Annotated in this window: 40 protein-coding genes, 1 tRNA gene and 5 pseudogenes; 20 read left to right on the top strand and 26 right to left on the bottom strand. The window is 66.2% G+C overall.

Going from position 1 to position 47,306, the window contains the following annotated elements:
• A partial coding sequence (locus tag VTU_RS0111275) for an FAD-dependent oxidoreductase (RefSeq protein WP_010104201.1) occupies positions 1-1,885 on the top strand: 1,885 nt, incomplete at its 5' end.
• 29 nt (positions 1,886-1,914) lie between these two features.
• Positions 1,915-3,171 carry a M20/M25/M40 family metallo-hydrolase gene (locus VTU_RS0111270; protein ID WP_010104199.1) on the top strand — a complete coding sequence of 419 codons (1,257 nt, stop codon included), beginning with the start codon at positions 1,915-1,917 and terminating at the stop codon, positions 3,169-3,171.
• Positions 3,172-3,179: 8 nt separating this feature from the next.
• Here the strand turns inward: VTU_RS0111270 and VTU_RS0111265 are convergent, their stop codons facing one another.
• From VTU_RS0111265 to VTU_RS0111230, 8 genes and pseudogenes are all read right to left on the bottom strand, one after another.
• Positions 3,180-4,184, bottom strand: a complete 1,005-nt coding sequence (locus tag VTU_RS0111265; protein WP_236610711.1) for a tripartite tricarboxylate transporter substrate binding protein — start codon at positions 4,182-4,184, stop codon at positions 3,180-3,182.
• A gap of 52 nt (positions 4,185-4,236) precedes the next feature.
• Positions 4,237-5,274, bottom strand: coding sequence for a hydroxyacid dehydrogenase (locus VTU_RS0111260; RefSeq protein WP_236610710.1), 1,038 nt, complete (start codon positions 5,272-5,274; stop codon positions 4,237-4,239).
• A 35-nt stretch (positions 5,275-5,309) separates the two neighbouring features.
• On the bottom strand, positions 5,310-5,987 hold the full coding sequence (locus tag VTU_RS0111255) for an RraA family protein (protein ID WP_010104191.1): 678 nt from the start codon (positions 5,985-5,987) through the stop codon (positions 5,310-5,312).
• Between the two features lie 31 nt (positions 5,988-6,018).
• Positions 6,019-6,999 (bottom strand): annotated as a pseudogene (locus VTU_RS26905) (tripartite tricarboxylate transporter substrate binding protein).
• A 124-nt stretch (positions 7,000-7,123) separates the two neighbouring features.
• Complete coding sequence (locus VTU_RS26900) at positions 7,124-8,023, bottom strand: HpcH/HpaI aldolase/citrate lyase family protein (RefSeq protein WP_010104189.1); 900 nt, start codon at positions 8,021-8,023, stop codon at positions 7,124-7,126.
• The gene (locus tag VTU_RS0111240) at positions 8,020-9,417 is read right to left on the bottom strand and encodes an MmgE/PrpD family protein (RefSeq protein WP_050809488.1); all 1,398 of its coding nucleotides are present in this window, start codon (positions 9,415-9,417) and stop codon (positions 8,020-8,022) included. Before VTU_RS0111240 ends, VTU_RS26900 begins: the two co-directional genes overlap by 4 nt.
• Positions 9,418-9,597: 180 nt before the next feature.
• Complete coding sequence (locus tag VTU_RS32730) at positions 9,598-9,711, bottom strand: fumarate hydratase C-terminal domain-containing protein (RefSeq protein WP_010104187.1); 114 nt, start codon at positions 9,709-9,711, stop codon at positions 9,598-9,600.
• 37 nt (positions 9,712-9,748) lie between these two features.
• Positions 9,749-10,687, bottom strand: a complete 939-nt coding sequence (locus VTU_RS0111230) for a LysR family transcriptional regulator (RefSeq protein WP_010104186.1) — start codon at positions 10,685-10,687, stop codon at positions 9,749-9,751.
• A 116-nt stretch (positions 10,688-10,803) separates the two neighbouring features.
• Between VTU_RS0111230 and VTU_RS0111225 the strand changes: the two genes are divergently transcribed.
• From VTU_RS0111225 to VTU_RS0111210, 4 genes are read left to right on the top strand one after another with little or no spacing between them, the layout of a single operon-like run.
• Positions 10,804-11,775 (top strand): Bug family tripartite tricarboxylate transporter substrate binding protein, encoded by a 972-nt coding sequence (locus VTU_RS0111225; RefSeq protein WP_029554309.1) that lies wholly within the window; start codon positions 10,804-10,806, stop codon positions 11,773-11,775.
• A 7-nt stretch (positions 11,776-11,782) separates the two neighbouring features.
• Entirely contained in the window at positions 11,783-12,823 is a 1,041-nt protein-coding gene (locus VTU_RS0111220) for a 4-hydroxythreonine-4-phosphate dehydrogenase PdxA (RefSeq protein WP_010104182.1), read from the top strand.
• A gap of 42 nt (positions 12,824-12,865) precedes the next feature.
• Positions 12,866-14,038, top strand: a complete 1,173-nt coding sequence (locus VTU_RS0111215) for an L-rhamnonate dehydratase (RefSeq protein ID WP_010104181.1) — start codon at positions 12,866-12,868, stop codon at positions 14,036-14,038.
• 8 nt (positions 14,039-14,046) lie between these two features.
• On the top strand, positions 14,047-14,976 hold the full coding sequence (locus VTU_RS0111210) for a dihydrodipicolinate synthase family protein (RefSeq protein ID WP_010104180.1): 930 nt from the start codon (positions 14,047-14,049) through the stop codon (positions 14,974-14,976).
• A 21-nt stretch (positions 14,977-14,997) separates the two neighbouring features.
• Here VTU_RS0111210 and VTU_RS0111205 read toward each other — a convergent pair whose 3' ends face one another.
• From VTU_RS0111205 to VTU_RS0111185, 5 genes are all read right to left on the bottom strand, one after another.
• Positions 14,998-15,903, bottom strand: coding sequence for a LysR family transcriptional regulator (locus tag VTU_RS0111205; RefSeq protein WP_010104179.1), 906 nt, complete (start codon positions 15,901-15,903; stop codon positions 14,998-15,000).
• A 98-nt stretch (positions 15,904-16,001) separates the two neighbouring features.
• Positions 16,002-17,270, bottom strand: coding sequence for an IS1634 family transposase (locus VTU_RS0111200; protein WP_010104178.1), 1,269 nt, complete (start codon positions 17,268-17,270; stop codon positions 16,002-16,004).
• A 10-nt stretch (positions 17,271-17,280) separates the two neighbouring features.
• Complete coding sequence (locus VTU_RS0111195; RefSeq protein WP_029554307.1) at positions 17,281-17,502, bottom strand: hypothetical protein; 222 nt, start codon at positions 17,500-17,502, stop codon at positions 17,281-17,283.
• A gap of 20 nt (positions 17,503-17,522) precedes the next feature.
• Positions 17,523-17,828: a helix-turn-helix domain-containing protein gene (locus VTU_RS0111190; protein WP_010104177.1), complete on the bottom strand. Its 306-nt coding sequence runs from the start codon at positions 17,826-17,828 to the stop codon at positions 17,523-17,525.
• Positions 17,809-18,195 carry a type II toxin-antitoxin system RelE/ParE family toxin gene (locus VTU_RS0111185; protein ID WP_029554306.1) on the bottom strand — a complete coding sequence of 129 codons (387 nt, stop codon included), beginning with the start codon at positions 18,193-18,195 and terminating at the stop codon, positions 17,809-17,811. Before VTU_RS0111185 ends, VTU_RS0111190 begins: the two co-directional genes overlap by 20 nt.
• 314 nt (positions 18,196-18,509) lie before the next feature.
• Here VTU_RS0111185 and VTU_RS0111180 point away from each other — a divergent pair, with 314 nt between their 5' ends.
• The 3 genes and pseudogenes from VTU_RS0111180 to VTU_RS26890 form a co-directional block, all read left to right on the top strand.
• A complete protein-coding gene (locus VTU_RS0111180; protein WP_010104173.1) occupies positions 18,510-19,031 on the top strand; it encodes a Fic family protein in 522 nt (173 codons plus the stop codon).
• A gap of 72 nt (positions 19,032-19,103) precedes the next feature.
• Positions 19,104-20,072, top strand: a pseudogene (locus tag VTU_RS26895) (aspartate-semialdehyde dehydrogenase); the annotation flags it as partial.
• 16 nt (positions 20,073-20,088) lie between these two features.
• Positions 20,089-20,542, top strand: a pseudogene (locus VTU_RS26890) (transposase); the annotation flags it as partial.
• Between the two features lie 111 nt (positions 20,543-20,653).
• On the opposite strand, the gene VTU_RS35425 reads toward VTU_RS26890, so the two are convergent.
• Entirely contained in the window at positions 20,654-20,788 is a 135-nt protein-coding gene (locus VTU_RS35425; RefSeq protein WP_010104170.1) for a hypothetical protein, read from the bottom strand.
• 288 nt (positions 20,789-21,076) lie between these two features.
• On the opposite strand from VTU_RS35425, the gene VTU_RS30705 reads away from it, so the two are divergent.
• Together VTU_RS30705 and VTU_RS31440 are read left to right on the top strand one after the other, a co-directional pair.
• A complete protein-coding gene (locus tag VTU_RS30705) occupies positions 21,077-21,670 on the top strand; it encodes a filamentation induced by cAMP protein Fic (protein WP_010104164.1) in 594 nt (197 codons plus the stop codon).
• A gap of 5 nt (positions 21,671-21,675) precedes the next feature.
• Positions 21,676-23,175, top strand: a complete 1,500-nt coding sequence (locus VTU_RS31440) for a phosphatidylinositol-specific phospholipase C (RefSeq protein ID WP_081479792.1) — start codon at positions 21,676-21,678, stop codon at positions 23,173-23,175.
• A gap of 84 nt (positions 23,176-23,259) precedes the next feature.
• On the opposite strand, the pseudogene VTU_RS35860 reads toward VTU_RS31440, so the two are convergent.
• A pseudogene (locus VTU_RS35860) lies at positions 23,260-23,502 on the bottom strand (IS3-like element ISAzo10 family transposase); the annotation flags it as partial.
• A 154-nt stretch (positions 23,503-23,656) separates the two neighbouring features.
• Here VTU_RS35860 and mutS point away from each other — a divergent pair.
• The 6 genes from mutS to VTU_RS0111125 all read left to right on the top strand — a co-directional run bounded on the left by mutS (position 23,657) and on the right by VTU_RS0111125 (position 32,396).
• Positions 23,657-26,272 carry a DNA mismatch repair protein MutS gene (gene mutS / locus VTU_RS0111150; protein WP_010104161.1) on the top strand — a complete coding sequence of 872 codons (2,616 nt, stop codon included), beginning with the start codon at positions 23,657-23,659 and terminating at the stop codon, positions 26,270-26,272.
• Between the two features lie 52 nt (positions 26,273-26,324).
• The gene (locus VTU_RS0111145) at positions 26,325-27,152 is read left to right on the top strand and encodes a proteasome-type protease (RefSeq protein WP_010104160.1); all 828 of its coding nucleotides are present in this window, start codon (positions 26,325-26,327) and stop codon (positions 27,150-27,152) included.
• A 40-nt stretch (positions 27,153-27,192) separates the two neighbouring features.
• Positions 27,193-28,728 (top strand): L-piperidine-6-carboxylate dehydrogenase, encoded by a 1,536-nt coding sequence (gene amaB / locus VTU_RS0111140; RefSeq protein WP_010104159.1) that lies wholly within the window; start codon positions 27,193-27,195, stop codon positions 28,726-28,728.
• A gap of 62 nt (positions 28,729-28,790) precedes the next feature.
• Positions 28,791-29,699 (top strand): amino acid ABC transporter substrate-binding protein, encoded by a 909-nt coding sequence (locus VTU_RS0111135; RefSeq protein WP_010104158.1) that lies wholly within the window; start codon positions 28,791-28,793, stop codon positions 29,697-29,699.
• Positions 29,696-31,438 (top strand): thiamine pyrophosphate-binding protein, encoded by a 1,743-nt coding sequence (locus tag VTU_RS0111130; RefSeq protein WP_010104157.1) that lies wholly within the window; start codon positions 29,696-29,698, stop codon positions 31,436-31,438. The genes VTU_RS0111135 and VTU_RS0111130 overlap by 4 nt, the downstream gene beginning before the upstream one ends.
• Before the next feature lie 184 nt (positions 31,439-31,622).
• Entirely contained in the window at positions 31,623-32,396 is a 774-nt protein-coding gene (locus VTU_RS0111125) for a ferredoxin--NADP reductase (RefSeq protein WP_010104156.1), read from the top strand.
• Positions 32,397-32,403: 7 nt separating this feature from the next.
• Here VTU_RS0111125 and VTU_RS0111120 read toward each other — a convergent pair whose 3' ends face one another.
• Entirely contained in the window at positions 32,404-33,405 is a 1,002-nt protein-coding gene (locus tag VTU_RS0111120; RefSeq protein ID WP_236610709.1) for a DMT family transporter, read from the bottom strand.
• A 38-nt stretch (positions 33,406-33,443) separates the two neighbouring features.
• On the opposite strand from VTU_RS0111120, the gene VTU_RS0111115 reads away from it, so the two are divergent.
• Positions 33,444-34,319 carry a LysR family transcriptional regulator gene (locus VTU_RS0111115; protein ID WP_010104153.1) on the top strand — a complete coding sequence of 292 codons (876 nt, stop codon included), beginning with the start codon at positions 33,444-33,446 and terminating at the stop codon, positions 34,317-34,319.
• 28 nt (positions 34,320-34,347) lie between these two features.
• Entirely contained in the window at positions 34,348-35,322 is a 975-nt protein-coding gene (thiL, locus tag VTU_RS0111110) for a thiamine-phosphate kinase (RefSeq protein ID WP_010104152.1), read from the top strand.
• A 57-nt stretch (positions 35,323-35,379) separates the two neighbouring features.
• Here thiL and VTU_RS0111105 read toward each other — a convergent pair whose 3' ends face one another.
• Positions 35,380-36,222, bottom strand: coding sequence for a YecA/YgfB family protein (locus VTU_RS0111105; RefSeq protein WP_010104151.1), 843 nt, complete (start codon positions 36,220-36,222; stop codon positions 35,380-35,382).
• A 137-nt stretch (positions 36,223-36,359) separates the two neighbouring features.
• Positions 36,360-36,436 (bottom strand) — tRNA-Arg (locus VTU_RS0111100).
• 293 nt (positions 36,437-36,729) lie between these two features.
• Between VTU_RS0111100 and VTU_RS0111095 the strand changes: the two genes are divergently transcribed.
• Positions 36,730-38,676 (top strand): sigma-54-dependent Fis family transcriptional regulator, encoded by a 1,947-nt coding sequence (locus VTU_RS0111095; protein ID WP_010104149.1) that lies wholly within the window; start codon positions 36,730-36,732, stop codon positions 38,674-38,676.
• A 66-nt stretch (positions 38,677-38,742) separates the two neighbouring features.
• Here the strand turns inward: VTU_RS0111095 and VTU_RS26880 are convergent, their stop codons facing one another.
• From VTU_RS26880 to VTU_RS0111060, 8 genes and pseudogenes are all read right to left on the bottom strand, one after another.
• The gene (locus VTU_RS26880) at positions 38,743-40,230 is read right to left on the bottom strand and encodes a hypothetical protein (RefSeq protein ID WP_498370519.1); all 1,488 of its coding nucleotides are present in this window, start codon (positions 40,228-40,230) and stop codon (positions 38,743-38,745) included.
• Positions 40,140-41,015, bottom strand: a complete 876-nt coding sequence (locus VTU_RS35415) for a DUF1631 family protein (RefSeq protein WP_498370518.1) — start codon at positions 41,013-41,015, stop codon at positions 40,140-40,142. Before VTU_RS35415 ends, VTU_RS26880 begins: the two co-directional genes overlap by 91 nt.
• Before the next feature lie 173 nt (positions 41,016-41,188).
• On the bottom strand, positions 41,189-42,136 hold the full coding sequence (gene secF / locus VTU_RS0111085; protein WP_010104147.1) for a protein translocase subunit SecF: 948 nt from the start codon (positions 42,134-42,136) through the stop codon (positions 41,189-41,191).
• Positions 42,137-42,150: 14 nt separating this feature from the next.
• Positions 42,151-44,033: pseudogene (gene secD, locus VTU_RS26875) on the bottom strand (protein translocase subunit SecD).
• Between the two features lie 85 nt (positions 44,034-44,118).
• Positions 44,119-44,454 carry a preprotein translocase subunit YajC gene (yajC, locus tag VTU_RS0111075; protein ID WP_029554301.1) on the bottom strand — a complete coding sequence of 112 codons (336 nt, stop codon included), beginning with the start codon at positions 44,452-44,454 and terminating at the stop codon, positions 44,119-44,121.
• A gap of 128 nt (positions 44,455-44,582) precedes the next feature.
• Entirely contained in the window at positions 44,583-45,503 is a 921-nt protein-coding gene (locus tag VTU_RS0111070) for a LysR family transcriptional regulator (protein ID WP_010104144.1), read from the bottom strand.
• A 98-nt stretch (positions 45,504-45,601) separates the two neighbouring features.
• Positions 45,602-46,555: an SGNH/GDSL hydrolase family protein gene (locus tag VTU_RS0111065; RefSeq protein ID WP_010104143.1), complete on the bottom strand. Its 954-nt coding sequence runs from the start codon at positions 46,553-46,555 to the stop codon at positions 45,602-45,604.
• 81 nt (positions 46,556-46,636) lie between these two features.
• A partial coding sequence (locus VTU_RS0111060; protein WP_029554300.1) for an L-threonylcarbamoyladenylate synthase occupies positions 46,637-47,306 on the bottom strand: 670 nt, incomplete at its 5' end.

The raw sequence follows: 47,306 nt of genomic DNA, 5'->3' as shown, positions 1-47,306 counted from the left end.
CGATGCGCAGGGCCACGCGGTGGCCGCGACGGCACGGCGCATCGAGGTCGACACGCTGTGCCTGGGCTACGGCTTCATTCCCTCCACCGAGCTCGCGCGCATGCTGGGCTGCGCGCACCGGCTGGCCCCGCGGCACCTGGGCCACCTGGCCACCGTCACGCAGGAAGATGGCGCCACCAGCCTGCCCGGCGTGTTCGTGGTGGGCGACGGCGCCGACCTGGGTGGCTCCCGCGTCGCCTTGGCGCGCGGCACGCTGGCCGGCACGGCCGCGGCGCGTAAGCTCGGGCTGGGCGCCGCAGAGCCCGCCAAGCCCGCGGAGGTTCTCGGCCCATTGCGCCGGGCTGAGTGCTTCCAGCAAGCGCTGTGGTCGCTCTATGCGCCACCGCCCGTCACGCTGGCGGCGGTGCCGGACGACACGCTGCTGTGCCGCTGCGAGGAGATCACCTTCGGCTCGGTGCGCGAGCAGATCCGCGCCGGCAACGACACGCTGGCCGCGCTCAAGCGCAACACGCGCCTCGGAATGGGACGCTGCCAGGCGCGCTATTGCGCCGCCACCGCGGGCCGGCTGGTGGCCGAACTCACGGGCAGTCCGCCGGATGTCGAACAGTACTTTGCCCCGCGCCCGCCGGCCAAGCCGGTGGCGGCCGGAGCGCTCGGCTTCGAGAAACCCGAGTGGAGCGGCCACAGGCCGGCCATCACGCCGAATCTCGCGCGGCCGGTGGCGCACGCGCCTTTCGCGCCAGTGCACACCGACGTGCTGGTGATCGGCGCCGGCGTGCTCGGCTCCTGCCTCGGCTACTACCTGTCCAAGGCCGGGCAGGACGTGACCGTGGTGGACCGCGATGACATCAACCTGCAGGCCTCGGGCGCCAACGCGGGCAGCCTGCACGTGCAGTTGCTGTCGTTCGATTTCGGCGCCAAGGCGCAGGACGACGGCGGCCCGGCCGCAGCCACGCTGCCGCTCGGGCCGATGTCGGTGCGCCTGTGGCAGGAGATCGAGGGCGATTGCGCCGAGGACCTCGAGATCAAGATCACCGGCGGCCTCATGGTCGCCGACAGCGAAGCCGGCATGCGCTTCCTCGAGGCCAAGGCCGCGCTGGAGCGCAGTCACGGCATCGACGCGCAGGTGATCGACGGCACCGAGCTGCGGCGCCTGTCGCCCGCGCTGTCCGGCAAACTGCTGGGTGCCGAGCTCTGTCCCATGGAGGGAAAGATCAATCCACTGCGCGCCACCTACGCAGTGGCACGGCGTGCACGCGAGCAGGGAGCCCGTATGCTGCGCGGCTGCGACGTGCAGACCATCGGTGCATTGCCGGGCGACGGCGCGGGCTTCGTGGTTCGCACGTCGCGCGGCACCATCCACGCCGGGCGCATCGTGAACGCGAGCGGCGCTTGGTCGAACACCATCGGCCGCATGCTGGGCGTGACGATTCCCGTCAAGGGCGCGCCGTTGCAGATGATCGTGACCGAACCCGCTCCGCCGCTGGTCAACCACTTGGTCGCGCACGCCGACCGGCACCTGAGCCTGAAGCAGGCGGCCAGCGGCGGCCTCATCGTCGGCGGTGGCTGGACGGCCGCCTTCCACGAGGACATGCGCCTCAACCGCGCCGAGCGCGAGAGTATCGAAGGCAACCTCTGGGTGGCGTGCCACGTGCTACCCGCCTTGCGCGGCCTCCACATGGTGCGCTGCTGGGCCGGCATGAACGTGAACATCGACGGCGCACCGATCCTCGGCGAGGTGCCCGGCCACCCCGGCTTCTACAACGCGGTGACGTCCAACGGCTACACGCTCGCGCCGATCACCGGGCGGCTCGTCACCGACTTGATAGTGCACGGCCGCACCGACTTCGACATCACTCCCTTTCTCATCGACCGCTTCCTCTAACGGCCTCTTTACCCGCTTCCTTGACCGCCATGATCGCCATGACCGACGCCACCCTGCCGCGCAACACGCTGCGCCATTTCATCGACACGCACTTCGACGAGCAGGTGCGCACCCTCACCGAGTTGGTACGCTGCCCCTCCGACAACCCGCCCGGCGACTGCGCTGCGCATGCCGAGCTCACCGCCCGGCTACTCGAAGCCATGGGCTTCAAGGTCGAGCGCCATGCGGTGTCGGCCGAGTTCGTGGCCGCGCACGGCATGCGCAGCGTGACCAACCTGATCGTGCGCGAACGCTTCGGCGACGGCCCGGTGGTGGCGCTCAACGCGCACGGCGACGTGGTCCCGCCGGGCGCGGGCTGGAGCGTCGATCCCTACGGCGGCGAAGTGCGCGACGGCTGGCTCTACGGCCGCGGCGCCGCAGTATCGAAGTCCGACTTCACGACCTACGCCTTTGCAATGCGTGCGCTCAAGCACCTGGCGGCATCGGGCACGCCGCTGGCCGGCACGGTCGAACTGCACCTGACCTACGACGAGGAAACCGGCGGCGTCACCGGCCCGGGATGGATCCTGTCGAAGGGCCTGAGTCGGCCCGACTTCGTACTCTCCGCCGCGTTCTCGCACCACGTCGTGGTGGCGCACAACGGCTGCCTGCACCTCGAGGTGGCGGTGCGCGGCACCTCGGCGCATGCCGCCCGGCCCGACACCGGTCACGACGCGATCGAGGCCGCAGCCACACTGCTGCCCGCGCTCTACCGCTACCGCGACCGCCTCGCCGACCGTCCCTCGTCAACGCCGGGCATCACCCACCCCACGATGGTGGTGGGCCTGATCGGTGGCGGCATCAACACCAACGTGGTGGCCGACCAATTGATCCTGCGTATCGACCGACGCATCGTGCCCGAGGAATCACCAGAGGCCGTCGAGGCTGATCTGCGCGCAGTGATCGAGGCAGCCTGCCGCACGCTGCCTGGCATCTCGGTGGAAATCCGCCAGATCCTGCTGGCCCGGCCCTTCGCGCCGGCGCCCGGTGCCGACGACCTGGCAGCGCTGGTATGCCGCGAGGCCACCGAGGTGATGGGCAAGCCCGTGACGCCGATCGGCGTGCCGCTCTACACCGACGCGCGCCTGTACAGCGAAGCAGGCATCCCCACGGTGATGTACGGCGCCGGCCCCGAGTCGCTGCTCGAAGCCAACGGACACCGCGCCGACGAGCGCGTGCCACTGGATGAACTGCGCAAGGCCACGCAGGTAATCGCCAACACCCTCCACCAACTCCTGACCCGATGAAGATCGCGTCAGGGCCGGCCCTCTTGCCACGGCATCTCCTGCCAAAGCTGGTGAAATCCTGCCTCGCTGCGTTGGAGTTCTGCCGCGTAGGCGGCAGGCGGCAAGTAGCGAAGCGGCGCGAACAACGCTTGCGCTTGTTGCTGAAACTGCGGATCGTCCTTTGCCCGGACGATGGCATCGACCAACTTTCTACGAACCTCCTCAGGCAAACCCTTGGGAGCGGCCAAGCCGCGCAGCGACGCGAGTTCGATGTCGTACCCCTGTTCCTTGAAGGTGGGAATCCCGGGTGCCAGCGATGACCGCGTAGCCCCCATCTGGCCGAGAAGCCGGATTGGCGTGCCTCCCTTCTGGTACTGCAACGCCTCGCCGACGTTGATTGCGCCGATGACGATTTGCTGACCCGCGATGGCACTGCGCACCTCGCCTGCACCCTTATATGGAATATGGCTCAGCTTCACGCCTGCCCCCTTCTCGAACAGGAGCATCGCCAGGTGGTCATCCGACCCAATGCCGGTCGTGCCCACCGTCACTGCGCCAGGATTCGCCCTTGCGAAGGCCGCCAGTGCAGCCAAGGACTGAATGCCATGGTCGTTGTGTACCGTGAAACCGCCCGGGTCATCGACCAAGTTTCCGAGCAGGTCGTAGCTGCGCCAGCTGAAGCTGCTCCTTCGTTCGATCGGGATGGTGAGCAGATTGGGGGTATTGATGAAGCCAATGGTGTAGCCGTCAGGCGCGGCGCGAGCCAGTTCTGCAAAGCCGATAGCACCGCCAGCGCCGGGCCGGTTCTGCACCACGATGCTGGTTCCCAGTTGCTTTTCCAGGGAGCGGGCCAGAAGCCGTGCCACTGAATCGGTTCCGCCGCCGGGGGCATACGCGACGATCATCTCGATTGGCCTCGAGGGATAAACCGCTGCGGTCCGTGCGACGGACGGAGCGGCGATACCGCAGGCCGCCGCGGCAACGAGCGTGCACTGCGCGAGTGTTTGGCGGCGGGAGGGACGGTGTTGCTTCATGGGCATGTCTCCGGGGCGGCCCCTCGGGCCAAGTCTGTGGTGCTGAAAAGATTCAAGTCGCCGTTGCGGCGGGGAGGGCCAGGGCAGCAGCGACGCGGCGCGCCGCACGCGGCCACACCTCGGGGTTGACCAATCGCTCCGGCCGCCGGCCTTCGGTCAACAAGGCCACGACCTGCCTGGCCGCCAGTTCGGCGTTGTTGCGCCTTGCCTCGTGGGTTACCCCTGCCGTGTGAAAAGTGGCGACCACGCTATCGCGGGAAAGGAGTGGGTGATCGCGTGGTGGCGGCTCTTGTTCCCACACGTCCAGACCTGCACCGGCCAGATGGCTGCTGGCCAAGGCGTTCTCCAGTGCGGCCTCATCATGGATGCCTCCGCGGGCCGTGCTGATGAATACAGCGCCAGGCCGCATGGCAGCGAAGCTGGCGGCGCCCATCATTCCGAGGGTCTGCGCATTGCGTGGGCAATGCAATGACACCACATCGGAGCGGTGCAGCAACGCGTCGAAGGACACGGCCTCAGCACCCCGCGCGGCCATCTCGGTGTCACTCAGGGCGGGATCGCAACCCAGTACGCGCATGCCGAATGCATGGCCCAGCGCTGCCACGCGCCGTCCAGCCTGCCCCACGCCCACCAAGCCGAGCGTTCGGCCGCGCAGTTCATGCCCCATCAGATCCTCGCGACTAAAGCCCCGGTGCGTACGCAGCAACCGGTCAGACTCGGAAATTCGGCGAAAGACAGACAGCATCAGGCCCAGCGTCATCTCGGCCACCGAGTCGGCATTCCCGCCCGATTGATTCATCACCACCACACCGGCGCGCGTGCATGCCTCGATGTCGATGGTGTCGCAGCCCGAACCTGTGGACGAGACTGCAAGCAGCGCAGGACAGCGGGCCACCAGTGCCGCGTCGGCGAACCAGCGCCGGGGAAGTTCGTCCTTGGCGGCCGAGATCTGGTAGACGTGGGCTGCTGCGAGTTGCGCCCATGCCGCCTCATCTGAACCTTCCATGGCACAGGTGCTCAGCACCAGACCGCGCGCGCAAGACACGATGCGATCAAAGGCGGGGTCCAACCAGTGGTCGAACCGCACCACGCGCCTTGCGGCAAACGCTGCGCCAGTACCTTCGTTCACAGAACGCCTTTCTCGCGCAGCGTCCTGTCGACCCACGCGCGGTCGACGCAGCCATGCGCAATGGATTGCAGTAGCGCCACTTCCGCGCGCTGGACAGCTTCGACGCGTGCGGCGATGTTCTCAGCTTCCTCTGCCATCACGACGAGAAGACCATCGCCGTCACCCAGCACAAGGTCGCCTGGCCGAACCACCATGCCATCAATCGACACCGGCACATGCAGTTCCCCTGGTCCGTCCTTGTAGGGTCCGCGATGCGCGACGCCGCGTGCGTACACCGGCAGCGTGCCTTGGCCGATCTTGTCGCTATCGCGGATAGGGCCATCAATCACGAAACCCGCAGCGCAGCGCGCGATCGCCAAGGCCAGCATGATCTCCCCGATGATTGCGTTGGAACCGGGGCCGCCTGCATCGACGACGATCACGTCGCCTGGGCCGGAGACGTCGATGGCCTTGTGCACCATCAGGTTGTCACCAGACCGGGTGCGAACCGTGAGCGCTCGCCCCACCAGCATGCCGTCGCGCTTGTGGTAGGGCCGCAGGAGCCCGGTGCCGGTGCTGCGACTCATCACGTCGCTCACGTTGGCCACCGGGTAGCTGCGGAATCGTTCCAACAAGGCGCTGCTGACGGCGGATTCTGGCCGTGGGTGAATGCGAAAACCCTGGATATGGCTCATGGTCGTGTCTCCGGAACGGTCATTGTGGTTCTCAGTTCTTGATTTTCAGCTTGGCAATCAATGTCTTGAAGTAGGCACTGTCCTTGGCCATGTACGCCTTGAACGTGACGTCGTCGGCGTATGCGAAGCCCGGGTTTTGCTTGTCGAGCACTTCGCGGAACGCCGGCTCGGCCGATGCCTGTTGGCTCAGGTTCTTCAGATAGGTCACGATTTCCGGCGGCGTGTTCTTGGGGGCCGCGAGGCCACGCCACGTGCCAATGCTGAGGTCAATGTTGCGCTCCTTCAACGTGGGCACCTGCTCGAAGCCCTTGATGCGCTGGTCGGCCATGACGGCCAGTGTCTTCAGCTTGCCGGCCTGCACGCAGGTCGTGACTTCAGCGGGACTGACGGTCACCGCATCGATGTGCCCGCCAAGCAGCGCGAGCACGGCAGGCCCAGCCCCCTGGAAGGGCGTGTGATTGAACTGCACGCCGGTCCTGTCCTACAGCGCCGACGCGGCAAGGTGCCAGATCGACCCGTTGCCGGCGTTGCCGACGCTGATCTTGCCGTTGCCCTTCTTCGCGGCGGCGAGGAATTCCTCGGCGGTGTTCCAGGGCGCATCGGCGCGCACGGTGATGGCGGCCGGATCGGCGTTCAAGCGCGCGATGGGCGTCATGTCTTCGTACGTGAACTTCGCCAGCCCCATGTGCGATAGCGTCGTCATTTCCACCGTGATGACCGCCAGGCGATAGCCGTCCGGCCTTGCATTCATCACGTCTTGCCAGCCGATGACGCCGGTGGCACCCGGCTTGTTGACGATGATCATGCTTTGCGGCATGTGCTTGCGTGTCGCGTCGGCGAAGGCGCGCGCCAGCGCGTCAGTCCCGCCGCCAGGCTGAAAGGGCACGACGAGTTCGATGGGCTTGGTCGGAAAGTCGCGCACCTGGGCCGCGGCCGTGGAGGCGACGAGCAAGGCTGCGGCGGGAAACACGGCAAGCGCCGCAAGGCGGAGCACAAGGGATGTCGATCGCATCATGGATAGTCTCCTCAGGTTTGAAGAAGGTTCTTTTGAGGCCCGTTGTGCAAGCGTGCTGCAAAGTGCCCGGGTCCTGCCCCGAAAGCTCGCGCGCGAAGCCTTCTACCTGGACTGGCTGACTTCATTCGGCGCACGCTGAGCCTCCATACGACCCCTGGCTTCCCACCGGGGCCTGCTGCCGCGACAGGATCTGCTGCGCCCTGAGCAGCACCGGCGCATCCACCATCGCGCCATCGAGCTGCACCGCCCCGCCCTGCGCCAGCCGTGAGGCGTCCACCACGCGGTGCGCCCAGGCCACCTCGGCCTCGGTCGGGGCCAGCGCGGCATGCACCCCCGCGATCTGTGCCGGGTGGATGCACAGCTTGGCCGAAAAGCCAAAGCGCCGGCTGCGGGCGGTGTCGGCGCGCAGTTGCTGCGGGTCGTTCAGCCGGATAGTTACGCCGTCCACCGGTGCGGCCAGACCCGCGTGGCGCGAGGCCACGACCATGCTCCAGCGTGCGGGCGCCAGTTCGGCCTCGTCGTCGCCGCAGGCCATGCCCAGGTCGGCCTGCAGGTCGATGTGGCCCAGGCCCAGCCGCGCCACCTGCGGCGCCTGGGCCACGGCATCCAGCGCATGGAAGCCGCTGGCCGATTCCATCAGGGGCAGCAATGCCAGCCCCGGGCACGCCCCGGCGAGCGAGGCCAAGGCGAGGCCGTCCTCGGCCTTGGGCAGCATGGCACCGGCCAGGCCGGAGTCCGTGAGTTGCGCCAGCAGCGCTACGTCCTGCGCGTGCCATGCGGTGCCCCGGGCGTTGATGCGCACCATCAGGCGGCCGCGCTGCGCAGGCTCGAGCGCGCCAAAGCGGGTGCACAGCGCCTGCCGGGCGGAATCTTTGGCCGGGGGCTCGACGGCGTCCTCCAGGTCCACCACCACGATGTCGGCGCCACTGGCCAGGGCCTTGGCAAGGCGCTCGGGGCGGCTCGCGGGCACGAACAGGAAGCTGCGGGCCAGCGCCACGCGGCCGTGCAGCACCCCGGTCATGGCAGACGCTCCAGCAAGCGGCCCACGCGGGGACACTGCTCCATGTGCCACAGGCGGTCCACGGCCCGGGCCATGGGCCCGGCCGCCACGCCGCCACTGAAAGCGGCCAGCCGCAGGGCCTTGGCGCTGAGTTCATCGCGGCTGAGCGTGTTGCCGGGATCGCCCTTGGGTTCGTCCACACGGCCCTCGAACACGTGGCCGTCGTGGGTGTGCACCGTGACCTTGCCGATCCACTGGCGCGGGTAGGCGGAATCGACCTCGGGGTCGAGCACCATTTCCACGCGGTCGCGCAGCGCCTGCGTTTCGGGCGCGAGGAATGCTTCCTCAAACTCGGTCAGCCCGGCATGGCCGAAGCGGGCCACCAAGGCCAGCACCGTGCCCATGGAGAACTTGCTCTGGTGCACCGTGCTGGGCCGCACCACGGGGCCGAGCACGTCGATCGCGCCCTGGTGCACGTGCGTGACCACGCGGGCCAGCTGGCCTGCGGTCAGGCCGTGCTGCTGCATGACTTGCAGCAGCGCATCGGCCGCGGGGTGCGTGTGGCGGCAGGAGGCATGCCATTTGAACGAGGTTTCTGCCGTGGCCCAGCGGCTGCCCAGGCCATCGACGAGGCGCGTCGGGTCGGCGTCGCTCGACATGCCCGCCGCCATGCCCTGTTTGCCTTCCAGAATGTCGGCCGCGCCGGTGAAGCCATCCTGAGCCAGGTAGGCGGCCATCAGGCCCGCACCGGCAGCATGCGCCGTGTGCAGTTGCTTGCTGTCGGCCGCCGTGCGCAAGAACCCCCACAGCCCGGCCGCCTGGGTGCCTGCCGACCCCAGGGCGTGCAGCATCTGCCGGGCGTCCAGCCCCAGCAGCTGGCCCACGGCGGCGGCGGCGGCCAGCGTGCCAGCCGTTCCGGTGGTGTGGAAAATCCTGTAATGGCTGCGGCCCAGGAATTCACCCACGCGGATGCCCACCTCGTAGCCCGCGATGGCGGCCACGAGCAACTGCGCGCCGCTGGCGCCGATGGACTGCGCCACGGCCACGGCGGCCGGAAACACCACGGCCGCCGGGTGGAACACCGAGCCGTTGTGCACGTCGTCCTGCTCAACCACGTGCGCTGCGGCGGCGTTGGCCATGGCCGCTGCGTGCGGGCTGGTGCTGGCGCCCGTGGCGATGACCTCGCTCGGGCCGGTGGCCGGCCCCATGGCAAGGGCAAAGCGCGCGATGCTCTCCACGGGCCGGGCGCTGTGGCCCGCCACGGCGGAGCCGAACCAGTCCACCAACAGGTCTTCGGTCTTGCGCAGTACGGCGGGTGGAACGTGCGCGTGGCGCAAATCTGCGGCAAAGGCCGCCAACTGGGCGGTGCGGGATTCAAAAGTTTTGGTCAAAACGGCATCCGGAGCTTTATTCATGAGCGCTTCAAGCTATTCGTCAAAGAGCATACAACCCGTGCCACAGCGGGGCGGCGCATGGGGGGCATCGTCACCTTGACCCGCCTTGCGTGCAATCCCTGTTTGTTGAACCGTGCCTTCTGCTTTGCCAAAGTCAGGCCGGTACGTGTCAGGATGCTTGCCACCTCATTCAAACAGCCATCAGCCGAGTTCGAAATGGCGGTGGATTGAGTTGCCCTGCGTGTCCACGGCCACCGTCACCGGAAAATCCTGTAGTTCGAACTCATGGATGGCCGGTGGCCAGCGGGCGTCCACTCATGTTGGCGTTGCGTGCAAGGTGGGGCGGCCGAGCCTACGCCGTACTTTCATGCAGCAGCGCCAGAAACTGCTGCGCCGGCTGGCTGAGGGAATGGTCCCGACGCACTATGCTGCCATAGGCCTCCAGTCGGCGCCCGAAACGAAACGGCAGCAAGCGCAGCATGCCGTGCTCTGCATGGCTGCGCGCGACCGCCGCAGGAACCACCGCCACCATTGTCGAACTGCGCACAAGATTGATGCTGGTCAGGATCGATCCCGTCTCGATCAGGCCACGCGGTAGCGCCAGGCCCCGGTCTCGAAACTCCTGATCAATCAATGTGCGCATCGGGCTGCCCGGAGGTTGCAGTACCCAGGCATAGGGCCGCAGAGCTTCGAGGGTTGTTTGGCGTTTGCGCGCCAGCGGATGCGAAAGGCTGGAGACGACCACCAGTTCCTCGTCGTCGATGGGCCGGAACAAATAATCGTCGCAATGATCGCCGGTCATCCGGCCTACTACCACCTCGAGCACGCCATCACGCAGTTGCGCCAGCAGCCGGTCACTGGTATCGACCGCCACCTCGATGGACAGCAAGGGACTTTGCTGTTTGATGCATAGCAGGGCCTTGGTCAACCGCCCCGGTGATGCTGCCATGATGCTGCCCATCGCCAATCGGCCAGCACTGCCCTGCCGCAGTTCCATTAGCTCGCGGTTCAACGCCTCTACGCTTGCGCGCAAATTCTGGCAGTAGTCCATCACTCGCTCACCGGCTTCACTGATCCGCAGCCCCCGTCCCATACGTTCGAACAGGCGTACGTCCAAAGCATCCTCCAACTCATGCAGCATCTTGGTGGCCGCGGGCTGGGACATGCCCAATTGCGCCGCCGCAGCGCGCAACGTGCGCTGTTCCTTCACGGCCAGCATCAGTGCGATCTGGCGCAGGCGCAAGCGGTTCAGCAGTTGCGGTGTGCCGTTCTTGCGGTCGATCGATCCCATACTTTCCCTTCGATAATCCATTCCCTTTGGTTATCAACCAATCAACAACTTTCAGTTTACGGCGATTCATGCCATCCCTACCATCCCAGCGAATCCATCACCGAAGGAGACAATGAATGAAGAGACGCTCCCTCTCCATGGCCGCATTGCTGGCAGGAATACTGCCCTGGGGTGCCATGGCCCAGAACACCGGCGACTGGCCCAACAGACCTGTGCGCATGCTGGTGGGCTCGGCCCCCGGCGGCGGCACTGACGCCATGGCCCGCGCCGTGGCCGATCGGCTGGGCCCGCTGCTCAAGCAGTCCATCGTGGTGGAAAACCGCCCCGGCGTTTCCAATACCCTGGCCGTCGACGCGACGGCCAAGTCCACCGACGGCCACACCATGGTGATGGGCGTGGTCACCGCGCACGCCATCGCGCCGCACCTGCTCAGGCTCGGCTACGACAACAACAAGGACCTGGTGCCCGTGGCCTTCGTGGGCTCGGTGCCCAACGTGCTGGTGGTGGGCAAGCCGGTGCATGCCGACTCGGTGGCCGATCTGGTGGCCTTGGCCAGGAAGGGCCCGGGCACCATCCACTTCGCCAGCAGCGGCACTGGCAGCACGCAGCACATCGCGGCCGAGATGTTCCAGGACGCGGCCGGCATCCGGATCACCCACGTGCCCTACAAGGGCAGCGCCGCGGCGCTGGTGGACCTGGTGAGCGCGCAGGTGCAGATGAGCTTCGACACCCTGCCCTCCGTCATCGGCCAAATCAAGAGCGGCAGGCTGCGCCCGCTGGCCGTCACCTCGGCCCAGCGCAACGCGCAGCTGCCCCAGGTGCCCACCATGGCCGAGTCGGGTCTGGCCGGCGTGGAGATCGCCGCCTGGTACGGCATCTACATGCCCGCGTCCACGCCGATGGCCGTGCAGCAGAAGGTGCATGACGAGGTCAACAAGGTGATCGCCATGCCCGAGACCAAGGCCCGCCTCGAAGCGGTGGGCGCCGAGTTGCGCGCCATCTCCCAGGCCGAGTTCGAGGCATTCCACCGCGCCGAATACCAGCGCTTCGGCGAAGTCATCCGCAAGAACGACATCCGGATCGACTGAGTCCCGCATGTCCTTCGCCAAACTTCCCGTCGTGGCCCTGACGCTGGGCGACCCCGCCGGCATCGGCGCCGAACTCATCGCCCGCCTGCTGGCCAGGCACGAGGCCGTGCAGAGGGCCAACATCGTGCTGGTGGGCGACCCTTGGCTGTGGCAAGAGGGCCAGCGCATTGCGGGCGTCCGGGTGGCGACCGAGAGCATCGCCAGCCTGGCCGCCGTGCGCGGCCGCGCCGATGCGTCGCGCCCGGCCTTTCTGGCCGTCGACACGGTGGCGCCCGAGGCCGTGACCCGCAGCGTGGCGGCGGCGCCCGGCGGGCGCTCGGTGCTGAAGGTGCTCGACCAGTGCATGGACGCGGCGCAGGCAGGCGCCATCGACGCCATCTGCTTCGCGCCGCTGAACAAGCAGGCCATGAAGATCGGCGGCTTGCGCCATGAGGATGAGCTGCACCACTTCGCCGAGTACCTGGGCGTACAAGGCTACTTCTGCGAGTTCAACACGCTGGGCAGCCTGTGGACCTCGCGCATCTCGTCGCACGTGCCGCTCAGGGACGTGGCCAGCTACCTGAGCACCGAGCGCATCGCGCAGGCGTCCGAGCTGATTTACCGCTCGCTGCTGGCCAACGGCATCGCCGCGCCCAAGGTGGCCATTGCCGCGTTCAACCCGCATGGCGGCGACGGCGGCGTGTGCGGGCGCGAAGAGATCGACGTCATCGAACCCGCAGTGCGCGCGCTCAGGGCCCGCGACTGGCCCACGCCGGATCCATTCCACGGCCCGTTTCCGGCCGACACGATCTTCCTGAAGGCGCAGGCCGGCGCGTACCAGGCCATCGTGACCATGTACCACGACCAGGGCCAGATCGCGATCAAACTGCTGGGCTTCTCGCGCGGCGTTACGGTGCAGGGCGGTCTGCCAATCCCCATCACCACGCCCGCCCACGGCACGGCCTACGACATCGCGGGCCAGGGCCGGGCCCATGTGGAAGCCACTTGGCAGGCCTTTCTGATCGCCTGCCGCATGGGCGCCTCGCGCCGCGCTGCCCAGGCAAGCTGAGAAGAAAAAACCATGCGCATCGAAACCAGGAGAGATACCGCCATGAAGATCCAATCCGTCCGCGCCCGCGTCTACGAATGGAAGGGCAAGACCGTTCCACCGCAAGGCAACTTCTGCTCCAACGCCATGGATCTGGTGTACTCCAACACCGAGACCATGAGCACCTTCCGCTTCCATTCCTGGACGGTGGTGGAGGTCGAGACCGATGACGGCATCGTCGGCCTGGGCAACGTGGCGCTGGCGCCGCGCATCGCCAAGGCCATCATCGACGAATACCTCGCGCCGCTGGTCGTGGGCCAGGACCCTTGGGACTCCGAATACCTGTGGCAGCGCATGTACCGCGCCACCCACGCCTGGGGCCGAAAGGGCGTGACCATGGCCGCCATCTCGGGAGTGGATCTGGCCATATGGGACATCCTGGGCAAGAGCGTGCACAAGCCCGTGTTCAAGTTGCTCGGCGGCCGCACCAAGGAAAAGATCCCTTGCTACTACAGCAAGCTCTACCGCACCGACCTCAAGGCCATGCAGGCCGAGGCGCAGAAGTTCCTCGACCAGGGCTTCCATGCCTTCAAGATGCGCTTCGGCTACGGCCCGGCGCATCTGCAGGACGGCGTGAAGAAAAACCTCCAGGCCGTCGAAGCCCTCCGCGAAGTCATCGGCTACGACAACGACCTGATGCTCGAGTGCTACATGGGCTGGAACCTCGAATACGCCAAGCGCATGCTGCCCAAACTGGAGAAATTCGAGCCGCGCTGGCTCGAAGAGCCCGTGATCGCCGACGACATCGGCGGCTACGCCGAGCTGAACGACATGGGCATCGTTCCAATCTCGGGCGGCGAGCACGAATTCAGCCTCTACGGCTTCAAGCAGTTGCTGGACAGGAAAGCCGTGAGCGTCGTGCAGTACGACACCAACCGCGTGGGCGGCATCACGGCCGCGCACAAGATCAATGCGCTGTGCGAGGCCTACAGCGTGCCCGTGGTCCCGCACGCTGGCCAGATGCACAACTACCACCTGACCATGAGCACGTTGGCCTCGCCCATGGCCGAGTACTTCCCCATCTTCGACGTGGAAGTGGGCAATGAGTTGTTCTGGTACATCTTCGACGGCGAACCCATTGCCGAGAACGGCTTCCTTCAGCTCAGGGACGACGTGCCGGGCCTGGGCCTCACGCTCAAGACCGAGTACCTGGACCAGTTCCAGATCACCGGGTAAGGAGCGCCATGCCCGGACTCTCCGACCCGCGCTACCGCGGCATCTTCCCGGTCGTGCCCACCACGTTCCACGAGGACGGTACGCTCGACTTGGCCAGCCAGGGGCGCTGCCTTGACTTCATGATCGACTCTGGCGTTGACGGCCTGTGCCTGCTGGCCAACTTCTCCGAGCAGTTCCTGCTCTCGGACGAGGAACGCGAGGTTCTGACGCGCACGGCGCTGGAGCACGTGGCCGGCCGCGTGCCGGTGATCGTGACCACCACGCACACCGCTACCCACGTCTGCGCCGAACGCAGTCGCCGTGCGCAGGACATGGGCGCGGCCATGGTGATGGTGATGCCGCCCTACCACGGCGCCACCTTCCGATTTGGCGACGCGCAGATCCAGACCTTCTACCAGGGCGTCTCCGATGCGATCGACGTCCCCATCATGATCCAGGACGCGCCCGCCGCCGGCACACCGCTGACGCCCGGCTTCCTGGCCAAAATGGCGCAAGAGATCGAGCAGGTCAGCTACTTCAAGGTGGAAACCGCCGGTGCGGCCAGCAAGCTGCGCGAGCTGATCGCGCTGGGCGCAGAAGCCATCGAAGGCCCATGGGATGGCGAAGAGGCCATCACCTTGCTCGCCGACCTGGAAGCCGGCGCCACGGGCTCCATGACCGGCGGCGGCTTTGCCGACGGCATTCGCCCCATCATCGAAGCGCACCGCGCGGGCGACAAGGACAAGGCATTCGCTGAATACCAGCGCTGGCTGCCGCTGATCAACCACGAGAACCGCCAGGCCGGCTTTCTTGCCGCCAAGGCGCTGATGAAGGAAGGCGGCGTGATCGCCTGCGAGGCACCGCGCGCGCCCTGGCCCCCCATGCACCCCGAGGTGCGGCGCCAACTGATCGACATTGCGCGCCGGCTCGATGCGCTGGTGTTGCGGTGGGCGCGTTGAACCCGAACGCATCAGGGAACGCTAAGCACCCTCGGCCTGGCGTGCGTCTTCCACCAGCAGTTCCACCAGCTCGCGGGCAAAGCCCGGCAGGGCTTCGAGGCTGCGCACGCAGATCAGCATCTTGCGCAGGGCCCAGGGGTCGGTCAGTGGCACGATCGTGATCGCCATGGTCTGCGCATGCCGGCGGGCCGCCGATTCGGGCAGGATGCCAACGCCCACGGCTGCCTCGATCATGCGGCAGGCCGCCTCGAAATTGCTGACCTGGATGCGCTGCTTGATCGACCGATGCAACTGATCGCACTCTCGCCGCAGAAAGGCATGGATGGCGCTGGACTCGTGCAGGCCCACGTAGTCGTAATCCAGCGTTTCGGCAAAGGCCACTTCGGGGCGCTGGCCCAATTCATGGCCCTGGGCCACCACAAGGGCCAGGCGGTCGTGCCGGTAGGGCAGCGTCTCCAGGCTTTCCGTGCGCACCAGGCCGGCGACGATGCCGATGTCCGTCTGCCCCTCGGTCACGGCACGCACGATGTCGTGCGAGAGCCGCTCGCGCAGGTCGATGTTCACATCGGGGTTCTTGCTCAGATAGGCCCGCAGCACCGGTGGCAGGTACTCGCCCAGCGCCGTGGTGTTGGCGAACACGCGCACATGGCCCTTGATGCCGCGCGCATATTCCTGCATGTCGCCCCACAGATGCTCAATCTGACCCAGCACCATGCGCGCATGGTGTACGAGGGCCTGGCCGGGCGGCGTGAGCGTGACGCCCTGGCTGGTGCGGTACAGCAGCTTGGTACCAATACCCGCCTCCAGGTTCTTGACGCGGGTGCTTGCCGCAGGCAGGGAGATGAAAGACAGCTCGGCGCCACGGGTCATGCTGTTCGCCTCGGCGATATGAACCATCAAGCGCAGGTCTACAAGATCAAGGTGCATTGCCACGCGCGGATTCTATGAGCCCGCAGCGCATCCGCGTGCGGCAGCCTTGTTCAACGTGGTGCGTTTGAAGGGGTGGTTCCAGGCCCCCAGCCTGACTACGAACGGATGGTTCCGAGCAGTTCCAACGCACGCTGTTGGCAAGCGTTGGCGGTGGTCAGCACGTCGAAGCTGGGTGCGTCCGGGCCTGCCTGGGGTGTGCGGCAGGTGTTGCGCACCAGGGTGGCCAACTCGGCCATCCGCGTGTGGAAACCGTGCACGGGCTGCCCGTTGTCGAGCGTTTTGCCTTGGGCCTTGCGCTGCGCTGCCATCGAACGTTTCGCCGGGGCCACCGGATCGCGCTCGGCCTGGGCCGCTTGATCGGTGTCGGCGAAGGTCAGTTCGCGCCAGGCCTCGCGCATATGCCACTCGACGTAGTAGGCCAGCATGCACAGCAGGATGTGCGCGCGCACCCGGTTGATCTCCAGCGGATTGCGTTCATCGAACAGACCCGTCTGCAACGGCCCTTGCCCGACCAGGGCGCGGATCGAAACGCTCTCGAGGGCCGTGATCCACGCGATGCCGTCGTCGCTGCGCATCCCGGAAATCGCCTTGCCGGAGATCGTGCCCCGGTCGCCGACCATGACCACCTGATCGAGGCCAAAGCGCTGACGCACCTGCTGCACTGCCGGCAAGAAGCTCAGGCCATCGGCGGTGTTGCCATCGAACACCGAGACGGCCACCGGGCAGCCGCGGACATCGGTAAGCAGGCCGTAGTTCAGTTGCAACGTACGGCGCTGGGCCGGCGGACAGCAGTGGCCCTCGAAGTCGCTGGAGGACAGGTCGTACAACGCCAGGCCCCTCGCGCGCAGGTGGCGCGTGGCGAGCGCTTGCTCGATGCTCTCTTGGCGCTCGAGCAGCCAATCCATGGCGGCGCACAGATCGTCCTCTTCGGCGTCGAGCACGCCGAAGTCCTCGGCCAAGGTGCTGGAGTGCCACTGCCGCGTGGTGGCCAGTTGGGTGTCGGGCGAGACGATGCGCACGGCCACCATGGCCAGCACCAAATCACGCTCGCGGCTGGGCACACGAGCGAGCACGGACGCCAGCCCCAGGCGCTGCATGGCGACGCTGACGGCCTGCACATGGCCATGCGCGCGCGAGCGCACGATCTCGAACGCATCGGCAGTGGCAACGAAGGTCTCGCCCTGCAGCGAGCGGCGAATGATGTCGATCAAGGACTCGGGCAAATGCGACAGATTGCCCAGGGTCTCGTTCTTGACCTTGCCGTCCTCGCGATAGCTGCGGCGCAGCAGGTGGGTGCGGTAGACCTTGTCCTTGTACTTGCGCGTTGTGGTCGCGACGTGAACGGCTCCGGTGCGGGCTGGCATGGGTCGACCTCTACGTCAATCTCGCTTTCAGTGCGAGTATTTTGGTGACTCTATTTTTGAGCCTGAAAATGCCTGAAAAGTCGATTTCCTCCATGCTGGCGCGAACTTGGGAAGCGGTCGCCCGGGGCGAAAGGGCGGGGAACTTCAGGCTAATCATCGGCGCGCGCAGCGCTTCGCTCCCGTTGGGGTGATCCGAGGTTGTTGTGTCCCACACGAAACGACGAAGATCCATGCCAGACCTCCCAGGGCGTCTCAAATGATGGCCTGCAGACCCTTGTCCGCAATGACGTTAAGCAGTTTGAGTGCCGGCCCTGCTGGCCGCGTTTCGCCTTGCTCCCACTTGCGCACGGTCGATGCCGACGTGTGCAGGTGATGCGCGAACACCGGTTGGCTGAAGCTGAGTGTTTCGCGCAGCCGCTTGATGTCCGTGGCGCTGAATTCGCGCACCGGCGGCGGACAGATAGCGTCGAACCCGCGCATCGTCACCTTGTCGATTGCGCCGGCCTCGTGCAGCGCGGCCAAGTCGCCGCGCAGCGATTCAATGATCTTGCTCGTCACAATGCACCTCCAGTAGAGCGCCCGCCTGCAATGCCTCGACCAGCGCTGCGGCGGACAGGTCCAGAAACACCCGGCCCGCGTATTGCAGCGCCTTCCTCTCGTCCTGCGTGATGTTCGCCGTGGCGCTCTTCGGGAACCCATGCAGAAACACGTACCGGTTGCCAATCCGGACCGACAGCAAGGTGCGGTAGCCACCGCTCTTGCCGCCGCCAGCGCGCGCCACGCGCTTCTTGTAGAGATGGCCACCCAGGTCCGCGTCGATCAGCCCTTCTTCCATCTCCCGCACCGCCTTGCACAGAGCGACATCGGGCAGCCTCTCACGCACCTGCCACCGTGCAAAGTCCTTGCGCTTCAGGACCTCAGGCAGACGGCCTTCACTATACCCGGTACGGGCATACTTTTCCTGCATGCCTGCCCCGGCAGAAAGGCGTCCCCCCGCACTCGTCATGTCGCCTCCAGACCCGAAGCGGCCGTCGGCAACCCGCCAACCACCGTCCTGCTTCGCTGCCCCATCAATTCGGCCGCTTGCCGAATCGGATCGTCCTCAGTGTGAATGTTGTAGCGCATCGACGGGCTGTGCTTGGTACAGGAACCGCATGGATCATATGGAAGGAGTTGGGCGCATCCCTGGAATGACTGCCAAGGAGATTATTGGGTGTAATTGGATGTAGTATTGGCGCAATGATCGCCACCCACGCCATCCAGATCTCCCCGGAAATCCTCCAGCTTATCGCCAGCATCGATGATTTCCAGGGTGCTTGGCGCGCGCTCGGCACCCTGGAGAGCATCGGTTCGTCCCCCCGCATCGAAGGCAGCAAGTTGTCGGACCGGGAGGTCGAGCGCCTGCTGTCCAACCTCCGGATCAAGTCCTTCCCGACGCGCGACGAGCAGGAAGTGGCTGGCTACGCGAAGGGGATGGAACGCGTGTTCTCGTCCTGGCAGGACATCACGCTGACCGAGAACCACGTCAAGCAGTTGCACCGCGATTTGCTGACCTGCAGCGAGAAGGACGCTTGGCACCGCGGCAACTACAAGACTTCCACGAACAGCGTGGTCGCCTTCGATGAAGAGGGCAAGCAGTTGGGTGTGGTGTTCGAAACCGCCACGCCCTTCGACACGCCGCGCCTGATGACCGAGTTGGTCACGTGGTTCAACGAGGAGCGCGACGCGGCTCGATCTGAAAGGCGCTTGAAGACCGCATAAGGCAAAAGTTCATAAGTCAAAATTGCGCCCCTCATTGTGAGGGAGCACGTTTTATTTCAACTGGGGAAACCGATGAAGATAGCTGTAGTGGGATGCAATGGTGCGGTTGGCGTGACCATGCTTGAGCTGCTCGCAAACACTGGCCATGAAGTTAAGTGCATGGCGTCGAGCCGCTCAGCCAACACCAAACTCAAGGTTGGTGTCAGCGAGTACTTGATCAGTGAGTTTTCGGTGGCCAATTGCGCCGATTGCGATATTGTATTTTTGTGTGTCTCTGGTGCTTTTTCGCTCGAATTTGGCCCGAAACTGGCAAAATCATCCTGCGTCATCGACAATTCTTCGGCCTTCCGGTATCACGACGACGTGCCTCTGCTGGTTCCGCCTATCAATGGCAAAACATATCGCGGCGAGCGCTTGATTGCCAACCCCAACTGCTCCTCGGCCATTGCACTTATGGTTCTGGGGCCCCTGCATGCTCGTTATGGACTCGAAAGCGTTATTGTTTCGACCTATCAGGCTGCTAGTGGCGCCGGACGTCCTGCAATGCAGGAACTGGTTGAAAAGGCGCGCGCGTTTGAGGATTATAATCGTGATAACAGCGGCATCAATTTCGCGCACAATCCAGCCTTCAACGTCATACCGCAGGTCGACAATTTCGAATCCAACGGCTATACGCGTGAAGAGATGAAAGTTGTGTGGGAGCTGCGCAAGGTGTTGAACTTGCCCGAGCTTGCTGTCAGCACCACCGCTGTGCGTGTGCCCACGCTGCGTTCGCACGCTGAAGCCTTGACGCTGCGCTTCCAAGATCCGGTGGCCGATTTGCATGCAGTGCGTGAACTATTGCGCAATTCTCCGGGTGTCGATCTGGTGGATCAGCCTGAGCAAAACCAATATCCCATGCCAATGACATCGACCTACAAGCACGCAGTGGAAGTGGGGCGCATTCGCCATAACCTCATCTACGGCGAGTATGGTTTGGACATGTTCATCAGTGGTGATCAGTTGCTTCGAGGAGCTGCGCTGAATGCCTATGAAATCATGCAGTTAGTTGCAGATCTTCCCGAATCTGCCAGTGCCCAACTACACGACCCTGAGCCGCCGCGCTCAGAGCCTGCAAGTCGTCTTGCCCGCGCTGCGCACGGGTGATTGACATCGTCGGCGGGGCCTACGACACCAAAGCGTGCCACGCGCAGATTGCCGCGCGCAATGCGACGCCCTCGATTCCCCCGCGCGAAGGTGCCATGCCTTGGCCACAGGCCACGCCGGGCGCAACTTGGCGCAATGCGGCCATTGACAAGATCGCAGAGAGCGGCCGACGCGAATGGAAAAAAGCCAGCGGCTACCACAAGCGCTCGCTGGTGGAGAACCTGATGTACCGTCTGAAGACGCTGACCAGCCATTTCCTGTGGGCACGCACGGTTGGCTCGCAGGCCCCCGAGGTCGCCATCCGTGCGGGCGTGCTCAACCGCATGGCCTCTCTGGCTCGTCCGCAGTCCGCACGCCTCACCTGAATTGGTGTTCTTGGGGAGGTGCATCTTCGAAGGTCGATTGATGCAACAACGCCCCTCCCCCACAAGGTCGAGCGCGAGAAGATCGTACTCGCCGCACTGCCCGAACTTTCGCTACAGATCGTCGAATTCGCGCGCGAGCATGGGCGCATCACCATGGGCGATGCGATCCGGCTGACTGACGGCAAGCGCAACACGCTCAAGCAGCATTTCCGTGTCTTGGTGGAGCGTGGGCATCTCGCGCAGCATGGGGCTGGCCGGGGTGTCTGGTACGAGTTCGCGTCGTCATCCGATGTGCCACGCAGCAGCCAGCAAGAAGAACAAGGAGGCCGATGCTGGACAACGTCTTCCGTTTCAGAGGCCGGCTGATCGCGGAATACAGCAGCTTCAGCCGCATCGCATTCACCCAAGCCTTTCAGGGCTCTCCGGTTCACCCCCCCCCGCTTTGGTTGATGAGCTGGGCCCCGGGCCGGGGGCTGAATAGTAAGTAGTTACCCCAGGAGATTGCTGGGTGTAGTTCGATGTAATATTCGCGTAATGATCGTCGCCCACGCCATCCGGCTCTCCCCGGAAGTCCTCAAGCGCATCGCCAGCATCGATGAGTTCAAGGGTGCTTGGCGCACGCTCGGCACCCAGGCGCCTGACCAGCTCTCGGCCTTGCGCCGGGTGGCCGCCATGGGGAGCATCGGTTCGTCCACCCGCATCGAAGGCAGCAAGACCCTCGCGACGCGCGACGAGCAGGCAGTGGCTGGCTACGCGCAGGGGATGGAACGCGTGCTCTCGTCTTGGCAGGACATCGCACAGATCGTCGAATTCGCGCGGGAGCATGGGCGCATCGCCATGGGCGATGCGATCCGGCTGACTGACGGCAAGCGCAACACGCTCAAGCAGCATTTCCGTGTCCTGGTGGGACGTGGGCATCTCGCGCAGCATGGGGCTGGCCGGGTGTCTGGCACGAGTTCGCGTCGTCATCCGATGTGCCACGCAGCAGCAGCCAAGAAAAACAAGGGAGCCCTTCAGGTGCCGATGCTTCGGGAGTGTGCATGGTATGCAAAACGAATTTACCTCAAAAAGCCACTACCATTCATCATTGAAAACGGTTCATCAAACATTTTCAACAACTCATCTTAATCATCATGAATCACAGAAATAACAAATTCCTTTTGGCGATGGCGACTGGGCTCGTCATCTTTGGCTCAAAGGTGCATGCAAGCTATCAGGCAGATGCCTGGCAACATACTGGTGCGTTTTCTACGAACGTCACGGCTTCCACGGATAATTCCTCTTTCATGAAGGCCATTGATGGAAACACTCGCATCAATCGCCTTTCGTTGGTTGGAACACATGACTCTGCTGCAAGTACCGGGGGTTCCATAGCCTTTACCTCGACCATCGTCGGCTCGACTATAACTGGTGCATTTTCGGGTCCGGCTCTTCAAGATATTGTGCGCACGCAAACAATGCCGCTCACGGAACAGATGAAAGCAGGCATCAGATTTTTTGACATCCGCGTGAAGCACCGAAATGACAAGTTCCAGCTGTATCACGGCGTCAGCGATCTGGGCGCCGATATGGATGGCGTATTGTCGGAAATCAAGGAATTTCTGAACAAGCATCCGGAAGAAGTCATCATGGCCCGGGTCAGAAACGAGGATGATGACGACAAAAATGCATCCATCAATCGTGCATCCGGAAACACTCGCTATTTCGGAGAAACCTTGCACAGCTATATTAAAAAATATGGCGAAAGCTTGTTTTGGAACAATAGCGGGGGGGAATCAAACCCAACACTGCGCTCCGTCAGAGGAAAGATCATCATCCTTTCCGATTTTCCGCTTGGTAATGCCTCAGCAACTTTGCCCGATGGGTCTTTGGCCGAAAAAGAAATTATCGGGCCAACAGGGAAATTCAAGTACGGTCTGTCGTATCGTCAGGCCAGAATCCATGATTCTTACAACCTGGATACAAAATGGTCTCTTTACGGTAAATGGGAAGATCTCAAAAGTTATTTGGCGACCACGAATTCTCAAGCACCGTCTTCGAATCTGAACATCGGCTATATGAGCGGCTCCGGAGGGGCGTTTCCATATTTTGTTGCCGGCGGTCGCATGCATGCCAATACAAGCGCCAATCATCTCTGGACCGGGGCAACCGAAACCGCGACCGGACTTCATCGGAGCAAGTGGCCTGATTTCCCACGTGGATCATGCACCTGGGGGATCGGATGGATATGTTCGATCTTCTTTTCTGGCTTGAATGAACTGACGGCGACATGGCTGGCAAAGAACAATCCCCAATACGCAGGAATTCTGGTTGCCGATTTTCCCGGAAATGACCTGATTGACCGAGTCATTCGACTCAATGCGCCATTCACAGGAATGCAGCAACTGGCAGGACAGGAATGGGTTTCCCTCAGTTCCAATGGCGTAGATCCGCAATGTGCCAGCAATGACGGGATCAATTGTTTGCTTGGGGCCTCGCTTGCCGATGCGAAAAGGGCCACCACCGCAGTGGTTTGCGGTAAAGACCACCAGGCCAAGTTGGGAGTTACCGGGTACGAAAATAAAAGCCATTGGTGCTCCATGGCTCGCGATAAGATAACTCGCGATAGGGGAGAAAATTCCTCTACAAGATAGTTGTCGCCTCAGCCATCGGCTGAATATCCTGTTCCCTGGAATGCGTCTTGATGACCGAATCGTGTTCAGGGTTGAGGCTCACGGCCTGGATGTATGGGGCGCGCGCAGCACCCGCGCGAAGCTGGACTCGCTGGCCAAGTAGACGCCTTCGTCGGCGAGCATGGGCACGATGCGTGCCGGGGGCATGTCCGCGAAGCGCGGTTCGTTGGCCACGGCCAGCAGTCGGCCGAGCGGCTGGGCAGGGGCTGACGGCTTGCGGGCGGCCGTCAGCCCTGCGTAAGCCTGCCAGCGCGGCAGGGTGCGCAGATCAATGCCGGCGGTCTTGCAGTCTTGAAGGCTTCCACGACGGCCTTCATCATGACTTTTTCAAAGGATGCCAAAACCCAGGCGGGAAACCAAACCCGTGGCAATGGCCCGGGGGCTAACTGTTACAGTCTTACGCCCCATTGGCTCCATTTGCCCCATTTCTGCCACCGCCTGCATGTCCGATCCGCGCGAACACCACACCCCCATGATGCAGCAATACCTGGCCCTGAAGGCCGGGTACCCCGAGACGCTCGTGCTCTACCGCATGGGCGATTTCTACGAGCTGTTCTACGCCGACGCGGAAAAGGCTGCGCGCCTGCTGGGCATTGCGCTCACGCAGCGCGGCCAGTCGGGCGGACAACCGGTGGTGATGGCGGGCGTGCCCTTTCATGCGCTGGAGAACTACCTCGCGCGCCTGATCAGGATGGGCGAGTCGGTGGCCATCGCCGAACAGGTGAGCGAGGTGACTGCGGCCAAGGGGCCGGTGGAGCGCAAGGTGGTGCGCGTGGTCACGCCCGGAACGCTGACCGATGCCGAACTGCTGCCGGACAAGTCCGAGACGCTGCTGCTGGCCGTGCACCAGGCGCCGCGCGCGCGCTGCGGCTTGGCTTGGCTCAGCCTGACGCAGGGCTGCATCCATCTGACCGAATGCGCGCACGACGAGCTCGGCGCCTGGCTGGCCCGCGTCGCGCCCTGCGAGCTCATCCACAGCGCGGGCGTGACGGAGCGCTTCGAGCAGCAATTGCAGGCGCTGCGCCAGGACGGTGCCTTCACATGCCCCATGAGCCCCCGGCCCGAATGGCAGTTCGACAGCGCGCTGGGCGCGCGCAAGCTGCTCGAAAACCTGGGCGCGGCCAGCCTGCAGGGCTGGGGTGCGCAGGACCTGGGCGCAGCGCACGCCGCCGCGGCCGGGCTGCTGGCCTACGCGGAGCACACCCAGGGCCGTGCCCTGACCCATGTGCACAGCGTGCAGGTGCAGCGGGGCGACGAGCTGATCGACCTGCCCGCGAGCACGCGGCGCAACCTGGAACTGGTCAAGACCCTGCGCGGCGACGATGCGCCCACGCTCTTTTCGCTGCTCGACACCTGCATGACGGGAATGGGCAGCCGGCTACTCAAGACCTGGCTGCTGGAGCCGCGCCGCGACCGCGCCGAGGCGCGCCAGCGCCTGTCCGCGACCACGGCGCTGCGGGGCGGCGCGGGCGCTGGCGCCGACCCCTGGGCCACCTTGCGCGACAAGCTCCGGGGCGTGAGCGACGTGGAGCGCATCACCGCGCGCATCGCGCTGCGCCAGGTGCGCCCGCGCGAACTGCTGGCGCTGGGCCGGACGCTGCAAAAAGCCGCGCTGCTGGCGCTCGATGAGCGCGCGCCCGAGCCGTATCTGGCGCAAATTTTTGGCCATCTGCACCCGCCCGCAGACTGCACCGAGCTGCTGGAATCCGCGATTGCCCCGGAGCCCGCGGCGCTGGTGCGCGACGGCGGCGTGATCGCGCCCGGCTTCGACGCCGAACTGGACGAACTGCGCGCCATACAGACCGACTGCGACGCCTTCCTGCTGGCTCTGGAGACGCGCGAGAAAGCGCGCACCGGAATCGCCAACCTGCGCGTGCAGTTCAACAAGGTGCATGGCTTCTACATCGAGGTCACGAGCAGCCACCTCGACCGCGTCCCCGACGACTACCGCCGCCGCCAGACGCTGAAGAACGCCGAGCGCTTCATCACGCCCGAGCTCAAGGCCTTTGAAGACAAGGCCCTGTCCGCCGGCGAGCGTGCATTGGCACGCGAGAAATGGCTCTACGAGCAGATCCTGGACCGGCTCCAGGCGCATGTTCCCGCGCTCACCCGCCTGGCCCGGGCGCTGGCCACGCTGGACGTGCTGTGCACGCTGGCCGAGCGCTCGCTCACGCTGAACTGGTGCGCGCCGCAGTTCATGCCCGAGCCCTGCATCGAAATCGAGGGCGGTCGCCACCCGGTGGTCGAGGCGCGGCTGGCCGAAACCTCGAGCGGCAGCTTCATCGCGAACCACACGCGGCTGAACGCGAACACCCGCATGCAGATCATCACCGGCCCGAACATGGGCGGCAAATCGACGTATATGCGCCAGGTGGCGCTCATCGTGCTGCTCGCCGGCATGGGCAGCCATGTGCCGGCCGCCAACTGCCGCCTGGGACCGATCGACGCGATCCACACGCGCATCGGCGCCGCCGACGACCTGGCGAACGCGCAATCGACCTTTATGCTGGAGATGACCGAGGCCGCGCAGATCCTGCACGCCGCGACGGCGCACAGCCTGGTGCTGATGGACGAGATCGGCCGCGGCACCAGCACCTTCGACGGCCTGGCGCTGGCCAGCGGCATCGCGACGCATTTGCACGACAGGACCCGCGCCTTCGCGCTGTTTGCCACGCATTACTTCGAGCTCACCGAGCTGCCCGCCAAGGCCCGCCACGCAATCAACATGCATGTGAGCGCGACCGAGTCCGGGGCCGACATCGTCTTCCTGCACGAGATCCAGCCCGGCCCGGCGAGCCGCAGCTACGGCATCCAGGTGGCCCGGCTCGCGGGAATGCCGGCCCCCGTGCTGCAGCACGCGCGCCATGCGCTCGCGGTGCTGGAGGCGCGGGCCGACGAAGGCAAATTGCAGATCGACCTGTTCGCCGCCCCGGAAATCCCCCCGACTGCGGCCCCCAGCCCGGTGGAAGCCGCGCTCGCCCAAATAGCCCCCGACGCGCTCAGCCCGCGCGAGGCGCTGGACGCGCTGTACCAACTCAAGAGGCTGGCGGGCGGCTGAGGGCGCGGCACTACACTCCTGTCCCCACAGGATTTCTCTCGCATGCATTGCCATGACGTACTGCGTCGCCATCAAACTCAACGCCGGGCTGGTCTTCCTCTCCGACTCCCGCACCAACGCCGGACTGGACCAGATCAGCTCGTTTCGCAAGATGATCGTCTATGAGAAAGCGGGCGAGCGCTTCATGGTGCTGCTCTCCGCGGGCAATTTGTCGATCTCGCAGTCGGTGCGCGAAATCCTCCAGACCGAGCAGATCAAGAACGGCGAATCCGGCGAGCCGATCACGATCTGGAACGCCACCAGCATGTTCGACGCCGTCCGCGTGCTGGGCGCAGCCGTGCGCCATGTGCACGAGCGCGACGGCGCGGCGCTCCAGAGCGCGGGCGTGGAATTCAACGTATCCATCCTGTTCGGCGGCCAGATCCAGGGCGAGGGCATGCGCCTGTTCCAGGTCTACTCGGCCGGCAACTTCATCGAGGCCACGTCCGAGACGCCCTACTTCCAGGTTGGCGAGTCGAAATACGGCAAGCCCGTGCTCGACCGGGTGCTGACGCCCGAAACCCCGTTGAACGAGGCCGCCAAATGCGCGCTCGTGTCCATGGACAGCACGCTCAAGTCCAACCTGTCCGTGGGCCTGCCGCTGGACCTGGTCGTCTACGAGGTGGGCCGCTTTGCCACCGACAAGCTGATCTGCATTGACGAGCACAACCCCTACTTTCGCATGCTGCACGACAGCTGGGGGCAGAAGCTGCGTCAGGTGTTCGACAGCATCGAAGACCCGGCCTGGAACGGCGGATCGACCCAGGTGCCCCTCATGGTGCCCCCGGCGCGCAGCGGGCCGCTCAAGAAAATCACCAACCCGCTGGACAAGCTCATCTGAGCCGCGCCGCGCCCCCTGCCCTTTGACCGCGAAAGCCGCCATGTCCACCCCCCCAGCCACGTCCCTCGCGCACGATGTCGATCAACTGCTGCAACGCCTGGGCGTGCCCCGGGCGGCGTACACGGGGGGCGATCTGTTGGTGCACTCCCCCATCACGGGCGAGGCCATCGGCGCCGTGCCGCAGTCCACGCTGGCCGAAGCCTCGGCCGCCATTGGCCGGGCGCACGCGGCGTTTCTGGTGTGGCGCAGCGTGCCCGCGCCGCGCCGGGGCGAGCTGGTGCGCCTGCTCGGGGAGGAACTGCGCGCGGCCAAGGCCGACCTGGGCCTGCTGGTGACGCTGGAGGTCGGCAAGATACCTTCCGAAGGGCTGGGCGAGGTGCAGGAGATGATCGACATCTGTGACTTTGCCGTGGGCCTGTCGCGCCAGCTGTACGGCCTGGGCATCGCCACCGAGCGCCCCGGCCACCGCATGATGGAAACCTGGCATCCGCTGGGCGTGTGCGGCGTGATCACCGCCTTCAACTTCCCCGTCGCCGTATGGTCCTGGAACGCCGCGCTGGCGCTGGTGTGCGGCGACCCGGTGGTGTGCAAGCCGTCCGAGAAGACCCCGCTGACCGCCCTGGCCGTGCACGCCATCGCCCGGCGCGCGCTGGCGCGCTTCGGCGCTGCGCCCGAGGGCCTGCTGGAACTGCTCATCGGCGCGCGCGCGGTGGGCCAGCTGCTCGTCGACGACGCCCGCGTGGCCGTGCTCTCGGCCACCGGCTCCAGCGCCATGGGGCGCGCCGTGGGGCCGCGTCTGGCGGCGCGCTTTGCGCGCGGCATTCTGGAACTGGGGGGGAACAACGCCGCCATCGTTGCGCCCTCGGCCGACCTGGACCTGGCACTGCGCGGCCTTGCCTTTTCCGCCATGGGAACGGCCGGCCAACGCTGCACCACGCTGCGCCGCCTGTTCGTGCACGACAGCGTGTACGACGCCCTGGTGCCCCGGCTGATCGCGGTGTACGACCGCGTGCCGGTGGGCGACCCGCGCACGCCCGGCACGCTGGTGGGCCCGCTGATCGACCGCACGGCGTTTGACGACATGCAGGCCGCGCTGCTGCAGAGCCGCGCGCTCAACGCCACGGTGCATGGCGGCCACCGGGAGGCGGGCATTGCCGGCGACGCTGCCTACTACGTGCGGCCCGCGCTGGTGGAACTGGCCCAACACATGGGCCCGGCGCTGCACGAGACCTTTGCCCCCATCCTGTACGTGCTGCGCTACCAGTCGCTCGATGACGCGATTGCGTGGAACAACGCGGTGGGCGCGGGCCTGTCGTCGTCGATCTTCACCCTCGACGTGCGCGAGGCCGAGCGCTTCATGTCGGCGACCGGGTCGGACTGCGGCATCGCGAACGTGAACATCGGCCCGAGCGGCGCCGAGATTGGCGGTGCCTTTGGCGGCGAGAAGGAGACCGGCGGTGGCCGCGAAGCCGGCTCCGACAGCTGGAAAGCCTATATGCGCCGTGCGACGAACACCATCAACTACTCCAGCGCGCTGCCGCTGGCGCAGGGCGTGGCTTTCGACATCGGCGATTGACGTGCAACACCCCCGCGTCGCCCTCCACCAGGGGCGCTCGGCCTGACTCCAGGAGAGACGGCATGACCCTTTTCCCCGCAACCCCAGCGATCGCCGCAGCGGCCGTCCTCCTGTTTGGTCTCCTGTGCGCCCAGACGTCCGGGGCAACGCAGGGCACGCTGGACAAGATCCGCACCAGCGGCCGGGCCGTGCTGGGTGTGCGCGAGGCCTCGCCTCCCATGGCCTATGCGTTGGGCGCGAACGAGAAATACGTGGGCTACCACGTGGAGCTGTGCGAGCGCGTGCTCCGGGAGATCGCACCCGATGCGAAGCTCGAATACCTGGCCGCCACCGCGCAGAGCACGCTGGCGCTGGTGCAAAACGGCACGCTCGACATCGGCTGCGGCCCGACCACGAACAACACCGCGCGCCAGCAGCAGGTGGCCTTTGCCGTGACCACCTACGTGAGCGAAGTGCGCATGGCGGTGCGCGCCGATTCGGCCATCCGCTCCATCAGCCAGTTGGGCGGGCGCACGGTGGCCGCGTCCACGGGGACCACGGCGGTGCAGATGCTGCGCAGGCAGGAGCGCGCGCTCGGCACCCCGATGAACATCCTGCTGGGCAAGGACCACGCCGAGAGCTTTCTGCTGCTGGAGTCCGGCCGTGCGGACGCCTTCGTGCTCGACGACAACCTGCTCGCCGGCGTGATTGCCGGCGCGAAGAACCCCGGCGACTTCCGCATCGTGGGCGAGCCCCTGGGTGCCGAGCCCATCGCCCTGCTGTTTCGCAAGGACGACCCGGCTTTCAAGGCCGCAGTGGACGGCGTGCTCACGCGCCTGATGCAGACCGGCGAGCTGGAGAAAATCTACGCCAAGTGGTTCACCACCCCGATCCCGCCGAAGAACCTGCGCCTGAACCTGCCCATGGGCGCCGCGCTCAAGGCGCTGATCGCCAGCCCGAACGACAAGCCCCTGGAGACCTACCTCAAATGACCTCTGCCCGCACCGCATCGATTCCGCCGGGCCACGGCACGCGCGCAGCGCTTGCCACCCCTGCGCGCACGGGCGGCCAGATCCTGGTGGACCAACTCCTCGTGCACGGCGTCGAGCAGCTCTTTTGTGTTCCGGGTGAGAGCTACCTCGCCGTGCTCGACGCCTTGCACGGCGCGCGCATCGAGCTCACCGTGTGCCGCCAGGAGGGCGGCGCGGCGATGATGGCCGAGGCCCAGGGCAAGCTCACGGGCCGTCCCGGAATCTGCTTCGTGACGCGCGGTCCGGGGGCGACGAATGCGTCCGCCGGGGTGCACGTCGCGCACCAGGATTCGACGCCATTGATCCTGTTCGTCGGCCAGGTGGCGCGCAACGCCATGGGGCGCGAGGCGTTCCAGGAGATCGATTGCAGCGCCGTATTCGGCAGCATGGCCAAGTGGGTGGTGCAGATCGACGACCCGGCGCGCGTTCCCGAACTGCTCTCGCGCGCCTTCCACGTCGCCACCTCGGGCCGCCCCGGCCCCGTGGTGGTGGCGCTGCCCGAGGACATGCTCACCGAGACCGCCACGGTCGCCGACGCCCTGCCCTGCCAGGTCACGGAAACGCACCCGGGCGCCGCGCAGATGGCCGAGTTGACCCGGCGCCTGCAGGACGCCCGGCAGCCCGTGGCCATTCTGGGCGGCAGCCGCTGGTCGGAACCCGCGGTGCGCAGGTTCGCGGCGTTCGCCGCGGCCTGGTCGCTGCCGGTGTACTGCTCGTTCCGGCGGCAAATGCTGTTTCCGGCCAGCCACGCCTGCTACGGGGGCGACCTGGGTCTGGGGGCGAACCCCGGGCTGCTGGCGCGCATCCGCGCGTCCGACCTGCTGCTGCTGGTGGGCGGGCGCCTGTCCGAGGTGCCAGCGCAAGGCTACGAACTGCTGGCCATTCCCAACCCCGCGCAGCCCCTGGTGCACGTGCACGCCGACGCCGATGAACTGGGCAAGCTCTACCGCCCCGCGCAGGCCATCCACGCCACGCCGCAGGCCTTTGCCGCAGCGCTCGACGGCGTGCGCCCGCAGGCCGCCGTGCCATGGCAGGAGCATGCCCGGGCCGCGCACGCCGAGTACCTGGCGTGGAGCGACCCGGCGCCCATCCGCATTCCGGGTGCGCTGCAAATGGGCCAGGTGATGCAGCACCTGCGCGCCACGCTGCCCGCGGACACCATCCTGTGCAACGGCGCGGGCAACTTCGCCACCTGGCTGCATCGCTTCTGGCCGTTTACCTGCTACGCCAGCCAGTTGGCGCCCACCAGCGGCTCCATGGGCTACGGCCTGCCCGCCGGCGTGGGCGCCAAGCGCCTGTGGCCGCAGCGCGAGGTGCTGGTGTTTGCAGGCGACGGCGACTTTCTGATGCACGGCCAGGAATTCGCCACCGCCGTGCAATACGGCCTGCCCATCACCGTGCTGCTGCTGGACAACGGCATGTACGGCACCATCCGCATGCACCAGGAGCGCGCATACCCGGGCCGCGTCAGCGCCACGCAACTCAAGAACCCCGACTTCAAAGCCTACGCCCAGGCCTTTGGCGGCCATGGCGAGCGCGTGGAACGCACCGAGGACTTCGCCCCCGCGCTGGCGCGTGCGCGCGCCAGCGGCCTGCCCAGCGTGCTGCACTGTCTGATCGACCCCGAGGCCATCACGCCCACGGGAACGCTGCAGGGCCTGCGCGCGGCCGCGCTGGCCAAGGACAATCCCGATTTGTAAATTCCCCCGAAGCCGGCAGATTGCATGGCCCGGCCGGTGGGGCATCATATGGACGCCACGGGGCTCCGAAGCCGGATGCGAAACAATGCAGGCCGTTCATCCGGCCTGAGAAGGCGCGGATTTCAGCCCCCCCATGCCCTGGCTTCTTCCCTGTTTCTCAACCCTCCCCGCCCCCCCAAGCACCATGAGCGCCTTTCTCGAAGAACACGTCCTGAGCGTCCACCACTGGACCGACCGCCTGTTCTCATTTACCACCACGCGCAACGCCGCGCTGCGCTTTTCCAATGGGCATTTCACGATGCTCGGCCTGCGCGTGAACGGCAAGCCCCTGCTGCGCGCCTACAGCATCGTGAGCCCGAACTACGAAGAGCACCTGGAATTTTTGAGCATCAAGGTGCCCGACGGCCCGCTGACCTCGCGGCTGCAACATATCCAGGTGGGCGATCCGATCGTGATCGGCAAAAAGCCCACCGGCACGCTGCTCATCGACTACCTGCTCCCGGGCAAGCGCCTGTACCTGCTGGCCACCGGCACCGGCGTGGCGCCGTTCCTGAGCCTGGTCCGCGACCCCGAGACCTACGAGAAGTTCGGGCAGGTGATCCTGGTCCACGGCGTGCGCGCCGTCAGAGAGCTGGCCTACCACGACTACCTCACGCAGGAACTGCCCCGGCACGAACTGCTCGGCGACATGGTGCAGCGCCAGCTCAAGTACTACCCCACGGTGACGCGCGAGCCCTTCAGGCACCAGGGCCGCCCGACCAGCGTGATCGACAACGGCCAGCTGGCGCGCGACCTGGACCTGCCCGCGCTGGACCCGATGCACGACCGGGTGATGATCTGCGGCAGCCCGGAGATGCTGCGCGACCTCAAGCAGATGGTGCACGAGCGCGGCTTCAAGGAAGGCAACACCACCCGGCCCGGCGACTTCGTGATCGAACGCGCCTTTGCCGAGCAATAAGCCCGGGTCAGGCAGGCTTGGCGGGCCGGACCCCCGTCACCACCAGAACGACACCCGCCATCACCAGGACGATTCCGGCCAAGCCCGCGCCACCGGGGAATTCGCCCAGAACGGGAATGCCCATCAGCACGGCCAGGGCCGGCGCCAGGGCCCCGAAGATCGCTGCGCGCGGCGCGCCGAGCCGGCGCACCGCTTCGGCGTAGAAGAACATCGCGAGAATGGCGACGCAAATGCCTTGCGCAAATACTTGGAACAACAGCTCCGGCACCGGCGCAGCAAAGATGCCAGGCTGCAAAAACAGGAAATAAATCGGCGCAAAGATCAGCCCCGAGCCGACGTTCACCAGCGCTGTCGCGTGCCACGGACTGATTCCGGAACGCCGCTGCACCACCGTATAGCTGGCAAACAGCAGCCCCGCGCAAAGAAACAGCAGATCGCCCCGCCACTGGCCGTCGGCCCGGTGGACGATCAACGCCTGGCCGCCCATGCAGGCGGCGCCAACCATCACCACGGCCAGCCCGCACAGCTGCATGCGGCTGAACCTCTCTTTGAAAAAGAGCGCGGACAACACCGCAACGAAGATCGGCATCATGCCAATCATCAGCGTGGCGGCGTGCGATGCCGGGGCAAAACGCATGCCGACGGACGCCAGCATCATGAACGGCACGCCGGCACCGACCAGCATGATGCAGACCCTCGCGATGCCGATCCGCTGGAAGCCGAACCCATGGCGCAACAAGATGGGCCACAGGAAGAGCGCGGAAACCCCGAAGCGGAGAAAAGTCACGTCGGCCGGTGCGAGCTCGGTTTTCATCGCAAAGCGCGTTGCCACCGACCAGCCCGACCAGATCAGCGCGACCGCAAGGCCGCACAGCACGCCGACGCCCCAGGTGTTCGACGCCATTGCAACGCGGCCAATCTTCATGGTTCCATCCCTGTTTTCTGGGTGAGCGGCCCAAGGCATGGGCCGAATTCGGACCGAATGTACGCCCTGCACCGAATCGCGCAAAATGAATTATGGTGAATGGATCATTCTGGAAATCAGATATGTTTGAACTCTCTGACCTGCGTACCTTTCTGGCCGTCGTGCAGGCCGGGGGCATCAACCGGGCCGCGCAAACCCTGCACCGCGCTCAGTCCAGCGTCACCGTGCGCGTTCGGCAGTTGGAAGAAAAGCTCGGCGTGCCGCTGTTTCTGCGCGAGGGCCGTAGCTTGCAGCTACTGCCCGCCGGCAAGGTGCTCATGGACTATGCGCAGAGGCTGCTCGACCTCGCCGAGCAGGCCTCGCAGGCCACGCGCGACGACCAGCCCAAGGGGGTGCTGCGACTCGGGACGATGGAGAGCACGGCGGCGGTGCGCCTGCCGCAGCCCCTGGGCCTGTTCCACGAGATGTACCCGGAGGTGGCCCTGGAACTGTATTCCGGTGATCCGCGCGAGTTGGTCCAGCGGGTGCTGCACGCCCGGCTGGACGCGGCGCTGGTCACCGACCCGGTATCCGACAAGCGCCTGGATTCGATGCCGATCTACGAAGAGGAACTGGTCCTCATTGCCGAGGCCAGACACCCGCGCATCCGCTCGCCCAAGGACGTCCCGGTGAAGACGATCCTCGCCTTCCACCCCGGCTGCCCGCACCGCCAACGCCTGGAGGACTGGTTGCGCCGCGCGCGCACCAAACCGCAGCGCGTCGTCGAGGTCGGCTCCTACCATCTGATCCTCGGCTGCGTGGCGGTCGGCATGGGAATCGCCCTGGTGCCGCGCAGCGTGCTCGGCACCTATGTCGAACGCGAGCGCTTGAGCGTCCATGCCCTGCCACCCCCATACAGCCGCGCCCTGACGCGCTTGATCTGGCGCAAGAATGCGCCCGGGCCGAGCATCCTGGCGCTGTCCCGGGTCCTGCTCAAGTGCCGGACCATGTCGCCATGAGGATCTGTGCAAAATTTTCCGGACCGCAATGACCGAGTTTGAGCTCATCGCCCACTACTTCACCCGCCCCGTGCGCCGGGCCGCGCTGGGTGTGGGCGACGACTGCGCGCTGCTGCTGCCGACGCCCGGCATGCAATTGGCCGTCTCCAGCGACATGCTGGTGGCAGGCCGACATTTTTTTGCCGACGTCGCGCCCGAGCGTCTGGGCCACAAGGCGCTGGCGGTGAACCTGTCGGACTTGGCCGCCTGCGGCGCGCGCCCGCTGGCGTTCACGCTGGCGCTCGCGCTGCCCTGCGTCGATCCGGCCTGGCTGGCGGGTTTTGCACGCGGGCTGCTCGCGCTGGCCGATTCCCATGGCTGCGAACTGGTGGGCGGCGACACCACGCGGGGTCCGCTGAATATCTGCATCACCGTGTTCGGCGAACTGCCCGCCGGCCAAGCCCTGCTGCGCAGCGGCGCCCGGCCCGGCGACGACATCTACGCCAGCGGCAGCCTGGGCGATGCCCGGCTGGCCTTGCTCGCGCTGCAGGGCCATATCGCATTGCCCGCCGAGCCGTTGGCGCGCGCGCGCCAGCGGCTGGAACTGCCCACCCCGCGCCTGGCCCTGGGCCAGGCCCTGCGCGGCATTGCCAGCAGTGCCGTGGATCTGAGCGACGGCCTGCTCGGCGACCTCGCGCATATTCTCCGAGCCTCGGGCGTGGGGGCCTGCATCGACACCCGGGCCACAAGCCAGCTGATGGCCGAAAGCGCCAGGGAAACCAGCGCCAGCAGCGCTCTGGACCCCGAATTGCTGCGGCAATGCACCCTGGCCGGGGGCGACGACTACGAATTGGCCTTCACCGCACCGCCCGCGCTGCGCGCCGCAGTGGCCGCCGCCGCGCAGGCCAGCGCCACACCCGTGGCCCGCATCGGCGCAGTGCAGGCCGAGCCGGGCCTGCGGCTGGTGGATGCGCAGGGGCAGCCGGTGGTCAACCGCTACGCATCGTTTGATCACTTCCAATGAAACGCCGCCCGCCCCCTCTTGCCTGGGGATGGTGCAGGCCACTTGGGGGCAAGCGCATCAGCCGTGGCACTTCTTGTACTTCTTGCCGCTGCCGCAGGGACATGGGTCGTTCCGGCCTGGCTTGAAAACCTTTTGCGCGATCGCCATGCGCGCGCCCAGGACCTTGCCAAGCTGGCGCAGTGCGTACGCCGCCTGGGCCGCCTTGCAGAAGACCGCTACGCGCGCCCGGCTGGTGCTCAGCGGGCCGTCTTCGATTGCACCGACCTCGGGTACACCGGTGTCGTCCTCGAGCAAGGCGGCGATCTCATCGAGCGCACGGTCCTGCCATTGGATGGCTTCCCTGTCGTCCGGGATCTCCCAGTCATCGATCCAGTTTTTCACGGCAAACAGAAAGCCCCGCGCCCACAACTGGCCAAGCGGCGGGACCACATAGTCTTCGCCCATCTCCGCGCGCTCCTCGTCGCTCAGGTCGGCCATGGCACCGCGCATGTCCAGGACCCCGGGCTGAAATTCGTACTCGTCGACCATCGTTTCCAAGCCGATGTCGAGTTGGCTGACCACTTCGTTCCAGCGGCGGGTCCATAGCTGCATGAAGCGGGTTTGCTGGGCGGCGTCGGCAAAAACAGGCACCCAGGGGAGCGGCTCGCCTTCGGCCACCTCCAACCTGGCGCCATCATCCCCGAACAGCACGGGCAGGTATTCGGCCGGTGGAATCGGGCGGCGACAGCAAACCAGCGCCGTGAGAAACCCGTCGCAAAACTCCCAGCAGGGAATATCTTCCCCACCCCGCGAGGCCAGTCCGTCGAGGATGCCCTCGAGTTCATCCTTGTCATCCGGCCCCAGGGCCGTCGTATAGCGTCCTTGGGAGTTCGCAATGGGGAGGGTGGATTCTTCAGTCATCGGAGATTCTGCGGTCATGGGGGAGAAGGGAGGGAGAGAGGGGAGAGCAAACCTTGCCAATTGAATGAAGTCGCATTTTCCAGCCACCAAGCCTGATTCCAACCCATACCCGCAGTTTTCTCTTCCAGGGGAATGCTTGGCCTGCCCGGAGGGACTTGAACCCCCGACCTATAGCTTAGAAGGCTATTGCTCTATCCAGTTGAGCTACGGGCAGTGATGTGTCGAGCGACGGCGCCTGCGAATCCCCTCGTGCATGGGATTGCGCATGGGTCCGCAACCCCGGCTCGTCTGCGGGCCGCATCATACCCGCCGGCGCTGCTTCGTCGAGCCTTCCAACCCTGCGCTCCGGGGGGGGGACAGCGTGAACGATTCCGGCAACGGGTGCAAAATCGCACGTAAAAAATGTCAGTGAATCCGTTGCGGCGCTGCCAGACGGTCACGGGGCCCGCGGGATCACCGGGGTCGCGGCAGCCCGGCAGTCACGAACCGACCGACCGAGGAAACAGCATGGAACATGCCGGACAACTGCACAACCGGGGCGACCGACACGCCGATCACGTGCTCGAGGTGGTGCACAGGAGTTTCGACGAAGCGGGCGATGACCTGGTCACGCGCTCATGGCGCCGCTGCCTGAACCAGTACCAGCTCGATCCCGGCCGGCCGCGCGAGCCGGTCATGATCGGCTCGGCGGCCCTGCAGAGTCGGCGCGAGCAGCGGGCCGACGTCATCGAATGCGCGCGCTACGAGATGAGCACCCTCTATCAGCAACTCGCGGACCCCGACTCCGCCGTGCTGCTCACCGACATGGACGGCGTGATCGTGCACATGGTGTCCTCGCCCGAGTTTGCCGCCACGGTGGAGTCCATGGGCCTGCGCCTGGGCGGCGTGTGGGGCGAGGCCGAGGCCGGAACCAACGGCATGGGCACCTGCCTGGCGGCCGCGCACCCGGTCTCCGTGCAGCGTGAGGAGCATTTCTTCAGCCGCTTCACGCAGCTCACCTGTTCCGCGGTGCCGGTGTTCGATCCCTGCGGCGACATCGTCGCGGCGCTGGACGTGACCAGCCGCTCGCACCTGATGCAGCAGCATCTGCTGGTTCTGCTGGGAATGACGGCGCGCATGATCGAGAACCGGCTCATCGACAAGCGCTTCAGCGATGCGCACCCGCTGCATTTCCACAGCCGCCCCGAATTCGTCTACACGCTGCACGAGGGCAAGCTCGCCGTCAGCGCCGACGGACTCGTGCTGGCGGCGAACCGCAGCGCGCTGTTCCAGCTCGGCTTTCAGTCCATGGACGATATCCGCTGCCGGCGCATCGACGAGCTGTTCCAGACCTCGCTGGAAGATATTTTGCAGCGCAGCCTGTCTGCGTCCTTCCACCCGGTCGCGGCGTACCGCGCGCATGCAGCCCTGCGCTTCTTTGCCGTCGCGCGCCGCCCGGCGGCGGACGCCGCCAGGGCCCTGTCCGCGCGCACCGCGGGGGAGGGCCTGCGCGCGCCGGAGCGGGCGTCCACGCGCGCTGCGCCGAGCGTCTGCACCTTCAAGGACGAGCGCCTGATCGCGCGCCTGGATACCGCGCGGCGCGTGATCGCGCGCCGCACGCCGGTGCTGTTGTGCGGCGAGACCGGCTCCGGCAAGGAGGTGTTTGCGCGCGCAATACACGACGGCAGCCCGCACGCCGAGGGCGCATTCGTCGCGGTCAATTGCGCCAGCCTGCCCGAAACCCTGATCGAATCCGAACTCTTCGGCTACCGGGCGGGTGCCTTCACCGGTGCGCAGCGCAACGGGCGGCGCGGCAAGATCCTGCAGGCCGACAGCGGCACCCTGTTCCTCGACGAGATCGCCGACATGCCGCTGGAGTTGCAGGCGCGCCTGCTGCGGGTTCTCGACGAGCGCCGGGTCACCCCACTGGGCACCGAGGAAACCTATCCGGTGAACTTCCAACTCGTGAGCGCGAGCCACCGCCATCTGCCGAGCCTGGTGCGCGAGGGCCGTTTCCGCGAGGACCTGTACTACCGGCTGGCCGGAATCGAACTGGATCTGCCGGCCCTGCGCGAGCGCACCGACCGGCGCGAATTGATTCACGACATCCTGATGGACGAAGCCGGCGGCGCGTGCCGGCTCGGCGCAGCGGCCGAGCGTCTGCTGATGGGCCATCCCTGGCCCGGAAACCTGCGCCAGCTGCGCCATGTGTTGCGCAGCGCGGCCGCGCTCGCCGACGGCCAGACGATCACGCCGGAGCATTTGCCTTCGCTGAGCAGGTCCCCGGCACCCGCTGAGGCCGCGCCAGCCAGCGGGCTGAACCCGATTCAGGCGAACGAGCGCAAGGCTCTGTTGCAGATGCTCGAGGAGCACCGCTGGAACGTGAGCCACGTCGCCAAGGCGCTGGAGATCAGCCGCAACACCCTGTACCGCAAACTCCGCAGGCTGCACATCGAGATCTCTGCGCACGCTTGATCATGTGCTGATACTTTCGGGGCGGAGCACCTGGCTGGCTCCATGGATCATTGCTTCTGCACCCTCTCAGCCCAGCAGCCGTTCGGGGTTCGCGTCCAGCTTGGCCAGTGCGGCGCGCGTTGCGCGCAGGGTCAGGCCCTCTGCGTCCTGGACCACGAGCAGGCCGGCCTGCAGATACGCCGCCAGCCGGTGCAGCTGTATCAGGTAGCTGCGGCCATCGACGGCGGCGAACAGGTGCAACTGGTTGCGCTGGCTCTGCCAGATGTACTGCACGTGCGCCGCGCCCCCGTTGTGGTCCAGCGTGTACCAGGCGCCGGGTTGCAGTTCCTGCGCCCAGGCGAGCATGGCGTCGTCCACGCGCGCGCCGTTGTCGGCCAGCACGTGGATGGACGACGCGTCGATGCCGAGCAGCATCTCGACGTTCTCGACGTTCAGCGGTACCTCGCCGAGCGTGGCGTCGCCCATGAGGTCCTCAAGGTTGACCAGGCGCTCGACCATGGCGTCGAGGTGCGCTTGCGGGATCGCTGCGGTCTTGGACTGGAACGCGTCCGCGAGCGTGTCCGTCAGAACCTTGATCTGCGCGTTCTGCGCCGCGCCATCGACTCCCATGAGCGTCAAACCCTGGCGCAGCTGCCGCAGCAGCGTGGGCAGGTTCTGGATGAGCCGCGCGCGGTCGCTGCGCTTGGGCTTGGCGCTGACGGCCCAGACGAGGTTTGCCGCCGCGTGCTTGTACGCGACGGTGTCCGCGTGCTGCGCGCCGTGGCGCACGGCCGACAGCGCCAGCACCTCGGCCCAGGTCCTGAAAAGGAATTCGCGGATCTCGTCGCGCACCGGCACATCGCGCAGCAGGTTGCGCAGCTCGATGGTGTACTGGATGGTCAGCACCGCCTTCTGCTCGACCTGCTGGGCGACGCTCACGACGCGCGCCGTGGTCTGCTTTTCGGTCAGGAAGCGGGAGAGAAACTTTTCGAACTCGTCGTACACGAGTTGGAAAACGCGCGACCCGGTTTCGGGATACTGCTCGATGACCTGCACGATGCGGCGGATTTCCGCCTCCAGCGCGCTGCCGTTGATCGCGGCAGCGTCAAAACCCATGGCGCACGCGCCCATGCGATCGATGAGTTTGCGCGCGGGGTGATCGGGGTTGCTGAAGAACGCCGGCTCGGCCAACGCCACGCGCAGCACGGGCACTTGCAGCCGCGCAAACCAGACGCGCACCGCCGGGGGAATGCGCTCCTCCGTGAGGATGCTCTGGAACATCAGCGCCAGCACTTCGACGACGACCTTCTCATTGCCGGTTTCGGCTTTTTGCTTGAGCTCGGTGGATTGCTTGCGCGCCTGGCTCACGAGCTGCACCACGGCCTGCGGGCCGCCGCCCTGCGCAACAACGCCGCTGGCGCCTGCCGGCACCGGGTTGAGCGCGAGCGCATGCGCCAGGGCCGGGGAGGGCCGTGCGGGCGCGCTCAGGCCAAACAACCCCGGGGCCGGTTGTGCCAGCAACTGGAGCAACTGTCCCAGCACCACGCCCTGGGCCTGCTGGCGCAGGTGCGCCAAAGGGGTCCGGCCAGCGGCGGGCAGGGCGTGCTGCGCATGCGCCCGGGGGGCGGTGGGGAACCCCCGGTCAGGCATTGCGCGGCGTGTAGCCGGGATTGGGAGCTCGGGGGATTGGGATGGGGCAGGCCCCCCCCGCCCGTGGTGTGCCGTATGCGCGAGCGCAGGTCCGCCGGGGTCACGCCCTGCTCCGCATAGAACGCATTCATCGCCTGGTAGTGCTTCTGGAGCAGATGCGCCAGGCCGCGCTGCAAGGGGGTGAACACCATGCGCAGTTCGCCGTGCGACAGGCCGGCTTCGCCCCATTGCTCGACCAACCGCAGGCAGACTCCGTCGGGCCAGAGAATGTCCTTGCCCACGAGATTGCGCTCTTCCAGCGACTGGGTGCACTGGCGCATCTGGTCAAAATCCTGCCCCAGTTGCTCGCTGACCATGAGGGCCATGCGCGATGCCTGGACCTTGTTTTCCATCACATCGTCGCTGAGCAACTCGAATGGGTTGTGCGCGCCGTCCGCGTCCGCGACCTGCCCCGGATGCGGCGCCAGCGCTGCACGCCAGGCCGCGCCGGTGCGCCCGATCCAGTCGGTCCGCTGCCTTTGGTAGTGCATCCAGGCGTCGTGGCGCGACTGCATTTCGCGGCCCGTTCCGGCCTGGCTCATCTGCGTCCTCAGGAAGTTCTGCACCGCCTGATCCAGGGACGGGAGTCCCGCGCAGAGGCCCTCCACGAACCGCTGGCGTGCCAACCCTGCCAGGCGGCGCTGCGCAGCGGAGGCTGGCGTGGATTGCATGGCTAGTGTCCTGCCCCGCGAATAGCGGCACATGAAACTGCGCCTTTCACGCCATGGCGGCGTTGCAAATCCTCGCGATACCTACGGGTATCGCTGCGGTTTGCGCCTTGCCCTGACGCGAAATGCATCCGTTTCATTTTGTGCTGCTATTCGCGGGGCAGAACACCAGCAGTTCAGACTGTCGCTCCAGCGTGGGGATCATCGGCCCCGTCCTTTTTCACGGGTCTGAGCAGATCCTCGCGCCGGACCCCGAGCCACATCGCAATCGCTGCCGCGACGAAGACCGAGGAGTAGATGCCGAACAGGATGCCGATCGTCAGCGCCAGCGCAAAGTAGTGCAGGCTCGGGCCGCCAAAGAAGAACATCGACAGCACCATCGCTTCGGTCGACGCGTGGGTGATGATGGTGCGGCTCATGGTGCTGGTGATCGCGTGGTCGATGACCTCGCGCGTGCTCATCTTGCGGTACCTGCGGAAGGCCTCGCGAATCCGGTCGAAAATCACCACCGATTCGTTCACCGAGTAGCCGAGCACCGCCAGCACCGCCGCCAGCACCGAGAGGGAAAACTCCCACTGGAAGAACGCGAAGAAGCCCAGGATGATCACCACGTCGTGCAGGTTCGCGATGACGGCCGCAACGCCGAACTTCCACTCGAAGCGCAGGGCCAGATAGATCACGATGCCCACGATCACCATGGCCAGCGCCGTCAGGCCGCCGTGCACCAGTTCCTCGCCCACCTGGGGGCCGACGAACTCGGTGCGACGCAACTCGACCTGGGGGTCGGCGGCACGCAGCGCGCCCAGGACCTGTTCGCTTTGCTGCGCGGAGGTCACGCCCTTGTGCGCGGGCAGGCGGATCATCACGTCGCGCGCGGTGCCGAAGTTTTGCACCTGCACGTCGGGGTAGCCCAGCGCCGAGACCGCCGCGCGCACCTTGGGCAGTTCGGCGCCCTGGTGGTACGCGACTTCCATCACCGTACCGCCCGTGAACTCCACCGACAGGTGCAGGCCGCGGGTCAGCAGGAAGAACACCGCCAGGGCAAAGGTGATGAAGGAGATCGCGTTGAAGATCAGCGCGTGCTCCATGAAGGGGATGTCTTTTCTGATGCGGAAAAATTCCATGCTCGCGGCCCCTTTCAGTTCGTCTTCGCCGCAGCGCCGTCGGCCTGCGGCTTCCAGACCTGGCCAATGGATATGCTCTTGAGCCGCTTGCGCCGGCCGTACCACAGATTCACCAGCGCGCGCGAGAAGAACACGGCCGAGAACATGCTCGTCAGGATGCCGATGCAGTGCACCACGGCAAAGCCGCGCACCGGGCCGGAGCCGAAGGTCAGCAGGGCCAGGCCGGCGATCAGGGTGGTGACGTTGGAATCCAAAATGGTCGCCCAGGCCCGCTCGTAGCCCGTGTGGATGGCGACCTGCGCGGACACACCCGAGCGCAACTCCTCGCGGATGCGTTCGTTGATCAGCACGTTCGAGTCGATGGCCACGCCGATGGCCAGCGCCATGGCGGCGATTCCCGGCAGCGTCAGCGTGGCCTGGAGCATGGACAGCACCGCCACCAGCAGCAGCAGGTTCACGGCCAGCGCAACGCTCGAGAACAGGCCGAACAGCAGGTAGTACAGGCACATGAAAATCGCGATCACCGCGAGTCCCCAGAGCACGCTGTCGATTCCGCGTTCGATGTTGTCGGCGCCCAGCGTGGGGCCGACGGTGAACTCCTCGATGATCTCCATGGGCGCCGCGAGCGAGCCGGCGCGCAGCAGCAGCGCGGTGTCATGCGCCTCGGCCGTGGTCATGCGGCCCGTGATCTGCACGCGGCCGCCACCGATCTCCGCGCGGATCACGGGGGCCGTCACGACCTCGCCCCGGCCCTTTTCAAAGAGCACGATGGCCATGCGCCGGCCCACGTTCTCGCGCGTGATGTCGCGGAAGATGCGCGCGCCCTTGGCGTCGAGCGTGAGGTTGACGCTGGGCTCCTGCGTTTGGCCGTCGAAGCCGGGCTGGGCGTCGGTCAGGTTCTCGCCGGTCAATAGGACCTGCTTCTTGACGATGATGGGCTGGCCGTTGCGCTCCGGATGGCGCTCCGAACCGAACGGCACGGGGCCCCGTCCGGCTTGCGCGGCCGCGCTTCGGCGCTTTCGTCGACCATGCGCACCTCCAGCGTGGCGGTGCGGCCCAGGATGTCCTTGGCCTTGGCCGTGTCCTGCACGCCGGGCAACTGCACCACGATGCGCTCCAGGCCCTGCTGCTGGATCACGGGTTCGGCAACGCCCAACTCGTTGATGCGGTTGTGCAGCGTAACCATGTTCTGCTTGAGCGCCTGCTCCTGCACACGGCGCGCGGCCTGCGGCTCGATGCTGGCGCGCAGCCTGAACCCGGCGCCTTCGGGCGCGCTGCTCGCCTGCAGGTCGGGGAACTGCTCGGCGAGCAGCGCGCGCGCCGCTGCCAGCGTGGCTTCGTCGCGCAGCACGACGTCGATGTTGTAGCCCTCGCGGCTCACGCCGCCATGGCGGATGTTCTTGTCGCGCAGGGCCGTGCGCAGGTCGCCGACGTACGCCTCGGCCTTCCTCGTCAGCGCCGCCTGTATGTCCACCTGCAGCATGAAGTGCACGCCGCCGCGCAGGTCCAGGCCCAGGTACATGGGGTTCGCGTGCAGCGCCTTGAGCCAGGCGGGTGAGCGCGAGACGAGGTTCAGCGCGACGATGTACGAGGCGTCGTTCGCGTCGGGAACCAGGGCCTTCTGGATCGCGTCGCGGGCCTTGAGCTGGGTGTCGGGCGAGTCAAAGCGCACACGCACCGACTGACCTTCCAGATCCACGCGCTGCGGCGTGACACCTGCGGCCGCAAGCGCTTGCTCGACCCGCTGGCGCAGCGCCTCGTTCACCTGGACGGCGGCCTTGGCCGAGGAGACCTGCACGGCAGGCGCCTCGCCGAAGAAATTCGGCAGGGTGTACAGCGCCCCCACCAGCAGCACGATCCCCAGGATCGCGTACTTCCAGATCGGATAACGATTCATGAGCGCGTTTCTGCCTCTCGGAAAGCTTCAAAGGGCGCAGGGCCTCGCAGGCCACCCGCTCCACGGATTGGGCCGTCCGGGCCGGTTACTTGAACGAACCCTTGGGCAGAACCTGGACCACGGCGCTGCGCTGCAATTGCACTTCGACGCCCTGCGCGACCTCCAGATGCAGGAAGCCCTCGGACAGGCGCACGACCCGGCCGACGATGCCGCCGGTGGTGGCCACCTCGTCGCCCTTGGCGATGGCCTCGATCATTGCGCGGTGCTCCTTCTGGCGCCGCATCTGCGGGCGGATCATGAGGAAGTAGAGCATCACCACCATGAGCACCAGGGGCAGCATGCTGGTCAACGAGGACATCATGTCGCCCCCGCCAGCGGCTGCGGCGGGTGCGGTTTGGGCAAGAGCGGAAGCGATGAACACAGGCGAAAACTCCACGGCGGATGGTCGAAATACACGCTGCCCGCGCACAGGAGCGCCTGGTCGCGGGCGAAACGTGGCATTGTATGCGCAGCCCCGTTTGCCACCCGGGGGGCAGAAGCTGCCAGACACTACCCGCGCAGGCTGGCACGCTCAAGACCCTGGCTCTTGCCGTTTTCCCGCGCCAAATTGACGAAGGCGTTCAGATAGTCGAGCTCCTTGTCCGCTTCGCGGGTGCCGAGAAAGATTTGTTTGGCAATGCCATTGCGGCCAAGCCGGATCGGAACGATCTGCAACTTCGCGGCGTACTCCTGGACCAACCAGCGCGGCAGAGCGCTCACGCCGCGGCCGCTGGCCACCATTTGCAGCATGATGTCCGTCGTCTCGATGGTCTTGTGGCGCTTCGGTGCCACGTTGGCAGGCAGCAGGAACTGGTTGTAGATGTCGAGCCGCTCCAAGGCAACCGGGTAGGTGATCAGCACTTCCGGGCTCAGCTGCTCCGGCTTGACGTAGGGGACCGAAGCCAGCCGGTGCGTGGCACCGACCACCAGAACCTGCTCGTAGTCGAACACCGGCTGAAACCGCAGACCCGGCTTGGGAAGGGGGTCGGGGGTGACGAGCAGATCGATTTCAAAGCTGAACAGCGCCCCTATCCCGCCGAACTGAAACTTCTGCTTGACGTCCACGTCCACGTCCGGCCAGCTTGCCAGGTACGGCGCGACCACCTTGAGCAGCCATTGGTAGCAGGGATGGCATTCCATTCCGATGCGCAGCGTGCCGCGCTCCCCGCGCGCGTACTGTTGCAGCCGCTCCTCTGCGGCAGCCAGCTGCGGCAGCACGCGATTCGCGACCGCGAGCAGGTACTCGCCCGCCTGCGTGGGCCGCAGGCTGCGGCCTTCGCGCAGCCAGATGGCGCAGCCCAGTTGCTGCTCCAGCTTTTTCATCGTATGGCTCAGCGCAGACTGCGTCAGGCACAGCGTGCCCGCAGCGGCCGTCAGCGAGCCCTGCCGATGAACCTCACGAACGATGGCGAGATGGGATATTTCCAGCATGCTTCTGAGCAACTCGGTTAACCCCACCGGAGCGCAACGTTGAACGCTGCCCGCAGTGCATCAGGCCGCGCCGCAGGCTGCGGTCCGACAGCAAGGCCCTACCAGCGCGAGCGCAGGCGGTCGTAGGCGAAGGTGCCGAACTGGCGCTGCGCCGAGGGGGTCAGATACACGGTGTCGGCAAACACGTACGTATCCTGGTTCGCGCCCGCGAGCAGCGTGGCTCCGGTGCACAGGGTCGAGTTGAGCTGACCCGCACCGATGCCGATGCCGTTTGCCGGGTCCACCGCGGTGCATACGGCCGCCGTGGTGTTTTTGAAGCCGTAGCTCCCGGGCACGCTGGTGTACAGGTTCACGTAGTACGCCGAGTCCACGTAGAGCACGTTCGCGCCCAGGTCCACGATGTCCACGAGCAGGCCCTCGTTGAAGCGGCTGCTCGCACGGGTGAGCAGGTCTTCGCGCCCCAGGACCTTGGCCCAGGGGGTCTTGCTCAGGTCGTAGGTGCCGGTCACCACCACGTGCTTGGCCCCGGCGTCCACCAGCCGGCGCACCTGCGCCGCCATGTCATTGCCCGCCTGGCGCGCTGCGACCACCATGGCGTCTTCGGTCTCGCGGCCCGCGGTGACCGCGGCCATGCCGGCGATCACGTCGCTGATGCCGCCGCTCACGAGCACCAGGTCGGTTTCCGCAAAGCGATCGCCGGCCAGGAAATCGTCGATCTGCTCGGTGAGCGTGCGCGTGTTCGCGTTGCCGGCTGCGTCGGGCTTGGCCTGGATGCGCGCGTTTCCGACCGCGTAGCTCCTGCCCCCCGCCGCCACGGGTGTCAGTGGCTTGCCGTATTGGGCCGCGAGTTTCAGGGTCCAGTTGTTCACGCTGCCGTCATTCACGGTGTAGCGCGGTCCGTTTTGCCCCACGTCGCTCATGGCGTCGCCAAACGCGACGAAGCGCTGGGGCGAAATGGCCGATTCGGTGGTGCTCGAACCGCAGGCCGTGAGCCATGCGGCCGACGCGCAGACGGCGACCATGACGCTGCGGCGCATCCAGTTTGCTGCCATGTATTTCTCCAGAAAAGTGGGGCCGAGTTTAACGAAGCCGGGTTCCGCCGGGCCAATTCCATTCCTGTCCCTGCGCGCCCATCAGGCTGCGGCTGCGCGCTGCAGCCGGTCGCGCACGCCTTCCCATTCGGGGAGCGCGGGCGGGGTTTCGATCCAGATCAGCCGCACGCCCTGGTCGTCAAAGCTGCGCAGCACGGCAAAGAGTTGCTGCTGCGCGGCGGCGGCGTCGTCGGGCATGCGCCGCACGACGATGCCGGCCGCGCTGGTGCGCAGCGCGCAGCGCGCGTATACGCCCATGCAGGCGGCGTCGGCGCCCAACAGGTCCAGGCTGGTCTGCAGGGCCGGCGCGTCCATCAGGCGGACCTTGGCGGCCGGGGCGTAGTGGGCCAGCAGCGTTCCCGACGCGCGCGGCGCAAGGGCCGGCAGTTCCCGCGGGGACAGTGGCGCGATGCCGCAGGCCGCAGCGATCTGCGCGCGCGTGATGGCGCCGGGCCGCAGCAGCACGGGAACGCCGCGCGTGCAGTCGACGATGGTCGATTCGATTCCCACGCCGCAGGGGCCGCCGTCGAGCACCAGCAGTTCTGCCCCCAGTTCGTCCTGCACATGCCGCGCGGTGGTGGGGCTGACGCGGCCAAAACGGTTCGCGCTGGGCGCGGCCACGCCCCGGACGGGCGGTCCGTCGTCCGCGGGCGCGGCGCAGGCGCGCAGCAGCGCCTGCGCCACGGGGTGCGCCGGGCAGCGCAGACCCACG

The sequence above is a fragment of the Verminephrobacter aporrectodeae subsp. tuberculatae At4 genome (assembly GCF_000193225.1).
Classification (GTDB): Bacteria; Pseudomonadota; Gammaproteobacteria; order Burkholderiales; family Burkholderiaceae_C; genus Acidovorax; species Acidovorax aporrectodeae.
Note: the sequence above shows the minus strand (reverse complement) of the source record. Positions and strands in the feature narration are given on the sequence as shown.

Bases quoted from the DNA above. Each gene is read 5' to 3' on its own strand.
- VTU_RS30705 (WP_010104164.1), top strand. From the start codon at position 21,077: ATGATCGTCGCCCACGCCATCCGGCTCTCCCCGGAAGTCCTCAAGCGC.
- VTU_RS0111265 (WP_236610711.1), bottom strand. From the start codon at position 4,184: ATGAAGCAACACCGTCCCTCCCGCCGCCAAACACTCGCGCAGTGCACG.
- VTU_RS0111215 (WP_010104181.1), top strand. From the start codon at position 12,866: ATGAAGATCCAATCCGTCCGCGCCCGCGTCTACGAATGGAAGGGCAAG.
- VTU_RS0111270 (WP_010104199.1), top strand. From the start codon at position 1,915: ATGATCGCCATGACCGACGCCACCCTGCCGCGCAACACGCTGCGCCAT.
- VTU_RS0111145 (WP_010104160.1), top strand. From the start codon at position 26,325: ATGACGTACTGCGTCGCCATCAAACTCAACGCCGGGCTGGTCTTCCTC.
- VTU_RS0111065 (WP_010104143.1), bottom strand. From the start codon at position 46,555: ATGGCAGCAAACTGGATGCGCCGCAGCGTCATGGTCGCCGTCTGCGCG.
- VTU_RS0111105 (WP_010104151.1), bottom strand. From the start codon at position 36,222: ATGACTGAAGAATCCACCCTCCCCATTGCGAACTCCCAAGGACGCTAT.
- VTU_RS0111200 (WP_010104178.1), bottom strand. From the start codon at position 17,270: ATGCCAGCCCGCACCGGAGCCGTTCACGTCGCGACCACAACGCGCAAG.
- VTU_RS0111230 (WP_010104186.1), bottom strand. From the start codon at position 10,687: ATGGGATCGATCGACCGCAAGAACGGCACACCGCAACTGCTGAACCGC.
- VTU_RS0111225 (WP_029554309.1), top strand. From the start codon at position 10,804: ATGAAGAGACGCTCCCTCTCCATGGCCGCATTGCTGGCAGGAATACTG.
- thiL (WP_010104152.1), top strand. From the start codon at position 34,348: ATGACCGAGTTTGAGCTCATCGCCCACTACTTCACCCGCCCCGTGCGC.
- VTU_RS0111095 (WP_010104149.1), top strand. From the start codon at position 36,730: ATGGAACATGCCGGACAACTGCACAACCGGGGCGACCGACACGCCGAT.
- VTU_RS0111125 (WP_010104156.1), top strand. From the start codon at position 31,623: ATGAGCGCCTTTCTCGAAGAACACGTCCTGAGCGTCCACCACTGGACC.
- amaB (WP_010104159.1), top strand. From the start codon at position 27,193: ATGTCCACCCCCCCAGCCACGTCCCTCGCGCACGATGTCGATCAACTG.
- VTU_RS0111195 (WP_029554307.1), bottom strand. From the start codon at position 17,502: ATGGATCTTCGTCGTTTCGTGTGGGACACAACAACCTCGGATCACCCC.
- VTU_RS0111180 (WP_010104173.1), top strand. From the start codon at position 18,510: ATGATCGCCACCCACGCCATCCAGATCTCCCCGGAAATCCTCCAGCTT.
- VTU_RS0111115 (WP_010104153.1), top strand. From the start codon at position 33,444: ATGTTTGAACTCTCTGACCTGCGTACCTTTCTGGCCGTCGTGCAGGCC.
- VTU_RS0111070 (WP_010104144.1), bottom strand. From the start codon at position 45,503: ATGCTGGAAATATCCCATCTCGCCATCGTTCGTGAGGTTCATCGGCAG.
- VTU_RS31440 (WP_081479792.1), top strand. From the start codon at position 21,676: ATGAATCACAGAAATAACAAATTCCTTTTGGCGATGGCGACTGGGCTC.
- VTU_RS26900 (WP_010104189.1), bottom strand. From the start codon at position 8,023: ATGACCGGGGTGCTGCACGGCCGCGTGGCGCTGGCCCGCAGCTTCCTG.
- VTU_RS0111135 (WP_010104158.1), top strand. From the start codon at position 28,791: ATGACCCTTTTCCCCGCAACCCCAGCGATCGCCGCAGCGGCCGTCCTC.
- VTU_RS0111240 (WP_050809488.1), bottom strand. From the start codon at position 9,417: ATGAATAAAGCTCCGGATGCCGTTTTGACCAAAACTTTTGAATCCCGC.
- VTU_RS0111205 (WP_010104179.1), bottom strand. From the start codon at position 15,903: ATGCACCTTGATCTTGTAGACCTGCGCTTGATGGTTCATATCGCCGAG.
- VTU_RS35425 (WP_010104170.1), bottom strand. From the start codon at position 20,788: ATGCTGCGCGAGATGCCCACGCTCCACCAAGACACGGAAATGCTGCTT.
- VTU_RS0111210 (WP_010104180.1), top strand. From the start codon at position 14,047: ATGCCCGGACTCTCCGACCCGCGCTACCGCGGCATCTTCCCGGTCGTG.
- VTU_RS0111220 (WP_010104182.1), top strand. From the start codon at position 11,783: ATGTCCTTCGCCAAACTTCCCGTCGTGGCCCTGACGCTGGGCGACCCC.
- VTU_RS0111255 (WP_010104191.1), bottom strand. From the start codon at position 5,987: ATGAGCCATATCCAGGGTTTTCGCATTCACCCACGGCCAGAATCCGCC.
- mutS (WP_010104161.1), top strand. From the start codon at position 23,657: ATGTCCGATCCGCGCGAACACCACACCCCCATGATGCAGCAATACCTG.
- VTU_RS0111130 (WP_010104157.1), top strand. From the start codon at position 29,696: ATGACCTCTGCCCGCACCGCATCGATTCCGCCGGGCCACGGCACGCGC.
- secF (WP_010104147.1), bottom strand. From the start codon at position 42,136: ATGGAATTTTTCCGCATCAGAAAAGACATCCCCTTCATGGAGCACGCG.
- VTU_RS35415 (WP_498370518.1), bottom strand. From the start codon at position 41,015: ATGCAATCCACGCCAGCCTCCGCTGCGCAGCGCCGCCTGGCAGGGTTG.